The 57,671-nt window shown below is 37.3% G+C and carries 50 protein-coding genes (2 of these 50 cut by a window edge); 32 read left to right on the forward strand and 18 right to left on the reverse strand.

Features of this window, described 5'->3' with window-relative positions; all coding sequences use genetic code 11:
* The 8 genes from DUT69_RS15895 to DUT69_RS15930 all read left to right on the forward strand — a co-directional run.
* Window positions 1-910 carry the 3' portion of a GMC oxidoreductase gene (locus DUT69_RS15895; RefSeq protein ID WP_113654254.1) on the forward strand. The gene continues 791 nt to the left of window position 1, outside the view, so only the last 910 of its 1,701 coding nucleotides appear in the window; its start codon lies beyond the left edge, outside the window; its stop codon occupies window positions 908-910.
* 74 nt (window positions 911-984) lie between these two features.
* Window positions 985-2,139: a Gfo/Idh/MocA family protein gene (locus tag DUT69_RS15900; RefSeq protein ID WP_205314290.1), complete on the forward strand. Its 1,155-nt coding sequence runs from the start codon at window positions 985-987 to the stop codon at window positions 2,137-2,139.
* A 6-nt stretch (window positions 2,140-2,145) separates the two neighbouring features.
* Window positions 2,146-3,198, forward strand: coding sequence for a sugar phosphate isomerase/epimerase family protein (locus DUT69_RS15905; RefSeq protein WP_113654256.1), 1,053 nt, complete (start codon window positions 2,146-2,148; stop codon window positions 3,196-3,198).
* 85 nt (window positions 3,199-3,283) lie between these two features.
* Window positions 3,284-3,667 (forward strand): c-type cytochrome, encoded by a 384-nt coding sequence (locus DUT69_RS15910; RefSeq protein WP_113654257.1) that lies wholly within the window; start codon window positions 3,284-3,286, stop codon window positions 3,665-3,667.
* A gap of 24 nt (window positions 3,668-3,691) precedes the next feature.
* Window positions 3,692-5,149 carry a Gfo/Idh/MocA family oxidoreductase gene (locus DUT69_RS15915; RefSeq protein ID WP_113654258.1) on the forward strand — a complete coding sequence of 486 codons (1,458 nt, stop codon included), beginning with the start codon at window positions 3,692-3,694 and terminating at the stop codon, window positions 5,147-5,149.
* Between the two features lie 21 nt (window positions 5,150-5,170).
* Window positions 5,171-5,848, forward strand: coding sequence for a 3-keto-disaccharide hydrolase (locus DUT69_RS15920; protein WP_113654259.1), 678 nt, complete (start codon window positions 5,171-5,173; stop codon window positions 5,846-5,848).
* Window positions 5,849-5,911: 63 nt separating this feature from the next.
* A complete protein-coding gene (locus tag DUT69_RS15925; RefSeq protein ID WP_113654260.1) occupies window positions 5,912-7,147 on the forward strand; it encodes a nucleoside permease in 1,236 nt (411 codons plus the stop codon).
* A 22-nt stretch (window positions 7,148-7,169) separates the two neighbouring features.
* On the forward strand, window positions 7,170-8,048 hold the full coding sequence (locus DUT69_RS15930; RefSeq protein ID WP_113654261.1) for a sugar phosphate isomerase/epimerase family protein: 879 nt from the start codon (window positions 7,170-7,172) through the stop codon (window positions 8,046-8,048).
* 18 nt (window positions 8,049-8,066) lie between these two features.
* Here the strand turns inward: DUT69_RS15930 and DUT69_RS15935 are convergent, their stop codons facing one another.
* Both DUT69_RS15935 and DUT69_RS15940 read right to left on the reverse strand, forming a co-directional pair.
* Window positions 8,067-8,417: a YtxH domain-containing protein gene (locus DUT69_RS15935; protein ID WP_113654262.1), complete on the reverse strand. Its 351-nt coding sequence runs from the start codon at window positions 8,415-8,417 to the stop codon at window positions 8,067-8,069.
* Between the two features lie 53 nt (window positions 8,418-8,470).
* Entirely contained in the window at window positions 8,471-10,270 is a 1,800-nt protein-coding gene (locus DUT69_RS15940; RefSeq protein ID WP_113654263.1) for a lamin tail domain-containing protein, read from the reverse strand.
* Between the two features lie 49 nt (window positions 10,271-10,319).
* Here DUT69_RS15940 and DUT69_RS15945 point away from each other — a divergent pair, with 49 nt between their 5' ends.
* From DUT69_RS15945 to DUT69_RS15965, 5 genes are all read left to right on the forward strand, one after another.
* On the forward strand, window positions 10,320-11,312 hold the full coding sequence (locus tag DUT69_RS15945; protein ID WP_113654264.1) for an aspartate-semialdehyde dehydrogenase: 993 nt from the start codon (window positions 10,320-10,322) through the stop codon (window positions 11,310-11,312).
* 132 nt (window positions 11,313-11,444) lie between these two features.
* Window positions 11,445-12,854, forward strand: coding sequence for a D-alanyl-D-alanine carboxypeptidase/D-alanyl-D-alanine endopeptidase (dacB, locus tag DUT69_RS15950; RefSeq protein WP_113654265.1), 1,410 nt, complete (start codon window positions 11,445-11,447; stop codon window positions 12,852-12,854).
* Window positions 12,855-12,881: 27 nt separating this feature from the next.
* Window positions 12,882-13,391, forward strand: a complete 510-nt coding sequence (locus DUT69_RS15955; RefSeq protein WP_113654266.1) for a GNAT family N-acetyltransferase — start codon at window positions 12,882-12,884, stop codon at window positions 13,389-13,391.
* Window positions 13,392-13,405: 14 nt separating this feature from the next.
* Window positions 13,406-13,765 carry a hypothetical protein gene (locus tag DUT69_RS15960; RefSeq protein ID WP_113654267.1) on the forward strand — a complete coding sequence of 120 codons (360 nt, stop codon included), beginning with the start codon at window positions 13,406-13,408 and terminating at the stop codon, window positions 13,763-13,765.
* Between the two features lie 67 nt (window positions 13,766-13,832).
* Window positions 13,833-15,791 (forward strand): beta-N-acetylhexosaminidase, encoded by a 1,959-nt coding sequence (locus DUT69_RS15965; RefSeq protein WP_113654268.1) that lies wholly within the window; start codon window positions 13,833-13,835, stop codon window positions 15,789-15,791.
* Between the two features lie 40 nt (window positions 15,792-15,831).
* Here the strand turns inward: DUT69_RS15965 and DUT69_RS15970 are convergent, their stop codons facing one another.
* Complete coding sequence (locus DUT69_RS15970) at window positions 15,832-18,417, reverse strand: AsmA-like C-terminal region-containing protein (RefSeq protein ID WP_113654269.1); 2,586 nt, start codon at window positions 18,415-18,417, stop codon at window positions 15,832-15,834.
* A 118-nt stretch (window positions 18,418-18,535) separates the two neighbouring features.
* On the opposite strand from DUT69_RS15970, the gene DUT69_RS15975 reads away from it, so the two are divergent.
* From DUT69_RS15975 to DUT69_RS15990, 4 genes are all read left to right on the forward strand, one after another.
* Window positions 18,536-20,239, forward strand: a complete 1,704-nt coding sequence (locus DUT69_RS15975; protein ID WP_113654270.1) for a M28 family peptidase — start codon at window positions 18,536-18,538, stop codon at window positions 20,237-20,239.
* A 137-nt stretch (window positions 20,240-20,376) separates the two neighbouring features.
* Complete coding sequence (locus DUT69_RS15980) at window positions 20,377-20,775, forward strand: acyl-CoA thioesterase (protein ID WP_113654271.1); 399 nt, start codon at window positions 20,377-20,379, stop codon at window positions 20,773-20,775.
* A 569-nt stretch (window positions 20,776-21,344) separates the two neighbouring features.
* Window positions 21,345-24,515 carry a SusC/RagA family TonB-linked outer membrane protein gene (locus tag DUT69_RS15985; protein ID WP_113654570.1) on the forward strand — a complete coding sequence of 1,057 codons (3,171 nt, stop codon included), beginning with the start codon at window positions 21,345-21,347 and terminating at the stop codon, window positions 24,513-24,515.
* A gap of 54 nt (window positions 24,516-24,569) precedes the next feature.
* Complete coding sequence (locus tag DUT69_RS15990) at window positions 24,570-26,522, forward strand: RagB/SusD family nutrient uptake outer membrane protein (protein ID WP_205314291.1); 1,953 nt, start codon at window positions 24,570-24,572, stop codon at window positions 26,520-26,522.
* A gap of 64 nt (window positions 26,523-26,586) precedes the next feature.
* Here the strand turns inward: DUT69_RS15990 and DUT69_RS15995 are convergent, their stop codons facing one another.
* Genes DUT69_RS15995 through DUT69_RS16010 form a run of 4 tightly spaced genes read right to left on the reverse strand, consistent with a single transcriptional unit; the run spans window position 26,587 to window position 29,914 of the window.
* Window positions 26,587-27,087, reverse strand: a complete 501-nt coding sequence (locus tag DUT69_RS15995) for a shikimate kinase (RefSeq protein WP_113654273.1) — start codon at window positions 27,085-27,087, stop codon at window positions 26,587-26,589.
* A 51-nt stretch (window positions 27,088-27,138) separates the two neighbouring features.
* Window positions 27,139-28,194: an ABC transporter permease gene (locus DUT69_RS16000; RefSeq protein WP_113654274.1), complete on the reverse strand. Its 1,056-nt coding sequence runs from the start codon at window positions 28,192-28,194 to the stop codon at window positions 27,139-27,141.
* Window positions 28,195-29,346, reverse strand: coding sequence for a BT_3928 family protein (locus DUT69_RS16005; RefSeq protein ID WP_113654275.1), 1,152 nt, complete (start codon window positions 29,344-29,346; stop codon window positions 28,195-28,197).
* Window positions 29,347-29,371: 25 nt separating this feature from the next.
* The gene (locus DUT69_RS16010) at window positions 29,372-29,914 is read right to left on the reverse strand and encodes a DUF1599 domain-containing protein (RefSeq protein WP_113654276.1); all 543 of its coding nucleotides are present in this window, start codon (window positions 29,912-29,914) and stop codon (window positions 29,372-29,374) included.
* Window positions 29,915-30,050: 136 nt separating this feature from the next.
* Here DUT69_RS16010 and folP point away from each other — a divergent pair, with 136 nt between their 5' ends.
* Together folP and cdaA are read left to right on the forward strand one after the other, a co-directional pair.
* Window positions 30,051-30,833, forward strand: a complete 783-nt coding sequence (folP, locus tag DUT69_RS16015) for a dihydropteroate synthase (protein WP_317047220.1) — start codon at window positions 30,051-30,053, stop codon at window positions 30,831-30,833.
* Window positions 30,834-30,941: 108 nt separating this feature from the next.
* Window positions 30,942-31,739, forward strand: a complete 798-nt coding sequence (gene cdaA, locus DUT69_RS16020) for a diadenylate cyclase CdaA (RefSeq protein WP_113654277.1) — start codon at window positions 30,942-30,944, stop codon at window positions 31,737-31,739.
* Window positions 31,740-31,985: 246 nt separating this feature from the next.
* Here cdaA and DUT69_RS16025 read toward each other — a convergent pair whose 3' ends face one another.
* The 3 genes from DUT69_RS16025 to DUT69_RS19585 all read right to left on the reverse strand — a co-directional run bounded on the left by DUT69_RS16025 (window position 31,986) and on the right by DUT69_RS19585 (window position 33,467).
* Window positions 31,986-32,396 carry a BrxA/BrxB family bacilliredoxin gene (locus DUT69_RS16025; protein ID WP_113654572.1) on the reverse strand — a complete coding sequence of 137 codons (411 nt, stop codon included), beginning with the start codon at window positions 32,394-32,396 and terminating at the stop codon, window positions 31,986-31,988.
* A gap of 149 nt (window positions 32,397-32,545) precedes the next feature.
* The gene (locus tag DUT69_RS19385; RefSeq protein WP_205314292.1) at window positions 32,546-33,109 is read right to left on the reverse strand and encodes a CCC motif membrane protein; all 564 of its coding nucleotides are present in this window, start codon (window positions 33,107-33,109) and stop codon (window positions 32,546-32,548) included.
* Between the two features lie 4 nt (window positions 33,110-33,113).
* Window positions 33,114-33,467: a DUF2752 domain-containing protein gene (locus tag DUT69_RS19585; RefSeq protein ID WP_113654278.1), complete on the reverse strand. Its 354-nt coding sequence runs from the start codon at window positions 33,465-33,467 to the stop codon at window positions 33,114-33,116.
* A gap of 243 nt (window positions 33,468-33,710) precedes the next feature.
* On the opposite strand from DUT69_RS19585, the gene ahcY reads away from it, so the two are divergent.
* Together ahcY and DUT69_RS16045 are read left to right on the forward strand one after the other, a co-directional pair.
* Complete coding sequence (ahcY, locus tag DUT69_RS16040; RefSeq protein WP_113654279.1) at window positions 33,711-35,027, forward strand: adenosylhomocysteinase; 1,317 nt, start codon at window positions 33,711-33,713, stop codon at window positions 35,025-35,027.
* 461 nt (window positions 35,028-35,488) lie between these two features.
* Entirely contained in the window at window positions 35,489-35,839 is a 351-nt protein-coding gene (locus DUT69_RS16045; protein ID WP_113654280.1) for a DUF6370 family protein, read from the forward strand.
* On the opposite strand, the gene DUT69_RS16050 is transcribed toward DUT69_RS16045, so the two are convergent.
* Complete coding sequence (locus tag DUT69_RS16050) at window positions 35,836-36,054, reverse strand: hypothetical protein (protein WP_113654281.1); 219 nt, start codon at window positions 36,052-36,054, stop codon at window positions 35,836-35,838. The two genes, DUT69_RS16045 and DUT69_RS16050, sit on opposite strands and share 4 nt — an antisense overlap.
* A gap of 143 nt (window positions 36,055-36,197) precedes the next feature.
* On the opposite strand from DUT69_RS16050, the gene DUT69_RS16055 reads away from it, so the two are divergent.
* The 8 genes from DUT69_RS16055 (at window position 36,198) to DUT69_RS16095 (ending at window position 46,341) form a co-directional block, all read left to right on the forward strand.
* Complete coding sequence (locus DUT69_RS16055; RefSeq protein WP_113654282.1) at window positions 36,198-36,914, forward strand: pyridoxine 5'-phosphate synthase; 717 nt, start codon at window positions 36,198-36,200, stop codon at window positions 36,912-36,914.
* Between the two features lie 63 nt (window positions 36,915-36,977).
* On the forward strand, window positions 36,978-37,892 hold the full coding sequence (locus DUT69_RS16060) for an EamA family transporter (protein ID WP_113654283.1): 915 nt from the start codon (window positions 36,978-36,980) through the stop codon (window positions 37,890-37,892).
* A gap of 53 nt (window positions 37,893-37,945) precedes the next feature.
* A complete protein-coding gene (locus DUT69_RS16065) occupies window positions 37,946-38,509 on the forward strand; it encodes a hypothetical protein (RefSeq protein WP_113654284.1) in 564 nt (187 codons plus the stop codon).
* A 240-nt stretch (window positions 38,510-38,749) separates the two neighbouring features.
* Window positions 38,750-41,629, forward strand: coding sequence for an aminomethyl-transferring glycine dehydrogenase (gcvP, locus tag DUT69_RS16070; RefSeq protein ID WP_113654285.1), 2,880 nt, complete (start codon window positions 38,750-38,752; stop codon window positions 41,627-41,629).
* Window positions 41,630-42,040: 411 nt separating this feature from the next.
* A complete protein-coding gene (locus DUT69_RS16080; protein WP_113654287.1) occupies window positions 42,041-42,496 on the forward strand; it encodes an SRPBCC family protein in 456 nt (151 codons plus the stop codon).
* A 247-nt stretch (window positions 42,497-42,743) separates the two neighbouring features.
* Window positions 42,744-43,811: a serine hydrolase domain-containing protein gene (locus tag DUT69_RS16085; protein ID WP_113654288.1), complete on the forward strand. Its 1,068-nt coding sequence runs from the start codon at window positions 42,744-42,746 to the stop codon at window positions 43,809-43,811.
* Between the two features lie 352 nt (window positions 43,812-44,163).
* Window positions 44,164-45,366: an enoyl-ACP reductase FabV gene (gene fabV / locus DUT69_RS16090; RefSeq protein WP_113654574.1), complete on the forward strand. Its 1,203-nt coding sequence runs from the start codon at window positions 44,164-44,166 to the stop codon at window positions 45,364-45,366.
* 96 nt (window positions 45,367-45,462) lie between these two features.
* The gene (locus tag DUT69_RS16095) at window positions 45,463-46,341 is read left to right on the forward strand and encodes a pirin family protein (RefSeq protein ID WP_113654289.1); all 879 of its coding nucleotides are present in this window, start codon (window positions 45,463-45,465) and stop codon (window positions 46,339-46,341) included.
* A gap of 67 nt (window positions 46,342-46,408) precedes the next feature.
* On the opposite strand, the gene DUT69_RS16100 is transcribed toward DUT69_RS16095, so the two are convergent.
* Together DUT69_RS16100 and DUT69_RS16105 are read right to left on the reverse strand one after the other, a co-directional pair.
* Window positions 46,409-47,455, reverse strand: a complete 1,047-nt coding sequence (locus DUT69_RS16100) for a ferredoxin--NADP reductase (RefSeq protein WP_113654575.1) — start codon at window positions 47,453-47,455, stop codon at window positions 46,409-46,411.
* 134 nt (window positions 47,456-47,589) lie between these two features.
* Window positions 47,590-48,363: a lytic transglycosylase domain-containing protein gene (locus DUT69_RS16105; protein WP_113654290.1), complete on the reverse strand. Its 774-nt coding sequence runs from the start codon at window positions 48,361-48,363 to the stop codon at window positions 47,590-47,592.
* Window positions 48,364-48,583: 220 nt separating this feature from the next.
* Here DUT69_RS16105 and DUT69_RS16110 point away from each other — a divergent pair, with 220 nt between their 5' ends.
* Complete coding sequence (locus DUT69_RS16110) at window positions 48,584-50,014, forward strand: pseudouridine synthase (protein WP_113654291.1); 1,431 nt, start codon at window positions 48,584-48,586, stop codon at window positions 50,012-50,014.
* 132 nt (window positions 50,015-50,146) lie between these two features.
* Window positions 50,147-51,253 carry a lactonase family protein gene (locus DUT69_RS16115; RefSeq protein ID WP_113654292.1) on the forward strand — a complete coding sequence of 369 codons (1,107 nt, stop codon included), beginning with the start codon at window positions 50,147-50,149 and terminating at the stop codon, window positions 51,251-51,253.
* A gap of 118 nt (window positions 51,254-51,371) precedes the next feature.
* Here DUT69_RS16115 and bshA read toward each other — a convergent pair whose 3' ends face one another.
* The 5 genes from bshA to tilS form a co-directional block, all read right to left on the reverse strand.
* Entirely contained in the window at window positions 51,372-52,511 is a 1,140-nt protein-coding gene (gene bshA, locus DUT69_RS16120) for an N-acetyl-alpha-D-glucosaminyl L-malate synthase BshA (protein ID WP_113654293.1), read from the reverse strand.
* A gap of 133 nt (window positions 52,512-52,644) precedes the next feature.
* Window positions 52,645-53,109: a hypothetical protein gene (locus DUT69_RS16125; protein ID WP_113654294.1), complete on the reverse strand. Its 465-nt coding sequence runs from the start codon at window positions 53,107-53,109 to the stop codon at window positions 52,645-52,647.
* A 6-nt stretch (window positions 53,110-53,115) separates the two neighbouring features.
* Window positions 53,116-53,595: a hypothetical protein gene (locus DUT69_RS16130; RefSeq protein ID WP_162796334.1), complete on the reverse strand. Its 480-nt coding sequence runs from the start codon at window positions 53,593-53,595 to the stop codon at window positions 53,116-53,118.
* Between the two features lie 135 nt (window positions 53,596-53,730).
* Entirely contained in the window at window positions 53,731-54,228 is a 498-nt protein-coding gene (locus tag DUT69_RS16135; protein WP_394341260.1) for a hypothetical protein, read from the reverse strand.
* Window positions 54,229-54,248: 20 nt separating this feature from the next.
* A complete protein-coding gene (gene tilS, locus DUT69_RS16140; RefSeq protein WP_113654297.1) occupies window positions 54,249-55,583 on the reverse strand; it encodes a tRNA lysidine(34) synthetase TilS in 1,335 nt (444 codons plus the stop codon).
* A gap of 105 nt (window positions 55,584-55,688) precedes the next feature.
* Here tilS and DUT69_RS16145 point away from each other — a divergent pair, with 105 nt between their 5' ends.
* Window positions 55,689-57,671, forward strand: the 5' portion of a protein-coding gene (locus DUT69_RS16145) for an OstA-like protein (protein WP_113654576.1). The gene runs 198 nt beyond the window's last position; 1,983 of the gene's 2,181 nt are visible here — the first part of the coding sequence; the start codon lies at window positions 55,689-55,691; its stop codon lies beyond the right edge, outside the window.

The following is a 57,671-nucleotide window of genomic DNA, read 5'->3' on the forward strand; positions in this document are numbered from 1 at the left end:
TTCTTTAGTAAACGAAATCATCTACGATAAAGAAACGCAAAAAGCAAAAGGCGTAAGAATTATCGATGCTGAAACGATGGAACATATTGAGTATTTTGCTAAAATCGTTTTCGTAAATGGCTCAACCTTAGGTTCTACTTTCTTATTATTAAATTCAACTTCCGCGGAGCATCCAAACGGATTAGGTAACGGAAGCGGCGAATTGGGGCACAATTTAATGGATCATCATTTCCGTTGTGGTGCTTCTGGCCAAGCAGAAGGTTTCGACGATAAATACACTTACGGCAAAAGAGCTAATGGTATTTACGTACCTAGATACAGAAATGTGGGTAACGATAAACGTGATTATGTTCGTGGTTTCGGTTACCAAGGTGGCGCAAGCCGCTCGGGTTGGCACAACGACATTGCCGAACTAGCTTTCGGTGGCGATTTTAAAGATTTAATTTCTACCCCAGGTATTTGGAGTATGGGACTTGGTGGTTTCGGAGAAACACTTCCGCACCACGAAAATCGTGTTTATATTGATAAAAATAAAAAAGATAAATGGGGACAACCAGTATTGGCCATCGATTGCGAGTTTAAAGATAACGAAGCAAAAATGAGAGTTGATATGATGAACGATGCTGCTGAAATGTTAGAAGCATCTGGAATCAAAAATGTAAAAACTTACGATAATGGTTCTGTTCCGGGGATGGCAATTCACGAAATGGGTACCGCACGTATGGGTCACGATCCAAAAACTTCGGTTTTAAATAAGTGGAACCAAATGCACGAAGTTAAAAACGTGTTTGTTACAGACGGTTCTTGTATGCCTTCGGCAGCTTGTCAAAACCCATCTTTAACCTATATGGCATTAACCGCACGTGCTGCAGATTTTGCTGTAAGCGAATTAAAAAAAGGAAACCTATAAAATGGCAAAAGGTAAAAGGTTTGAGGTTTTAGGTTAATGACCTAAACCTTAAACTTTTTCCCAAACCTTAAATTATGAGAGAAAAAATAAGAATGGGATTGATTGGCGGTGGCAAGGGTGCATTTATTGGTGCCGTTCACCGTATGGCTGCCAGTTTAGATGGATTAATCGAAATCTGTTGTGGCGCATTGAGTTCAAATCCCGAAACTGCAATTTCCTCTGGCAAAGATATTTTCTTGCCAGAAAACAGAACCTACACATCTTACACAGAAATGATTACCGCAGAAAGTAAACTTCCAGTTTCTGAAAGAATGCATTTCGTCAGTATCGTTACGCCAAACAATGTACATTTCGAGCCAGCAATGATGGCCTTAGATCACGGTTTTCATGTGGTAATAGATAAGCCAATTACACTTACTTTGGATGAAGCGAAGGCTTTAGCACAAAAAGCAGAAGAAACCGGCTTAACTGTTTGCCTAACACATACTTATTCTGGCTACCCAATGGTTAAGCAGGCCAAATATCTTGTTGCCAAAGGCGATTTGGGAAAAATAAGAAAAGTAGTGGTAGAATACCCGCAAGGATGGTTAAGCCAACCTGCACCTAATGAAAATAAACAAGCTGCTTGGCGTGCAGACCCATCTAAAAGTGGCATAAGTGGCTGTATGGCTGATGTCGGTACGCATGCTGCACATTTAGCAGAATATATCTCTGGCCTAAAAATCACTAAGATTTGTGCCGATTTAAATATCGTTGTTGAAGATAGATTATTGGATGATGATGGTAATCTACTGCTAAAATTCGATAACGGTGCAAACGGACTTTTAATGGCTTCGCAAATCGCCGCTGGCGAAGAAAATGCAATAAAAATTTACGTTTATGGCGAAAAAGGTGGCTTAGAATGGCACCAAATGGAACCAAACACCCTAACTGTTAAATGGTTAGACCAACCAATGCAAGTTTACCGTACCGGAACCAGCTATATGTCCGATATCGCAAAAGCAAATACACGTACCCCATCTGGACATCCCGAGGGATATCTGGAAGCGTTTGCGAATCTTTATAAAAACTTTGCACTCACTTTAAACGCAAACTTAACCGGCGAAAAACCTACCGAGGCGATGTTGGATTTCCCAACAGTAGTTGAAGGCGTAAGAGGAATGGCATTTATAGAAAACGTAGTAGCATCTAGCAAATCGGATCAGAAATGGTATGATTTTAAAATTTAATTAGAAATGACAACGATAAAAGGTCCAGCAGTATTTTTAGCCCAATTTATTGGAGACGAAGCACCGTTTAATTCTCTTGAAGGAATTTGTAAATGGGCGGCAGATTTAGGTTTCAAAGGTATCCAAGTACCTACGCTTGATAAAAGATTTATCGATCTAAAACTTGCCGCAGAAAGCAAAACTTATGCTGATGAGTTAAAAGGAAAAGTTGCAAGTTTTGGCTTGGAAATAACTGAACTTTCTACGCATTTGCAAGGACAGTTGGTAGCCGTTAACCCAGCTTATGATAGCTTGTTCGACGCATTTGCAGCAGACGAAGTTAAAGGCAATCCTAAAGCCAGAACCGAATGGGCCGTACAGCAACTAATGTACGCGGCCAAAGCTTCTCAAAATTTAGGTTTAAATGCACATGCTACTTTTAGTGGCTCGTTGCTATGGCATACTTTTCATCCTTGGCCACAACGCCCAGAAGGTTTGGTTGATGATGGTTTTACAGAATTAGCAAAACGTTGGTTACCAATTTTAAATGAATTTGATAACTGTGGCGTAGATGTTTGTTATGAAATACATCCAGGCGAAGATTTATTTGACGGTGAAACTTACGAGATGTTTCTTGATAAAGTAAATCAGCATAAACGAGCTTGTCTGCTTTACGATCCATCGCACTTTGTGCTACAACAACTAGACTATATACAATACATTGATTTTTACCACGAGCGTATCAAAGCCTTCCACGTAAAAGATGCGGAGTTTAATCCGACAGGAAAGCAAGGAACTTTTGGCGGTTACCAAAGCTGGGCTAACCGTGCAGGAAGATATCGCTCTCCAGGTGATGGCCAAGTAGATTTTAAACGCATTTTCAGTAAATTATCGCAGTACGATTTTAAAGGTTGGGCGGTAATGGAATGGGAATGTTGTATTAAAGATTCTGAAACCGGTGCTAGAGAAGGTGCCGAATTTATCAAAAAAAATATTATTCCGGTTACCAGCAAAGCATTTGATGATTTCGCCGCATCTGGCGGAAACCAAGATTTTAACAAAACAATACTAGGTTTATAACTAAATCGATTTATTAATGACATATTAGTAAATATTATTTATGTTTACACTGAGTGATTCTTAACAAAACAACAATAAACACACAATGAAAAGAACTTTATTAATTCTGAGTGCAGTAACCTTATTTTTAGGCGCTTGTGGTGGTTCATCAGAAAGTACAGATACTGCTAGCTCAACTGCAACTACCGCTCCTACTGTTTCTAAGCCAGCAATGGATCCAGGAGAACTAGCAATCGTAAAATCTGATTGTATTGGTTGCCATAACAAAGACAATAAAATTATTGGCCCATCTTATTTAGAGATTGCCGAAAAATATCCTTCTACCGACGAAAACATAGCACTTTTGGCAAGCAAAATTATTAAAGGTGGTAAAGGTGTTTGGGGAGAAATTCCGATGACGCCACACACTAAAATAACAGAAGACGAGGCAAAAACAATGGTTAAATATATCCTCTCGCTAAAAAAATAACTTTCACTCTAAAAGTCTAACCAAATGGACAGTGTAAAAAAAGAAACGGCTAACCAAGGGAGAAGAAATTTCCTGAAAACCAGTGCTGTTGCAGCAGCTGCGTTTATGATTGTACCTCGCCACGTTTTAGGTGGGCCAGGTTTTTTGGCACCTAGCGATAGGCTAATTGTTGCTGGTGTAGGCGTAGGTGGTAAAGGACAAAGCGATATTGCTATGTTTGCCAAAAGTGGTAAAGCTGATATCGGTTTCCTTTGCGATGTACACGACAGCAGAGCGGCAAATAGCGTAAAAGCATTTCCAAAAGCTAAATACTATCGCGATTGGAGAGAAATGTACGACAAGGAGCATAAAAATTTCGATGCCGTTTCTGTGTCAACTCCAGACCACAATCATGCTGTACAAACATTGGCAGCTATGCAGCTGGGCAAACACGTTTACGTTCAAAAACCATTAACACACGATATTTACGAAGCTCGTGCCTTAACCGCAGCTGCCAAACAATATAAAGTTGTTACGCAAATGGGTAACCAAGGTGCTTCAAATAACGGCCCTCGCCAAATGAGAGAGTGGTATGAAGCTGGTTTAATTGGCGATGTGCACACAGTTTACGCCTGGACAGACAGGCCAGTTTGGCCACAAGGTATTCCATGGTCTGCAAACCGTGCGGAGGTACCTAAGGATTTAGATTGGGATTTATGGCTAGGTACTGCGCCTTACAAAGAATATGTAAATAAACTCGTTCCTTTTAACTGGCGTGGATGGTGGGATTACGGAACCGGTGCGCTAGGAGATATGGGTTGCCACCTTTTAGAAGCGCCATTTAGTGTGTTAGACTTAAAATATGCTAAATCTGTTGAAGCTAGCGTTGGTTCTGTTTACGTTGATGAATTTAAACGTGGTTATTTTCCAGAAAGCTGCCCTCCTTCTAGTCATGTAACCTTAAAATTCCCAAAATCTAGCAGAACCGAAGGTGATGTTACAGTACATTGGATGGATGGCGGTATACAGCCAGAAAGGCCCGAAGAATTACAAGCGAACGAAATTTTTGGCGATGGTGGAAATGGAACTTTATTTATCGGTACAAAAGGTAAAATGATGAGTAGCACTTATAGTGCGAATCCTCGTTTGTTGCCTTTATCAAAAAATCAAACTATCAACGTTAAAGAAAAATATGCCCGAGTTAAAGACGAGGCAAATGGTCATTATGCGCAATGGGTTGAAGCTGCAATTGCAGGACATGGTAAACATCAGTTAAGTTCGCCATTTGAAATTGCTGGTCCATTAACCGAAGCTTTGCTAATGGCTAATTTGGCCATTCGCGGTGCAGATATTCAACGCAAGGATGCAGAAGGAAAAATCACCTATCCTGGAAGATATACCAAGTTACTTTGGGATAATGATGCCATGAAGGTTACCAATTTTGATGATGTTAACCAATTTGTAAAACGCGAATACCGTAAAGGCTGGACTTTAGGTTCTTAAATTATTATAAAATAAATTTCAATGAAAAAATATATATTGTCTGCATTAGTTTTATTTGCTACCACGCAATTAGCCAATGCACAAAAAGGTTTTAAACCTTTATTTGATGGTAAAACTACTACAGGATGGCACACCTACGGAAAAACAACGGTAGGAAATGCGTGGAAGGTTGAAGATGGCGTTTTACACTTCGACCCAAAAGCTAAAAATAATGATGGTGGCGATTTAGTTACGGATAAAGAATACAGCAATTTCCATTTAAAAATAGACTGGAAAGTTTCTCCAAAGGCCAATAGTGGTATTATTTTCTTTGTTAAGGAAGAACCTAAATACAGGCAGACTTATTTAACCGGACCAGAAATGCAGGTTATTGACAATGATGGCCACCCAGACGCAAAAATCACTAAGCACCGTGCTGGCGACTTATACGATATGCTTAAAAGTACATCAGAACCGGTTAAGCCTGTTGGCGAATGGAACACTGCTGAAATCATTAGTAAAAACGGAAAACTAACCTTTGTTTTAAATGGTGTTAAAATAGTAAAAACCACCATGTGGGACGATAATTGGAAAGCTCTGATTGCTGGGAGCAAATTTAAAACCTGGCAAGGTTTCGGTACCTACAAAAGCGGAAAAATTGCTTTGCAAGATCACGGAGATGAAGTTTGGTTCAAAAATATCCTAATTAAAGAATTGTAAAAACTCAGCCAAAAGCGTTGAGCTTTTTTGCTTTTCGCTTTAAGCGTACTAAAACCTAAACAAATGAACTCAATTATCCGTACTAAACTATCTTTCATGATGTTCCTAGAATTTTTTGTCTGGGGAGCATGGTTTGTTACATTAGGTACATTTTTAGATAAAAATTTAAGTGCAACAGGTGCTGAATCGGGCTCTGTATTCTCTACTCAATCTTGGGGCGCAATTGTAGCACCGTTTATTATTGGCTTAATTGCCGACCGTTATTTTAATGCCGAAAAGATTTTAGGTATTCTACACATTATTGGTGCTTTTTTGATGTATCAGATGTACAATGCTACAGACGTAACAGTATTCTACCCTTACGTACTAGGTTATATGATTTTGTTTATGCCAACCTTGGCATTAGTAAACTCGGTATCTTTTAATCAAATGACCGATCCAGAAAAAGATTTTTCGAAAATTAGAGTTTGGGGAACCATTGGATGGATTGTTGCCGGTTTGTTAATTAGCTTTGTTTTCCATTGGGATTCTCCAGAAAATATTACCGCAGGTTTGTTAAAAAACACTTTTTTAATGGCAGGCGGAGCATCATTAATCTTGGGTCTGTTTAGCTTTATGCTTCCAGCAACGCCACCTAAGGTATCAAAAGACGAGAAAATTAAAGTAAGCGATATCCTAGGTTTAGACGCACTTAAACTTTTAAAAGACAAAAACTTTGCTGTTTTCTTTATCTCATCTATTTTAATTTGCATTCCTCTGGCATTTTATTATCAAAATGCAGGCTTATTCTTAGCAGATATTAAAATTTCTAATCCGACAGGAAAAATGGCAATCGGGCAAGTTTCCGAGGCATTATTTTTATTGGCCATACCAGTTTTCTTTAGCAAATACGGATTTAAAAAAACCATTTTGGTTGGTATGTTGGCTTGGGCAGTGCGTTACATTTTGTTTGCCTTTGGTAATGGTGGCGAATTAAGCTTCATGCTAATTATTGGTATCGCTTTACACGGTATCTGTTACGATTTCTTTTTTGTATCTGGTCAAATTTACACGAATTCTAAAGCTGGAGAAAAATTTAAGAGTGCAGCCCAAGGTTTAATAACACTGGCAACTTATGGTATAGGCATGTTAATTGGCTTTAAAGTAGCTGGCTTAATTACAGATACCTATAAAGCTGGTGAAATGGTAGATTGGAAAATGGTTTGGATAATACCTGCAGGCATCGCATTCGTAGTTTTCTTATTATTTTCTTTATTATTTAACGACAAATCTAAAGCCGACGTTAACGTTTCACACTAAATCCCAATTTTATTAAAAGCACATGAATTCTAGAAGAACATTTATAAAACAAGCTGGTTTATTGGCCGCTGCAGCGGCAGTCTTGCCTTCTTGCGCATCTATGGCTAGCCCCAATGGTAAACCTATTGGCTTGCAACTTTATAGTTTAAGAGACGTTATTAAAAACGATATAAAAGGCATTATTAGCAAAGTTGCAGCAATTGGCTACAAGGAGGTAGAAACCTACGGCTACTCTTTAAAAAATGGTTTCTGGGGATTAGACGCCAAAGCTTTTGATGCTTTATTAAAGCAACATGGCATGTCGTCTCCTAGCGGACATTTTGATTTTGATGGTTACGTAACTGGAAAAAACAGCGACGTACTAAAAACGTATATAGATGCAGCTAATGTTTTAAGAAGCGAATATGTAACCGTTCCATATTTACAAGGTGGCGTTCGCTCATCAGCAGACGATTATAAAAAAATAGCAGCGAAGCTTAATGAAGCTGCACAACTATGCAAAAGCGCTGGATTGAAATTGGCTTACCATAACCACGATTTCGAGTTCACTAAATTCGGCAATCAAACTGGTTACGATATCTTATTGGCAGAAACCGATAAAAATCTTGTTGACTTTGAACTAGACTTATACTGGGTAAGCCGAATGAACTTAAGTGCCTTAGACTTGTTTAAAGCACATCCTGGCCGATTTACCATGTGGCACATTAAAGATATGGACAAAACCAAAAAGGAAGTAAATACAGAGGTTGGTCAGGGTTCTATAAACTTTAAAGAGATTTTTACCGGCGCTAAATTAGCTGGCGTAAAACACTACTTTGTAGAGCACGAGTTTAATTACAAACCAAATGAACTTGGTTCTATAGAAACGAGTTATAACTACGTAAAAAAAGAGCTGTTGTAAACAGCTCTTTTTTTATTCCTAAGATTCGTCTGGTTGATCAGAAGCGTGTGCCTCGTCAATCAAATCTTTAATATCAGATTTGCGTCTCTTTGTTGTTTCTCTTACAAAATGCGGAATCTCAGTCTCTGGCGCTAACTCCTCAACTTCTCCTACAATTTTATTTTTTAGCGATGCATAACTATCTCTGACACCATCTCTTACGCCCCTAGCACCATCGCCAATTTTCTTACGCGTATCGGCCCCACTGTCTGGAGCAAATAAAATTCCTAACAATGCACCTGCAGCTAAACCTGCCACTAATGCTACTGCAACATACCCATCGTTAGATTGTTGCTTAAAACACTTCGATAATATTTTTCCGTACTTCATAATTTCAATCTTTTAAAAAAAACAAGTTCCTAACCTTATTGTTTTGCCAAATCTTAATTCAGCCTTGCTGCCAAAACACAGGTTTGCTTAAAACTTTCTGTTTTTCCGTTCAATGCAAAAACATCAAATTTAACAACATACATGCCAATTTTACTCAATTTACCAGAATCATCAAAGCCATCCCAAGTAAAATTACCTATTGTTGAAATAGTGGTATTTCGTTCCAGTTTTTTCACCAGCAGTCCCCTATCCGTATAAATATTTACTGTTGCTATATTTCCCGGTGTCGCAAAGCGATATTCAATATTCAATTGATCATCGAAACCATCGCCATCTGGCGAAAAAACCTTGTTTGCTAACATTACTACATTTTTATTGATGTCGGTTACAAAATTTTGCGAGTTTTTGTAGGTAGGTGTTGCAAAACCTACCGATTGGGCTGCAGAAGTAAAATTACCAGTTGCATTTACATCAGCGTCAAATGATATTCGCTCTAGCGAAACACCATCACCATCTTTTAGTAAACCCATGTGCATTTTTTCACTGTAGCTAAAATTTTCTAAAATGTCTGTCCCATTCATCAAAATAACCGTACCCTTATCATTATTAAAAGAAGGCAAACTGCCCATTTGTATAAAATGATTTTCGAACTGTACTTTGTAATGTTGCTTAATAATTGTTGGATTAGTAGTTAAAACCCAAAAAGTTTTTGCTGGTATATATACCGAATTTGCACTAATATTTTTAATGTTAGCGGGATTTCCACTTGCATCAGCGTTAGCTAGCTGTAAACCTTTAATATCTAAAATCTGATTGGTATTATTATAAATCTCAACAAAATCTACCCCTCCAGTTCTCGGATTTGCCAAAACCTCGCTTAACAAAACATCACCTTTTTTTATAGTGTACGGCGCAACGTAAAAAAAAGAAGCAGTATTTTTAGCACTAATTACGTTGCCTCTTAAATCCTTTACATTAGTTACAGTTAATTTATATTCGCCATTTGGCAAAGCCGATGAAAAATTAAGTTTGTAAGTGTTATTGCCAATGGCCGTTACCGACGATGGCGAACCTATTTGACCAACGTTATAATTAGTGTTTGATAAACCAGATGCAAATTCTAATCGTTCAGAGAAAACGGCTTCTAAAGTATTGGCGTCAATAGCTTTTGCACTCAGCAAGCTAGGAGGCGTTACATCCGGAGTTAATTCGCTAACTGCAAAGTTGTCAAATATAAAGCCTGTAGACCGAGTGGCAGTATATTTACACGAAACCCCAAACCAATCTGTGTTTTGATGAGTAGCGTCGGTTACTGTTCCTTCAGAAACGTAATTTGAACCTGCGGTTATGTCTGTAAAAAGCTCCCATTTTCCAACTGCATCTCGGGTAACCCTAATATTTGCTTGTAACAAATCGGTATTTGCCCTTGGCTTAGTTGCACCATCTATTATTTTGGTTACGGTTGTGCCAGTTTGCCGGTATAAATCATAACTGTCGGCACTGCCACTTTCGCCAATTTGGATAAAATATCCGTTTAAAGCTCCGCCTAAATCCTGTTTATCAGCAATTAAATAAATTCTTGCCTGATTAGCTGTCGATGGATCGAAATCCATCCGCACAAAAAAATCCCACTTGGCATTAAGCGCTAAATAGCTCTCTGTAGCTAACACAACTGTTTGAGCAACAGAGCGTAAAGAACTTTGCAATTGTTTATTTGCGTTTATGTTAAAAGCTCCAGTGTTTCCGATCCAGGTAGGATTTATAGTGAAATTACCGTCAGTAAAGTCGTCAGAAAATTGACCGAATGTAAGTTTAACACTCAGTAACATAAATAAAAGTAAAGTTTTTCTCATATTTGGTAGATATTAAGAATTAACTAAATATAACAAAAAACAGAAAAAAATGAAAGTTGCAGTAGTAGGTGCTACCGGGTTGGTAGGCACCGTAATGTTAAAAGTATTGGAAGAAAGAAATTTCCCGTTAACAGAATTAATTCCAGTTGCTTCTGAAAAGAGCGTGGGTAAGTTAATTACGTATAAGGGTAAACAGTTTCCAATCGTTAGCATGGACACTGCGATTGGAATGCGCCCTGATATTGCTTTATTTTCTGCTGGCGGAAATACATCGTTAGAACACGCCCCACGCTTTAAAGAGGCTGGAACTACTGTAATTGATAATTCTTCGGCTTGGAGAATGGATCCAGCAATTAGGTTAGTTGTACCAGAGGTTAACGCAAACACTCTATCTATCGACGATAAAATTATCGCAAACCCAAACTGTTCTACTATCCAAATGGTAGTTGCATTAAAACCATTGCACGATAAATATAAAATCAAACGTGTGGTAGTTTCCACTTACCAATCGGTTACTGGAACTGGCGTTAAAGCTGTAGATCAGATGATGAACGAGCGTGCCGGCAAATTCGACGGCGAAATGGCTTATGCGCATCAGATAGATTTAAATGTAATTCCTCAAATTGACGTATTTACTGAAAATGGCTACACCAAAGAGGAAATGAAAATGATTAACGAAACCCGTAAAATTATGGGCGACGATAGCATCAGACTAACAGCTACCACTGTCCGTATTCCTGTTATGGGCGGTCACTCAGAATCTGTAAACATAGAGTTCGAAAACGATTTTGACGTTACAGAGGTAACTTCGTTATTAGCTAAAACGCCTGGTATTATCGTTGTTGATGATATTGCGAATGCAAAATATCCGATGCCTAAAGATGCACACGAAAAAGACGAAGTATTTGTTGGTCGTATTCGTAGAGATGAATCAATGCCAAATACTTTAAATATGTGGATTGTTGCAGATAATTTGCGTAAAGGCGCTGCAACTAACGCCGTTCAAATTGCAGAATATTTATTGCATAATGAATTAGTATAAACGAGTAATAAGTTTTACGTTATAAGTAAAAAAGTGGTGTATCAATACATCACTTTTTTTATGCAAATCTAAATTTCGTATAAAAATCAACTTACAATTTAGAGTTGAATTTAAAAACTATTATCTTCCCAAATGAAACAACTTAAACTGATTTTACTACTAATTACAATATCTGCAAATACTTTCGCCCAATTTCCAATTGCGAAACTAGAGCAAGCTTATCAAGCTTTAGCAAACGACGAACAGGCAAAGTATGCCGTTACATCGCTTTGCGTATTAGATGCAAATACAGGAAAAGTTGTTTTCGCCAAAAACGAAAATATTGGTTTAGCAACGGCTTCTACCTTAAAAACAATTACTTCGGCAACTGCTTTTAGCATACTTGGTAAGGATTTCAGATATCAAACTACTTTAGCCTATAGCGGAAAAATCAATTCAGATGGAACACTACAAGGTGATTTGATTATTGTAGGAAGCGGCGACCCGACTTTGGGTTCTTGGCGCTACGAGCAAACTAAAGAAAATACAGTACTAAATTCTTGGGTAAGCGCAATTCGTAGTGCAGGTATCAAAAAAATTGAAGGAAGTATTATTGGCGATGATAGTTTGTTTGGCACACAATCTATGCCCGAAGGTTGGATTTGGCAAGATATGGGCAATTATTACGGCGCTGGTGGAACTGCACTTTCATGGCGAGAAAACCAATTTGACGTGCATTTACAACCCGGTTCAAGCACAGGTTCGGCAGTTAGCGTATCAAAATTATCTCCTTCTATGCCGTATGTTAAAATAATTAATGAGTTAAAAACAGGTTCTGCAGGTTCTGGCGACAATGCTTACGGATTTTTACCTCCGTACAGCAACCTAGCTTATTTGCGTGGCACTTGGGGATTAGGCATAAAAAAAGCAAGTATCTCATTAGCATTACCAGATCCCGCTTACGATGTTGCCTATCGATTAAAAGATACTTTAGTTCGATTAAATATTGCCACAACTAGCGAGGCTACTACCACTAGGCGCTTAGATGCGGATGGCAAAGCTATACCGACCATTACTCAAAAACTTGCTACCACGAGTTCTCCAGATTTAAGTGAAATTATTTATTGGTTTAACAAAAAAAGTATCAATCTGTACGGCGAACAGCTTTTAAAAACGATTGCCTGGAAACAAGGAAAGGCGCCAAGCACAAAAAATGGAGCCAGCGAGGAAATAAAATACTGGAGCGAAAAAGGAATAGATAAAAATGCCTTAAATATTTTAGACGGAAGTGGGCTTTCGCCAGGGACAAGAGTAACTACGATGGCTATGGCTTCCATCCTATTCCAAGCGCAAAAGGAAGATTGGTTTACACCTTTTTATAACTCACTGCCAGAGAACAATGGCATGAAGCTAAAAAGTGGCAGTATAAACGATGTATCGGCATACGCAGGTTACTATACGGCTAAAGATGGAAACAAATACATTGCGGTAATAAACATTAACAACTACAATGGCTCTGGCATTAGCAAAAAGCTGTTTCGGGTTTTAGACGCACTGAAGTAATCGTATATTCAAACTTAAAAATTAGCAATGCAATTCGAACTACGTCCATTTCAAGTTAGCGACTTACAAAGCTTGGTTAAACACGCTAACAATTATAACATCGCTAAAAATTTAAGCAACAAATTTGCATATCCTTACACTCAAGATGACGGCATTAGGTTTATAAATTTGGCATTATCGGCTACGCCTATTGAAATATTTGCTATTGTAATTCATAATGAAGTTGCCGGATCTATTGGCGTACACCCAAAATTAGATATCCACTGCAAAAATGCAGAAATCGGTTATTGGATTGCTGAAGAATATTGGGGAAATGGAATTGTTCCGGAGGCCATAAAACTAATGGTTAACTATGGTTTTAAAACTTTCGACATTACAAGAATTTACGCATCAACTTATGATATCAATATAAAATCTCAACGCGTATTAGAGAAATCTGGATTTGTTCAAGAAGCTTCTTTTAAAGATACACTTTATAAAAATGGCACTTTCCATAACGAAGTAATTTACGCCATTAGAAAACCTACAAACTTGTAAAACTTATAAAAACTATGGGATATTTTATCAAAAACCTACAATCACAAGACGGTCTAATTTCAAATCTTTACACAGGCACAAACGTGGCCCAATTAACACAATTCCTTCATCAAATGATGGCACAAATAGGTTATTCGGTTAAAGAAGAACAGCCTGGAACTATTACTTACGAAAAGGGCAACAGAGTAATGAGGATACTTTTTGGTGCATTTGTTAAATATTTCAAATTTACGGTTACCATAGTGCAAACTGCCGAAAACGAAATTACCATTAACATATTTAAGCAAAGTTCTGGTGTTTCTGGCGGATTAATTGGCATGAATCAAGTTAAAAATGAAATGAAAATGATTGGAACCATGATGCAAACTTTATAGTTACCCTTCCCTACTCGCAAGTAAATAATTAACTTGCGAGTTGAAATTCAACAAAATATCAGTTTCCATGAAATATTTTATTCAGACTTTATTTTTCGCTCTACTTAGCTTTAATATATATGCCCAATCTATAGACGGAGGTTCGGAAAGTGAAGAAAACAATGGTTCAATAGCGAATGCGGAAATTGCTATTATTCCCGAACCTGTAACGCTTGTAAAAAATACCGGTCATTTCGTGTTGCCGACTAACATTGTTATAGAGGCCGCCAAAAATAATCAGCTAAATCAAACTGTTGCTTTCTTAAAAGAACGTTTATCTATTCCAACAGGGCATTACGTTAGTACAATTAGTGTCCCGTCTGCAACTGCTACTATAAAGCTTTTGTTAAACGAAAAAACCGATGCGGTTATCGGCAACGAAGGTTATCAGTTATCAGTAACTCAAAAACACATTATCATAAAGGCAAATAAACCTGCCGGATTGTTTTATGGCGTACAGTCTCTACTTCAGCTTTTGCCAAAAGAGATTGAAAGCAAAGAGGAAGTTAAAGGCATTAAATGGACAATGCCTTGTGTGGAAGTAACAGATTATCCACGTTTAGGCTGGAGAGGATTAATGTTCGATGTGGCTCGCCATTACTTTACCAAAGATGAAGTAAAACAGTACATAGATGCAATGGTACGCTATAAATACAACATTTTGCATTTACACTTAGCAGATGACGAAGGTTGGAGAATTGAAATTAAAGGCTTACCAAAGTTAACCGAAGTTGGTGCTTGGCGAGCAGATAGAACTGGAACTTTCGGCGATTTTATTCCGCCTAAACCAGACGAACCTCGCAGTTATGGCGGTTTTTATACGCAAGAAGATATTAAAGAATTGGTGGCCTATGCTGCAGAGCGATTTGTAAACATAATGCCAGAGATTGATGTACCTGGACATAGTTTAGCTGCCATAGCCGCTTATCCTGAACTTTCCTGCACGCCTGATGCGGTAAACTACAAGGTTCGCAGTGGCGAAAAAATTATGGATTGGAGCCGTGGCGCCCCACCCTTAGGTTTAATTGATAACACGCTTTGCCCGGCAAACGAAAAAGTTTACGTGTTTTTAGATACTGTTTTTACGCAGATTGCAAAACTCTTTCCTTTTGAGTACATACATGTTGGCGGCGATGAAGTTGCCCGTAACTTTTGGGAAAAGAACGATCAGATTAAAGAATTGATGAAACGCGAAGGCCTGAAAACAATCCCACAGGTACAAGCTTATTTTACAAAAAGAGTAGAGCAAATCGTTACTTCAAAAGGGAAAAAATTTATGGCCTGGGATGAAGTTTTAGAGGGTGGCGTATCGCAAAATGCCGCAGTGATGAGTTGGAGGGATATGAAATATGGTGTTGAAGCCTCGAATGCTGGTCATGAAGTGGTAATGAGCCCAACTCAGTATGCCTATATAGATTATATGCAGGCTGATGCCATTACCGAACCTCGGGTTTACGCTTCCTTGCGTTTAAGCAAATCTTACGAGTTTGATCCTGTACCGGCTAATGCCAATGCTAAATTTATTAAAGGTGCACAAGCCAACCTGTGGACAGAGCAAGTTTACAATATCCGTCAGGCAGAATATATGACCTGGCCTCGAGGTTTTGCTATTGCAGAATCGGTTTGGAGCCCTAAAGAGAAAAAGAACTGGCCTAACTTTTTCGCTCGTACCGAAAAACATTTTGAGCGTTTAGACATTGCCGAAACCAAATATGCACCGAGTGTTTACGATCCAATTTTTACCGTTAAACGCAGTGCCGATAGAAATCTTTCAGTTACCTTAAGCACCGAAGTAGAAGGATTGGATATGTATTACAGTTTTGATAATTCTTTCCCCGATCATTTCTATCCAAAATATTCATCGCCTTTGGTGCCACCTATTGATGCAAAAGTTTTAAAAGTGATTACCTATCGAGGTAAAAAACCAGTTGGTAGAATGATGAATATGCCGATTGAAGAACTAGAAAAAAGACCTGGAAAAAGATAGCTCATAAAAAACGCCGTTGACATTCAACGGCGTTTTTTATTTAATTCTCTTCTTTCTTTTTACCAAATAGCCCTCCTAGCTTTTTACCAATTTCACTGGTTACTTTTTCGGTAGCTTTCTTTTTCAAGGTATCAACCTTTTCTTGGGCTTTAGCCTGTAGTTCTGCTTTTTTCTCTGCCACAACTTGGTTAACAACCGTTTTTGCCGTACTCGTGCCATCACCAGGCCCATATTTTAGTTTAATATTTGGCTTTAGGAAAGTTCCGCCCATTACCGCATTAATTTTTACATTATCGCCTAAAGCTACATTACTACCTACTTTACTGTTTAAACCCGCTATTATTGCATTAGCTGCTTCATTTACTTTTGCACCCAGCATCGCCCTTGGTACATTTAAACCTAAGTTATAGTCCATAGATTGATCGATGCCGTTAGAACCAGCGACGTTCATTACCACTCCTTTTGCCTTAATGTCGAACGGAGAAACATTCAATCGACCGTTTTCAATTTTAAACTTCGCTAAAACATTATTTAGCTCTAACTTTTTTAAATCGGTAGCCCCCAACATATTGGCTAGTTTGGTAACCGGTTCAAAACCATCCACTACTGCTTGGATAATGTTTGTAAGTCCGTTTGCGTTTAACGACGAATAAATCGGCATCATTTGTTCATCTAAATCAGAATCAAATTTTAAGCTTGTAGAGAAAGTTCCTTTAGTAAATTTTGCAATTGGTGCTAATAACTTAATGGTATTAAAGGCATTAAAAGCTTGTTGAATATCCATTTTTTCAATACCAAAATCAATATCAACTTTAGGCTTTTTAGGATTTACGGTTGCGTAAGAACCATTCATTTTTACCGTTCCGGCCAACATATTTAAAGCCATATCTTTAAAGTAAATTGCTCTATCTTTTATTTGCAAGGCACCTTTAGCATTGCTGATGTCATATTTGTCGTAATTTACTATTGCAGCTTTAACACCTAAATTAAAATCGATATTTGCCGGCACTTCTATTACACTCATTTTTGCATCTGGAGCCTGTGATTTTGCGGCAGCACTTGGTGGCCCCATTAACTCATTAACATCAACCAAATTAGAGCTTACATTAAAATTTCCTTGTAATAACTGATTTTTCTTAAACACATAATTCAAGTAATTATTAATTGCACCATTTGCTGTAAAATCGCTTTTACCAACTTTTGCCACTAAATTGCTTAGGGTTATGTTTTGCGGACTAAAACTCATTTTAGCAGAAGGAATGCTTACCGGCATCGGAACGTTTTTACCTGCGTAAGTGAAATTATTGGCTTGCATTTGTCCACTCGCTTTAAAATCCTGGTATTGTCCTTTGTCAACAGACGACTTTCTTCCAGCAGCCTGGACATCTGCAATTAACATCCCGGCTAAAGTCATGTCTTTCATTGGGAAAATAGTAGTCAATTGCTTAAGGTCTAAATTTCCTTTTAAAGCCATATCTACAAACGGATCGCTAATTGGGTTTTTAACCAGTAATCTACCATCAATTGGGGCATTGCCAAATTCTAAATGAAAAGCAGGGACATTTACAACTGTATGGTCCATAACTCCATCAGGATTAGAAATGGTAGCCTTAACTTGTATGTTATTTATCGCCGATGGTAAAGAAGGATATTTAATTTTGCCGTTTTCTATTGCTAATTTAACGTTAAAAGCCGGAATAGATTTTTCGTTGTACGTTCCTTTAGCGTTACCATTCATAGAGAATTTGCCGCTTGCATCTAAATCTTTAAAATTAGATGCGTAAATAGCCGGAATTAATGAAAGGAAGTGCTTAAGTTCTGATTTTTGTGCATCAAACTTAAAGTCAACTACCATATCTTTCTCATTAGGCATGGCTAAATAACCTACGGCCGATAGTAGAAGCTCGTTTAACTTTATTTTGTTTTCACCAAAAGTAAACTTCATTTGCTTCATATCTATATCCAATGGGAGTTCTGCATTTAAAGCAACTTTGTTTAGGTAAGGGATACCGCCGTATTTAACCGTTAATTTTTCGATCTCAGAGCTAGTATTTACTGTAAAAACATCTTGCGTAAAATCTCCTTTTCCAGTATGATTCAGTTTATCAGCCTGCATAAAAAAGTTAAGCGACGCATCATCATAAGTTATTTTGCCATTTTCGATCGTATACTTTTGCAATGCTGCCTTAAATGAAGTTTTAGCGGTATCTGTGGCTACAGCAGTATCAGGTTTCATGATGTCCCAGTTTGCTTTACCGCTTTTTAAAACCTTTGCATAAATTGTAGGTTCATCTAAATTAACAGCGTTGATTTCGTAAGTTTCGCCATTAATTACACTCATTAAATTTAAGTTTAACTGCAACTGTTTAACGTTTGCGAGTGTGTCAAGTGCAAAACTATCGGTACCTATTACGGTTAGGTTGTTTAATTTTATGCCCAAATTGGGGAAGGAACTAATTAAACTTAAATCAAATTCCTTAAAATCCACTTTCGCATTAAGCTGATTATTAACTGAGGATTTTACTTTGGCAATAATTTCTTTCTTAAAAACTAATGGAATTATTGCCGCTGAGGCTAATAAAACCACTAAAAGAATACCTAAAGTGATTGCAATTTTTTTTAACATGGATATTTGTGTGCTAGTGTTACAACACTGATTTTGCAAATAATGCGCCAAGGCAACAATTGTTAAATTGATTGTACTAATTAAATTAAACTCACTAAATTCGGTTTCAATATAAAAAATGAGAAAAATATTCCTTTCAGCATTATTAATTGCAAGTGCAATTTCTGGCAATGCGCAAACCCAAATAGATAATTATTTTAAGCTAACACGAAGCAATTTCAACGAAAAAAATGCTTTGGCAACTACTTCCTTTGTCGAGAAATATTTTAGAGTTCCAGGAAATACTGGCTTTAATGCTAGTATTCACTATGTGGAAGATATTTTAAAAAAAGCAGGATATGTTGAACAAAAAATAAATGAATTTGAAGCGCCACTAACCTACCGAATTGAAAAACGCCCAATGAAACGCAACACTTGGGAACCTGTTGATGCTAGCATAACTATTCTGGGAGAAAGCCAAGCCCTACAAGCCTATAAAACCAACAGAAATATGATTCCGATAAATTGCGCATCAACTGCGATTGGTGGCGTTACTGCGGAGGTTGTTTACGTAGGTAAAGGTTCTGCTGGCGAATTATCTGGCAAAGATTTTAAGGGCAAAATTATTTTTGTAGAAGGCGCAGCCGGAAGATTGGTTAGCGTAGCTGCAAAGGAAGGCGCAATTGGTGTTTTAGGTTATTCGATGCCTAAATACAATCAGCCAGAAGTTCACCAAACTTCTATTTCTTTTGGCAGCATGCAGGCAAATGCAGGCATTTGGTCGTTACTGCTTTCTTATGCTACTAAAGAAAAGTTGAAAGCCGCCTGTTTAAAGGGAAAGGTTGAGTTAAAAGTAAATATAGAGACCAAAATATACCAAGCTGAAGAGCTTACAATTGTGGCAAATGTTAGAGGTAGCGTAAAACCAAATGAACGTTTTGTTTACAGCGCACACGTGCAGGAACCTGGCGCAAACGATAACGCAACAGGCGTTGGCACTTTAGCAGAAATGGCTCGTGTTACCGCAAGTTTAGTAAAAAATGGTAAATTAAAACCAGAGCGCACGTTAACATTTTTATGGGGCGATGAGATTGTATCGACCGGCAGATATATTACCGATGATAAAGAACGTGCTAAAGATATTTTATGGGGAATGAGTTTAGACATGGTTGGCGAGGATACTAAAAAGACCGGTGGTTCATTTCTAATTGAAAAAATGCCAGATCCATCAGCAATTTGGACCCGTGGTGAAGATAAACACTCTGAGTGGGGTGCCGGAGATGTAAAAGAAAAGGATTTATTCCCTCATTATTATAATGATTTCATCTACGACATCTGCAAAGCACAAGGAAAATTTGCTAACTGGACAGTCAATTTCAATCCTTTTGAAGGAGGTAGCGATCATACTCCATTTCTGCAAAATAAAATCCCTGGATTATTGATGTGGCATTTTACCGATGTTTTCTATCACACAGATAACGATAGAATTGACAAAGTTTCTGCAACGACAATGAAAAACGTAGGCGTAAGTGCTCTAACCGCAGCGTACACTTTAGTTACCGCTACGGAAAAAACAGCTAGTGAAACCGTTGCACAAGTAAAGCAAGATGCTTTAGTTCGTTTAAAAACCGAATTCGATTTAAGCAAAAAGGCTATCGCTGATGGAAAACCGGCATCTGAAGAAAAACACATTATTGAGGTTTGGGGCAAATACTATGTAGAAACTTTAACTACGATAAATAAAATGCCTGTTAATGCAGAAACTACTAGAGTTGGCTCGGCAATTAAAGTAGCAACCCTAGAATTGGAAAATCAAACAAAGGCTTATTTGGATCAGCTTTAACCCAATTTGTATTGAACTATTAGCGGATTTTGAAGTTCTTAAAATCCGTTAATAATTTGAAATCTTAATTTAGATAATGACCTCCATTTTACTTTGAAACATTTTCATTTTATTAATTTAGCGCAAAAGCAAAGAACATGAATTTCCACACTAGAAAATGGATAAAACCAGAAGACTTAAACCCAAACGGAGGCCTATTTGGCGGAAGTCTTTTAAAATGGATTGATGAAGAGGCAGCTATTTATGCCATTGTGCAATTAGAAAACCCAAAAGTAGTTACTAAATATATGTCAGAAATCAACTTTGTTAGTTCTGGCAAACTTGGCGATATTATTGAAATGGGCATTACGGCAACCGCATTTGGAAACACATCTATCACCATGTGCTGTGAGGTTAGAAATAAAATTACGAGAAAAAGCATTTTAACAATCGATAAAATTGTATTTGTAAATATTAACGATTACGGCGATCCTACGCCACATGGAAAAACAAAAATCAAATACATTGAGGAGCAATTTGAGCAAGAGGGCGACTAAAATACCTGTTTCAAATATTTTTTAAAACCACTAACTTATACAAGTTAAACACCGCAATTTGTCCAAATTCTTATTTGGATAAAGACCTTTTCTATTAAAAAATTATACAAATCGTCAAAAATTAAGCATATCGCTAAAGTTAATTTACCATAAGTTATCTAGCCAAACAGCGCTCTCCAAAACCCCATCTCGACAAATATAAACACCTGAAAATCAGCTAAAATATAAATAAAAATGCTGTTACAGATACAATTTGTCACATTACTAGAATAGCACAAAAATTTTAATTTTCAGACTTTGATAGTCAAAGAAGTTATTTAAATATTAATTTTTAATTAAAATTTAATAGATTTGAAAATTAAACGTTAAAAAGACGATTAATAATTCATCGAAAGAATTTAGGTTTTAAAGCGCAATCACTTAATTACAAAACAGATAGATCCAATTTTTATTTCTTCTCTCTAGGATTCAATGCAATCCAGGAAAGCCAAATTCAAATCATTTTTCAACCAGGTATAAACAACAATTAAATGGCTAAACGATTATTATGCATAAACAAATGCATTTTTATGTTTTTAACAACATTTATTTTAAATGTATTCTTTTTAGAAACAACTAATGCACAAACCGTAAAGGTTGCTATTTCAGGAACAATTTCCGACGACAAAGGCGCTCCAATTCCAGGCGCAACCATTAAAGAGCGAGGCACAACTAATGTTGCAATTAGTGACACTGATGGTAAGTACAAAATTTCTGCTCCAAAAGGCGCAACGCTAGAATTTGCTTTTTTAGGCTTTGCCACAAAAACGGCATTAGTTGGCGACGCATTACAAATTAACATTAGTTTATTAGAAGACGAAGCACAAAATCTAGAACAAGTTGTGGTTGTAGGTTTTGGTACGCAGAAAAAGGTAAACTTAACAGGAGCTGTAGGCGTTGTAGATGCTAAGGCATTGGAGAACCGTCCGGTTCAAAATGTTGCACAAGCTTTGCAAGGTTTAGTTCCAGGATTGAACATCTCTCAAAATAATGGATCATTAGAGAGTTCACCAAGTATCAATATTAGAGGTACCGGTACAATTGGTAATGGATCAAGTGGTGGTCCGTTAATACTAGTTGATGGTATGGAAGGCGATTTAAATGCCATCAATCCTCAAGATATTGATAACATTTCAATTTTAAAAGATGCTTCCGCCTCATCTATATACGGTTCTAGAGCTGCATACGGTGTGATCTTAGTGACTACAAAACGTGGTAAATCTGGTAAAGTGCAAGTTAACTACAATAACAGTTTAAGGTTAACACGCCCTGCTCTTTTACCAGAGATGATGGATTCTTACACATTCGCGACCTATTTTAACGATGCAAGTATCAATGGTGGTAGTGCACCTCATTTTGATGCTGCGGCTTTAAAAAGAATTCAGGATTATCAAGCAGGTATAATCACGGCATCTGTAATTCCAAACCCCAACAACACACAAGTTTGGGGAGATGGTTATGCTTATGGAAATGCTAACAATGATTGGTACCAAGAGATGTATCGTAAGCAAAGTTTCTCGCAGGAGCATAACATCAGTTTAAACGGTGGTAACGAGACAACTACCTACTACCTGTCTGGTAACTTCATGGACCAAGCCGGTATGATGCGTTTTAATCAGGATAATTATGGTCGTTATGGTGCAACTGCTAAGATCAACACTAAACTTTCTGAAAGCTTATCGGCAAACTACACCAATCGTTTTGTTAGAGAAACTTATCGTCGTCCTTCGGCATTAACCAATGGTTTCTACGAGGCCATAGGTAGACAAGGTTGGCCGACATTACCTTTATATGATCCAAATGGATTTTTATATAGCTCTCCTTCACCGGCTTTAGAGATGAGAGATGGAGGTGAAGATAATCAGGTAAAAGATTGGATGTATCAGCAGTTACAATTGGTTTTTGAACCGATAAAAGGTTGGAAAACATTTGCCGAGATTAACTATCGCACACAAACGCAATTCCGTCACTGGGATTCGCAGCAAACATTTAATCATGATGTAAATGGCGTTCCATATTTGTACAAGCGTACTTCGAATGTTAACGAATATGCCTTTAAGCAAAACTATTTCAATACGAATATTTATTCAGAATACTCGAAAAGTATTAATATGCATAATTTTAAAGGAATGGTTGGTACACAGTATGAAGATACCAGGTACCGCGACTTTAATGCTCAACGAGATGGGATAATTGTTAGAGATATTGCAACTTTAAATACTACCACAGGCTTAGATCCTGATGGAAAAGTTATTGCCCCACAGGTTAACGGACAATATCAAAACTGGGCTACTCAAGGCTTCTTTGGCCGTTTAAACTATGATTATGATGGAAAATATTTGATAGAGGCTAATCTTCGTTACGATGCTTCCTCTCGTTTTAGAGCTGGAAGACGTTGGGATTGGTTCCCATCTGTTTCTGCTGGATGGAATATTGCTAGAGAGGACTTTTTCAAAGAAAGATTCTCTTTTGCTAACACCTTTAAATTCAGAGGGTCATACGGAAATTTGGGTAATCAAAATACTAACGATTGGTATCCAACCTACATAGTTATGCCTGTAGGAACAGCTAACGGTGGATGGCTGATAAATGGTTTGAGACCAAATACAGCGAATGCGCCAAACCCAGTAAGTACAACTTTAACATGGGAGACTATTGAAAGTTATAACGTAGGTTTGGATTTTGGTTTCTTAGATAATAGATTAACTGGTTCATTCGACTGGTACAATCGAAAAACAATGGGTATGGTTGGTCCTGCCCCAGAATTGCCTGCTACAATAGGTCGACCTACACCACAGACGAATAATACCAGTCTAAAATCTGTAGGTTTTGAATTTGAAATTGGATGGAATGATCGTTTGAAAAACGGCTTGGGTTATGGTGTTAAATTCCTACTATCTGACTACCAAACAACCGTTACAAGTTATCCTGCCAATTATACTAACGGCCTTGTAACATACAGAGCTGGACAGAAACTTGGAGAAATTTGGGGTTATGAGACTATAGGGATAGCGAAAACTCAGGCTGAAATGGATGCGCACCTAGCAACTTTAACCGGCGGACAATCTTTATTAGGTTCTCAATGGTCTGCTGGTGATATTATGTATGCTGATTTAAATGGAGATGGTAAACTTGATGCGGGAAGTAATGTTTTCGGAGATACTGGAGATAGACGCATTATTGGAAATAACACCCCACGTTACAGAGTCGGATTAGATTTAAATTTAGATTACAAGGGATTTGATTTTAGAGCGTTTTTCCAAGGCGTTTTAAAAAGAGACTATTGGCAAAGTAGTTATTTCTTCTGGGGTGCGACCTCTGACAAATGGTGGTCTACAGGTCTAGTACAGCACACAGATTACTTTAGAAATGACCCTAACAATGCTTTAGGATTAAATTTAGATTCATACTATCCTAGACCAACATTTGGAACTGGTAAAAATCAACAAGCACAAACACGATACTTACAAGATGCATCTTACATCAGGTTAAAAAATGTGCAATTAGGCTATACTTTGCCTCAAAAAATTGTTCAAAAATTCGGTGCACAAAAACTTAGGGTATTTGCTTCGGGCGAAAACCTAATCACTTGGACTGATCTAGCAGAAATGTTTGATCCAGAGACAATTGATGGTGGATCAAATGGAAGTGTTTATCCTCTTCAAAAAGTGGTATCATTTGGTTTAAGTTTAACTTTTTAATTGATAGAAATGAATTTATATAAACATATAAAAATTACCTGTCTAGCTACATGTTTGGCTATAATACTATTAGCAGGTGGTTGTAAAAAGGCATTAGATAAGGAACCATTATCTAACATTACACCAGAAAACTATTTAAACGAAGAAAATCAGCTTTCTGCATATGCGATTGCAAGATACGAAGGCATACTGCCATCCCATGGAAACTGGTCATTTGGAACATTCGGCACCGATGGTAATACGGACAACATGGTATTACCTGTTTTAGATAATAAATTTATTCCTGGTTTATGGAGAGTTGGCGATACTGGCGGAGATTGGGGATTTACCAATATTTATCAGACAAATTATTTTTTGAACGACGTACTTCCAAAATGGAACGCTGGGAAAATTATTGGAAACGCAGACAACATTAAACAATACATCGGCGAAATCTATTTCTTAAGAGCTTTTGAGTATTTTAAGAAGCTTCAAGCGGTAGGTGATTATCCAATTCTTAGGGGTACATATCCTGATAACAGAGAAATTTTAACAGAAATTAGCAAAAGAGCGCCAAGAAATGAAGTTGCAAGGTTCATTATTTCAGATCTAGATTCTGCGATAATGTTGTTGAAGACTGCACCAGACGGTGGAGCAAAAAACAGAATATCAAAGGTTGCTGCTCAATTGGTAAAATCTCGAGTTGCTTTGTATGAAGGAACTTGGTTGAAATACTTCAAAAATACCGCTTTTGTACCCAATGGCCCTAATTGGCCAGGTGCAACTAAAAGCTATAACGCGAATTACCAATATCCTAGTGGAAGCATAGATGCTGAGATACAATATTTTTTAACACAAGCGATGTCTGCGTCAAAACTTGTGGCTGACGCAATTCCCTTGGTTAATAACACTGGCGTTATTGAAGCTCCAAACAACGAAAATCCTTACTTAAATATGTTCGGTGCGGTAAACATGTCAGGTTATAGCGAAGTTTTACTTTGGAGACAATATGCAGCTGGGGTTGTTACGCACAATGTTCCTGTAGCGGCTCAGGCTGGCAACTATGCTGTAGGCTTAACTCGAAGTATGGTTGAAAGCTTTCTATCTGATAATGGATTACCTATCTACGCCAGTGGAAGTAATTATCAAGGAGACGATTACATTGCAGATGTAAGAAAAAACAGAGATGGTCGTTTAAATCTGTTCTTAAAAGAGCCAGGACAAAGAAACATTTTGGTCAATGTTACACAGGGTACACACGGTACACCTGTTGAACCAACACCTAGAATATGGGAATCAAACTATGAACAAAAATACACTTCTGGTTACGCGATTAGAAAAGGTATTAGTTATGACGGCGCACAAAGCAATAATGGACAAGGTTTTACTGGAAGTATTATTTTTAGAGCATCAGAAGCATACCTCAACTATATTGAGGCTAGCTATGAAAAAAATGGTGTAATTGATGCCGATGCAACTAGATACTGGCAAGCTTTGAGAACCAGAGCTAAAGTAAATCCAGACTTTAACCAAACCATTGCTGCTACGGTGATGTCTAGAGAAACCCAAGATTGGGGTGCCTACTCAGCGGGCGCTGTAATTTCTCCGACACTTTACAACATCCGTAGAGAAAGAAGAAATGAATTAATGGCTGAAGGTTTAAGATTTATGGATTTGAAAAGATGGAGAGCAATGGATCAAATGATTGCTACACCTTATCATTTTGAAGGCTTTAAACTTTGGGGACCAATGAGAAGTTGGTTTACCGCAAATCAAATTGTTTTTGGAGCAACCAATAATGCTGCTGTTGTATCTGACCCTGCGTTGAGTAGCTATTTACGCCCCCAAGAAATTCGTTCAAATGCGGATTCATACCGTGGGGCGAGATGGACAATGGCACATTATTTAAATCCAATTGCTACAGCACATTTTAATTTAAGTGCAACAGGTGGAGATTTCTCAACTTCTCCTATCTACCAAAACCCAGGTTGGTCAACAGCTGCCGGTTCTGGTCCAACAGGATTATAATTTAAAATCCTCTTAAAAACAAAAAGGGTTCTCGTTTGAGAACCCTTTTTGTTTTGCCTAAAAACTACTGCTGAAATATCTTCTGCTCCAAAGTTTCCGCATCCAAATCAAATGAATTAACAATCAGCTTTGCTTTATAATAGAATGGATTTCGCTCTGCTAATTTCATATTGATGAAAGCTAAAAGTTGCTCATCGTCCATATCCCTAATTAATGGACGTTTTTGGCGATTATGTAAACGAGAAACCAATTGCGCAGGCTCCATTTGTAAATAAACCGTCGTCCCGTTCTCGTTCATCCACTCCATATTATCAAAGAAACAAGGTAAACCACCACCCGTTGCAACCACACAAGTTTCTGGATAATTGTATGTTCTCAGCGTTTCTCTCTCTAGATTTCTAAATCCAGATTCACCATGTAACTCAAAATACTCGGCTATGGTTTTACCTTCACGTTCTACTATTACCGCGTCAATATCAATTACCGGGCAATTTAACCTGCTGGCTAGTTGTTTAGCCTTTGTACTTTTACCACAGCCCATAAATCCTACTAAAAAAATCTTCATCTTAAATATTGTTCAATTGATAAATGTCTGATTATTTGGCAAAACCGATTACTAAGAAAGTTTAACCCTCGGATCTACCCATGCGTACATTAAATCGACCAAGATATTTACCACTACAAATACAAAGGCGATAAATAAAATGGACCCCATTACTACGGGGAAATCAGACATTTCTAGTGCTGTTACCGTTGTTCTGCCCAAGCCGTTGTAGCCAAAAATATATTCTACAAAGAATGACCCAGCTAAAAGCGACGCAAACCATCCAGATATTGCAGTAATTACCGGATTTAAAGCATTCTTCAAAGCATGTTTATAAATTATCGCATTGCGACTTAAACCTTTTGCTCTTGCGGTTCTGATGTAATCCTGTGCCAATACATCTAACATCGCACTGCGTGTTAATTGTACAATAATGGCTAATGGTCGTAAGCCTAGCGTAATCATTGGTAACCAAAGGTTTTTCCAAGTAATAATTTCTCCTTCAAAAGGATCGTAACTATACAAACTTCCACTCATATTTAAGCCAGTATAATCTGCTAATACAAATCCGAACAACCAAGCGATAATAATTCCCGCGAAAAAAGATGGAGCCGAAATACCTAATATAGCAAATGAGTTAGCAGCATTATCAATCCAAGTGCCTTGTTTTACGGCAGAAACAACACCTAAAAACACTCCAATTATTGTTGCAAAAATCATGGCGGTTAAAGCTAATACAAATGTATTGGGTACGGTTTCAGAAAGTATGGCAGTTACATCTCTCTTGGTTTGATAAGATCTGCGCAGATAAGGCGTTTTTATAACCAGGGCATCATCGCCAATGGCAAATAGCTTTTGATAACCGTATTTATCTTCATTTTCTTTGAGGTTCGGGTGGATACTTAATGGCGATAAATCATTCAAATACAGAAAAAACTGAACCGGCTTTGACCTATCCAAACCAAACTCTTTACGCACTGCATCCAAAGATTGCACATCAGAACGTTGTCCCAAGGTCATTCGAGCAGGATCGCCGGGTAAAATATTAAAAAGCACAAAAACAACCAAGATAACACCCGCCATTACAGCGAAACCGTACAGTATCTTTTTAAGTGCGTAGGTACCCATTTACTTCGAGAAATATTGTTCTGCCAATTTATCAAATGATGGCAAACTGTTATAATGCCATTTTTGTACAACAACGCCATTTTTCAAAAGCATAACACCAGGATTTGCCCTAACCATACTTTTTAACGGAACAGCGTCTGCGTAAAAAACCTCCATAAACAGTTTCATTTTTGTACTAAACTCATCCGCATCCTGTGCCGAGTTTGAAGTTAATAAAACCGTACGAATATTAAACTGCTCAGCGGCATTTAAGGCCAATGCATTTGTTTCGCCAATAGCCTTTTCGTTAGCATTATCTAAACTATAAGCTACCACTACTAAATTATAATACGGGTTTTCGATTATTTCTTTGGTATAATCAGTTCCAGATGCATCGGTAATTAGTAAATCTTTAATCTTAACATCGTAGCCCTTTTTAATTAGTTTCTTTTCTGGCGTGCCTACAACTTCCCAATCTTCATCTTTCCAAATTTCCAATTTCATGTAGTCCTTATCGCTCATGGTTTTGGTTTCACCAGTTTTCTTATGCTTAAGCTGATACATAATCAGATACTCGTCTTGTGGTGCTCCCTCTGGTATTTTCATATTCTCAGGTATACTTGCGCCAACTTTATAAGGTAGAAAATCTATAATCGGTAAAAAATTATACGTAAACGTTCCAAAAAATAACGAAGCGGCAAAAACGGCCGAAAATAATCCGCTTTGCCAACCTGGGTGGTTGGTTACAGGCTGAATTAGTTCTCGTTTAAGATACAAATAAATGATCATCAGCAATAAAACAAGATCTTTGCTAAACGATTGCCACGGAGTTAAAGGAATTGCATCGCCAAAGCAACCGCAAGAAGTTACTACTTTAAATGCGGCAGATACAAACGTTAAAAATGTAAAAAAGATAATAAGCGCTAGCAAACCTTTAGTAACTGTATTTTTCCAAAAACCGAAAAGCAATAATGCGCCCAAAACTATTTCTAACACACATAAAATGATAGCTATACCAGTTGCCCAACCATTTAAAAACGAAAGGTGAAAGACATCAAAATACTCTTGCAGTTTATAGCCAAACCCTAAAGGATCATTAGCTTTAATTAAACCAGAGAATATAAATAGTATACCAACAAACCATCGTGAAAAAATTAGGGTTAATCTCTGCATAATTATTGTGTATAGGCTTAAATTTCTATTTTACATCGAGCTTTATGAGCGCAAAAACGGCATAGTTTAACATATCCTGGTAGTTGGCTTTTACACCTTCAGAGGCTACGGTTTGCCCCAAATTATCTTCAATTTGTTTTACCCTGAAAATCTTCATCAGAATTAAATCGGTTAATGAGCTAATGCGCATATCTCTCCAAGCCTCTCCGTAATCGTGGTTTTTGGCAAACATCAATTCCTTGGTTTCATTTACACTTTTATCAAATAAGGTTTCTACCAATTGAACGTCCAACTCATTTGGGTCTTTGTCTGTTAACTCCAGTTGCAACATAGCAATTATGCAGTAGTTTACAATACCTATATATTCTGAAGTAACATCCTCTCCTACCTTAGAAATTTTCTTTTCTTCTAGTGTTCTGATGCGTTGTGCTTTAATAAAAATCTGATCAGTAATAGACAAAGGCCTTAAGATGCGCCAAGCCGTACCGTAATCTTTAGTTTTTTTTAAAAAAAGCGATTTACACACCGCTATTACGTCGCTATATTCTTGTGATGTATTTACTGGCAAAACAATTAAAATATTTAGTTTAAAGGTATTTTAATACCTATTTTTGTATTAAATGATGGCTAAAGATACATTTTTAAACCGAAAACTTACATTAAATAGCAAAGGTACGCTGGTTGATCTGACTAAGCCATCGGTTATGGCAATTTTAAATATTACTCCCGATTCTTTCTTTGCCGGCAGTCGTGCTAGTGGGATAAGAGATGCTTTAAAAAAGGTTGAAACTTTTATAAATGAGGGTGCTAAGTTTATTGATATTGGTGCTTACTCATCAAGACCTGGCGCCGCTGATGTTAGCGAAAAAGAAGAAATTGAACGTTTAATTCCAATCCTAAAAGCTGTAAATTATGAGTTTCCTAACACTATAATATCTGTAGATACTTTCAGAGCTAAAGTAGCAGAGGAAGCAATTTTTTCTGGAGCAAATATTATAAATGATATTGCCGGAGGCGATTTAGATGCGGAAATGTTTAATACTGTTGCAAAACTTAAGATACCCTACATTATGATGCACATGAAAGGTACACCACAAAACATGCAACAAAATCCTGTTTATGAAGATGTAGTTGCAGAGGTCTTTTCTTATTTTAATACCAAAATACAGAAACTGAGAAATTTAGGTATTAAAGATGTGATTATCGATCCAGGTTTTGGTTTTGCTAAAACAATGACGCACAATTACCAACTATTGCAGCAAATGGAAAGCTTAAATGTATTTGAGCTCCCATTATTAGTTGGTTTTTCTAGAAAATCAATGATTACCAAGGTTTTGGACATAAAAACAGAAGATGCCGTAAACGGAACTAGCATCTTAAACACCATCGCTTTGCAAAAAGGCGCAAATATTTTACGAGTGCATGATGTTAAGGCGGCAATGGAGTGCATTAAGTTAAACGAAAAGGTAAACAACCCATCTAATTAGCTAGCTTTAGAAAATTTGAGAATTTTTTTTTTAAAATTCCGACGAAATACTGCTATAAAACTCGCTCATTTATAAATTAGCCAGGCAAATTGATTAACTTGTGCTCAAATGAAGAGTTTTGATTTCGACTTTCTGATAGATAAGATCACTTGGATGAGCATAATTGACATTATCGTGGTGGCGATACTGTTATATTACGTTTATAGCCTAATTAGAAACACACTTGCCGTAAATCTTTTATTAGGCATGCTGATTATCTTCTTGTTTTATCATTTAGTAACCAGCTTACACATGGACCTGCTCTCTAGCATCATAAATAAATTTATGAGCGTGGGAATTATGGCTATGGTTATTATTTTTCAACCAGAAATCAGGCGCTTTTTACTACATATAGGTAAAAGCACTTTCTTACAGAAAAATAAAGCTTGGTGGGGATATCTTTTCGGAAGTAAGGATTTAGAACGCGATAATCTGATTAGAATTAAACCGATAATAGATGCTTGTAAAAGCATGAAAAAAAGCAGAACAGGCGCATTAATTATTTTTGTGAAGTATTACGATGATGAACTTTTTAACAACAGCTGTGAATTAATTGACGCTAAAATTTCTAAACGTTTGCTTGAGAGCATATTCCAAAAATACAGTCCGCTACACGATGGCGCAGTTGTTATATCGGAGAATAAAATCAAAAGTGCCAGTTGTATATTGCCACTCACAGATAACGATAAGCTTCCTCCACAATTTGGCTTGCGTCACCGAGCTGGCATTGGCGTATCAGAAACTACAGATGCTGTTGCCGTTATTATCTCTGAAGAAACTGGCGAGATTGCCTACGCTAAACAAGGTAGGGTAAGAATGAATGTTTCTTTTGGAGAACTAGAGAAATTGCTGAATAAGGACTTTTAGAGCAAGGAGCAACAAGGAGCAAGGAATAAGGAGCAAGGAGCAAGGAATAAAGAGCAAGGAATAAAGAGCAAGGAACAAGGAGCAAGGATTAAGGATTTAGGATTAAGGATTTAGGACAAAATCACAATAAAAACTAGCTATAAATTCACTTAGGTAGCTGCGGTGCTAAAATTTAGAAACAAAAAAAGGAGCAAAAATTAGAGATAAACATCTTTAATCTTTGCTCCTTTATCTTTTATAGTCTAATTAGCAATATTGCTCAAAAGCGCCAATTAGGCTATCAGCAATCATTTGCGCAGGGCGACCTTCAATTTGATGACGCTCAATCATATGTACTAATTTGCCATCTTTAAATAACGCCATTGATGGAGATGAAGGTGGAAATGGCATCATATAACCTCTAGCTCTATCTACCGCTTCTTTTTCCATACCTGCAAAAACGGTTACCAATTTATTTGGGTGTTTTGCATTTGCTGCCGCTAATTTTGCCGCCGGACGAGCATTTGCAGCAGCACAACCACATACAGAGTTTACCACTACAAACACAGTACCTTCTGCTTTAATTGCACTGTCTACCGCATCAGCAGTTTTCAATTCTTCAAAACCTACATTGGTTAACTCGGCACGCATTGGCTCTACTAAATATTCTGGATACATTTCTTTATCTTTTAATAATTGATGCTGCAAAGATAAGAAATAAGCTTCGCTTAAATTTATTGCTAAATAAAATAACAATTTACTGACGTATAGACCACAAAAAAACGGCTTACTGTACGTAAGCCGTTTTAGGAAAATATAAGATGAGCTTATTGCATTCCTCTTAACACGTCCTGCATTGCTTGTGGGTCGCTTAACATAGCTGTACCAAACATTGCAATAATTGCGATGTAGTAAACTAAAGTTAAAATATTAAGAACTAAACCAACAATAGCACAAACTCTACCTGCATTTAAGTTTTTAGATGAGCTTTCGGTATAAAGCGTTGGATTTGCTGCATACAAGGCTCTATCTTTTTTGCTTAATACCAAAGCAATAATTGCTGGTATTAAACCAAGAATACCATAACAGCAACATAACACGATAGATAAAATACCTAACACTAATACTACAGTAGCATTCGGCAATGCTTGTTGCATACCAAATCCGCCGTTGTTTGGCGTAAAACCACCGCCATTGTTTGGAGGAAAGCCACCATTATTCGGTGGAAAACCGCCGTTGTGCGGTTGAAATGGAGTAGGCTCTACTGGCGCCGCAGGCGGAACTACAGGCTCTGGAGCCGGCGTAGATTCAGGCGTACTTTCTGGGTTTAACCCCTCTTCTTGTTCGTCTCTTTTTTTAGGATTTTCTTCTGGTAATTGTTCTTCAGACATAGTTTTAAATTAATTGGTTGTTTAGTATTTTGTAAATGTAATTAGCAACTATTGTAATTGTGATAGCAATATAAAGCATTTTTATAATAAATGCTCCGTTTTTGAAATCAAATTTTAAATGAACTGCCGTAAATATTAATAAAACTACAATAAAAATTGTAGGCGGATAGAATTTGAAAGAAGCTGTAAAATTGCCCTGTATAAGCTGAACGAAGGATCTTTGCAAACCGCAACCTGGGCAATCTATGCCTGTTGAAGCTTTAAATGGACATGTTAAAAGGTGATGCTCCAGCCAATGAATAAAGCCACTACCTTCGGTTAAAACAATAAGTAAAACAATAGCAAGCTTGGCTTTCATGGTAGCACGAAAATATAGATTATGCCGTTGCTACACAAATTTTGTTAAATAAACCTGATCAAAGCGAGCACGACGGCCAATTTTCTTGGCCTAGTAAAGCGATGAGCAGGGCTAATTTAGCCAAACACTACTGACATTGTTTTACTAAAAATTATTACATCCAATCTACTAAAACAAATGTTAAGTGGTTTGGCTTTCACAAAGCTATGCCGTAACTTTGCAGTTCATTAAAAACAAAAAAGCATGTCATCAGTAGAGACTTCATACGTTCCTTATAAAGTTAAGGACATTTCACTGGCAGAATGGGGCCGTAAAGAAATTGGATTAGCAGAGGCAGAAATGCCTGGTTTAATGTCGCTTAGAAAAGAATTCGGACCATCTAAACCTTTAGCGGGCGCTCGCATTGCAGGTTGTTTGCATATGACCATCCAAACTGCAGTTTTAATTGAAACATTGGTAGAACTTGGTGCAGAAGTTACATGGTCGTCTTGTAATATTTTCTCAACTCAAGATCACGCTGCCGCTGCAATTGCTGCTGCTGGTATTCAAGTTTATGCTTGGAAAGGCTTAAACGAAGCCGATTTCGATTGGTGTATTGAGCAAACTTTACATTTTGGTCCAGATCGTCAGCCATTAAACATGATTTTGGATGATGGTGGTGATTTAACCAACATGGTTTTCGATAAATATCCTGAGCTAATTGCAGCAATTAAAGGTTTATCTGAAGAAACTACAACTGGTGTACACCGTTTATACGAAAGAATGAAAAACGGAACATTGCACTTACCTGCAATTAACGTTAACGATTCTGTAACTAAATCTAAATTCGATAACAAATACGGATGTCGCGAATCATTAGTAGACGCAATTCGTCGTGCAACTGATGTAATGATGGCTGGTAAAGTTGCCGTTGTTTGCGGTTATGGCGATGTTGGTAAAGGTTCTGCAGAGTCGTTAAGCTCGCAAGGTGTACGTGTTATCGTTACCGAAATCGATCCAATTTGTGCTTTACAAGCAGCAATGGAAGGTTACGAAGTAAAACGTTTAGATACCGCTATTAAAGAAGCAGATATCGTTGTAACTACAACTGGTAACTGTGATATCGTTCGCGAAAAACATTTCCGTGCGTTAAAAGACAAAGCTATTGTATGTAACATCGGCCACTTCGACAACGAAATTGACATGGCTTGGTTAAATGGGGCTTATGGCGATACTAAAGTTGAAATTAAACCTCAGGTTGATAAATATACTATCGACGGTAAAGATGTAATTGTTTTGGCAGAAGGTCGTTTGGTTAACTTAGGCTGTGCAACTGGCCACCCAAGTTTTGTAATGAGTAACTCGTTCACAAACCAAACTTTGGCGCAATTAGAGTTGTGGACTAACCCAGGTAAATACGAAAACAAAGTTTATGTATTACCTAAGCATCTAGACGAAAAAGTTGCTCGTTTGCACTTAGAAAAAATTGGTGTAGAATTAGACGTTTTAGATCAGCACCAAGCAGATTATATCGGCGTAGCTGTAGAAGGTCCTTTCAAACCAGATACTTATAGATACTAAGAAAGAAAGTTTGGAGTTAAAAGTAGAAAGTTATCTTTCATCCTCGCTCCTTATTCTTTAACCTTAAAAAAGGGATGTGCAAAATGCATATCCCTTTTTTTATATCGTCGTCTTTGTAAGGTGGCTTTTTCAGCCGATTAATCAATTTTTTTTTGCAAAACTATGTCAGTAGCGTTTTGGGTTGTTCAGTCCCGCTGTCCGTTTTACTCTCTTCGTTCGTGCTCACTTCCATCTGGTTTATTTTACAAAAGCTTAATGCCTTTTTGTAAAACTTGTTTCCTGCAAAAGTGCTAATTGGTCGGTATTATACAGCAACTCGCAATCTACCTTATTCATTGCCGTTATTGCTGCCAACAAACACCAAAACAAAACACTGGCTTTAGCCAAAAATTACACAAAACAGTTTATCAATAGTTAATGATAAGCTACATTTGCTTTTTCAAACTTAATTTTCAAAGAATATGAAGGCCTTAATCATTGCGCTATTTGTAACTTTTGCTGGTTTATCGGCTAGTGCACAAACAAAACCTCAACAAAAAACCACAAAACAACAAACGGTTATTAAAGATAAAGTTGTAGAAATTGCCTGTGGCGAATGCAAATTTAAAATGGAAGGGAAAAGTTGCGATCTAGCGGTAAGAATAGACAGCAAACCTTATTTCGTAGACGGAAAAAAAATTGACGATTTTGGTGATGCCCACGATGAAAAGCATGGTTTTTGCAATGTAATTAGCAAAGCAAAAGTTACCGGCGAGATTGTTAACAATCGCTTTAATGCAAAGTCTATTGCACTTATAAACGATAAAAATTAAAGTTCGTAAGCTAAGTGCATCGAAACTAGGTTGTAATTATGATTGGTGCTTTTATAGCTTATCGTAGAGGTTTCGGTATTTATAATCTCGTATGATTTTACTTTATTAGCATCTAAAAATAGCTGCAGCTTCTGGTTCAAACGTTCGGCAACAACATCGTCTTCAATAATGTTATCAGTCAAACCTTCGGCCATAAAGGCATAAGAGATTCGCATATATTTTTGGATCGTTTTATTTGTAAATCTGCTTAATATTTAATCAATAAACAAAATTTCCGCTAACAATAAAACCCATTGAGCGTTCAAAACCTTAAACCTTACACCCTTCCGCCTTCAACCTTAATTCATATCTTTGCTTTATGACAAAATTATCAGTCAACATTAATAAAATAGCTACACTACGCAATAGCCGTGGTGGCAACAATCCTGATTTGGTTAAAGTTGCACTAGACTGTGAGCGTTTTGGCGCACAAGGTATTACCGTACATCCACGTCCAGACGAAAGGCATATCCGCTACCAAGATACTTTTGATTTAAAAGCCGTAATTGCAACAGAATTTAATATAGAAGGTAATTGCAAAGAGCAAAAATTTATAGATCTTGTTTTAGCAAACAAACCAGCACAAGTAACTCTGGTACCCGATGTATTAGGACAAATAACCTCTAACCACGGCTGGGATACTATTAAAGAGAAAGATTACTTAAAAGAAATGGTTTCTGTTTTTCAAACTGCCGGCATTCGAGTTTCTATATTCGTAGACCCTGTTTTAGAAATGGTTGAAGGTGCGCTAGCAACCGGTACCGACAGAATCGAACTGTATACCGAAGCTTATGCCAGCAATTATCACAATGATAAAGAACGAGCAATTGCACCTTATATTACAGCTGCAAAAAAGGCAAACGAATTAGGTTTAGGCTTAAACGCTGGCCACGATTTAGATTTAGATAACCTGCAGTATTTTGCGCAAAACATTCCTAATCTATTGGAGGTTTCCATCGGCCATGCCTTAATAAGCAACGCACTTTATTTCGGGCTGGAAAAAACCATTCAACTTTATTTAAAACAGCTTGCATAATATAAGCGAAAAGCCTAAAGCAGAAAGCTTCGGACTTTAAGCTTTCGCTTTCAACCTAAATCTATGTTAAAAGGAATTCTCCTCGTATTATTTGGTGCCTGTAGTTTCGGCATCTTATCCACTTTTGTAAAACTAGCTTACGCAGAGGGTTACACTTTGTCTGACGTAACAGGTACGCAAGCATTTTTCGGCATGGTTCTTTTATGGACTGCCTTCCTCATACAATCAAAAACAAAATCTAAAAACAAACCAAACCCGGTAATAAAAACCCATTGGTTAAAGTTGGTTGGCGCCGGTATGTTTTCGGGCATGGTTAGTTTGTGCTACTATCAATGCGTAAAATTAGTTCCTGCATCCGTAGCTATCATTTTGCTCATGCAATTTGTATGGATTAGCGTTCTTTTGGAGTTGATTATCTACAAGAAGAAACCAACCGGAAACCAAATTTTAGCGATCATATTTATTTTAACCGGCACTATTGCCGCAAGTGGTTATTACGAAAGTGTGTCGGCTAATTTTAATATCACTGGCATTATTTACGGCTTAATTTCCGCGGCGTTTTATGCATCGTTCTTAATGCTAAATGGCAAACTTGGCACAGAATATCCGGTACTTAAAAAAAGCGCCTTAATGATAACTGGCGCTTGTATTATTGTCTTTATCCTACTTCCACCCTATTTTTTAATTAATGGTGCTTTAGGTGGCAGTTTATTAAAATGGGGATTGATATTGGCAGTCTTTGGAACCGTAATTCCACCCTTATGTTTTGCAGGTGGCATTCCAAAAGCAGGTTTAACGTTAAGTTCTATTTTGAGCTCGGTAGAACTACCGGTGGCCGTAAGCATGTCGGCAATTGTTTTAAAAGAACCAGTTAGCGCTATACGTTGGTTAGGCGTTATAATCATTTTAGGAGCGATGATTTTACCCAATTTGGAAAATTTAAAAAAGGGAAATATCTTTAGAACAAAAACCGCGTAAAAACGTAGTTAACAGTGATTGCTTTATACCCGCATCAACCTAAACCGAAAACCATGAAAAAAAAGTTATTTTCAGCATTATTACTTGTAGCAATTGCATTTGGTGCCTGTAAAAACGTAGCAACAATTAACGAAGAAGAAGCCGGTACCGTTATTACGACTTACCTAAAAGGAAACCCAGAATATAAAACCGATAGATTTCATTTTGGGGAGATGAAATTTAATAGCAAAAAAGATATGGTTGAATTGGCAAAATATAAAACCCTTGCCAACGAAGGTTTTGTAACTTTAACTTTAAAAGAAGCCAGCAAAAAATTCTTGTCAAAAGACAGTAGTTATGTTTACCAAATTACATTAACTGACAAAGCAAGCGAATTGGTACTTAAGCAAGATGAAGACAAAGCAACGGTGAAAGTTGTTACATACGAATTGGCTAGCGAAAAGCCTGTAGACTTTAATCGTGTTAACGACAATAATGCAAAAGTTACGGTATCGCTTAAAAAAATAAACACCGTTTTTGCACCATTTCAAAAAAACAGCAAAGACAACAGCGATTTCATAACTAAAACCTATCGCTTAAAATTAGATAAGGAAGAAGGCTGGAAAGTGAATAAGTAAGTTTAGGGCTTAGGGAAAAAATCAGTTCGTTCTCTTTTGTTGGTGTTGAGGTTTATTCTTTTAAAATTTATCCTCACCTTGCTTGGAACATCCCAACTTTACAGCATTCCAGCTTTACAACCTTCCAACCAAGTTACAACCCCAATTTGCCACCAAAATATGACGCTTTAACGTGCTTTTTGATACCAAAAAATAGTTGCGGATTTCTTACCTTTGCGCAATCATTTATTGCTATACTACATGAGCTTAAACATTCATTACCAAGAAGATTTTCAAGACCGCCATATTGCGCCAAATAGCGAAGATACTGCGGCTATGCTACAAACCATTGGCGTAAATTCTATTGATGAGCTGATCGAACAAACAGTTCCTCAAAAAATTAGGTTAAAACAGCCTTTAAACTTGCCGAAAGCAAAATCTGAGGTCGATTATTTAGCCAGTTTAAAGCAAACTGCATCATTAAATAAAGTTTACAAATCTTACATTGGGCAAGGTTATTATGATACGGTTACACCTGGTGTAATTTTACGTAACGTAATGGAAAACCCAGGATGGTACACCCAGTATACGCCTTACCAAGCAGAAATTGCACAAGGTCGTTTACAAGCGTTGTTAAATTTCCAAACAATGGTTATAGATTTAACCGGAATGGAAATTGCCAATGCGTCTTTGTTAGATGAAGGTACCGCAGCTGCGGAAGCTATGTTTATGCAATACAGCTTACGCAAAAATCAAAAAGCTACTAAATACTTTGTGTCTGAGTTAATCTTTGCACAAACCATAGATATTTTAAAAACCCGTGCTAATCCATTCGGTATAGAATTGGTAATTGGCAACCACGAAACATTTACCGCAACCGAAGAATTTTTCGGTGCAATTGTTCAATATCCGGCAGGTAATGGCGAAGTGTTTAATTATACAGATTTCGCTTCTGCTTTGCATACGCAAAACATAAAATTAACGGTAATTGCTGATTTATTAAGCTTAACCTTATTGACTCCTCCGGGAGAATGGGGGGCTGATGTGGTTGTTGGTACTACGCAACGTTTTGGCGTACCAATGGGTTTTGGCGGTCCACATGCTGCATATTTTGCAACTAAAGACGAGTATAAACGTTCAATCCCGGGTCGTATTATTGGTGTAACTATCGATAGCAATAACAATTACGCTTTGCGTATGGCGTTGCAAACTCGCGAGCAACACATCCGTAGAGATAAAGCAACTTCTAACATTTGTACAGCTCAAGCTTTATTAGCTATTATGGCTGGTTTTTATGCAGTTTATCACGGACCAAAAGGCTTAAAACTAATTGCAGAGCGTACTCATGGTTTGGCTGTAACATTGGCTGCATCTTTAAAAGAGGCCGGCTACAATGTACTAAGCAAATCATTTTTCGACACCGTTCAGTTGGATTTAGGTGACTTGACCGGATCTATCCACAAAGAATGTTTAGACAATAACATCAACCTTAATTATAACGGAAACGTAGTAAGCATCGCTTTAGACGAAACAACTTCATTTGATGATGTAAAACTACTGGTACGTATATTTTCCAAAGTTAAAGGTATTGCTGCCGACAGTATAAATGTTGCAGAAAAAGCGAATACCACCATAGCTTCGGCTTCTCAACGTACTTCTACTTATTTAACACACCCAGTTTTCAACTCGCACCATTCAGAGCACGAAATGTTGCGTTACATTAAATCTTTAGAAACAAAAGATTTATCGCTTTGCCACTCTATGATTGCCTTAGGTTCATGTACCATGAAATTAAATGCAACTACAGAAATGATTCCGGTTACTTGGCCTGAGTTTGGTAAAGTGCATCCTTTTGCACCGAACGACCAAGTTTTAGGTTATTATACCATTTTTGATGAGTTGGACAAATGGTTAAGTGAAATTACTGGTTTCGCTGCCATGAGCTTACAACCAAACGCTGGCGCTCAAGGCGAGTATGCAGGTTTAATGGTTATCCGTGCTTATCATCAAGACAGAGGAGATCATCACCGTAATATTGCATTAATTCCTGCATCTGCACATGGTACCAATCCTGCTTCTGCAGCTATGGCCGGTATGAAAATCGTTGTGGTTAAATCTTTAGAAAATGGAAACATCGATGTTGAAGATTTAAAAGCAAAAGCGGCTGAACATGCAGCAAACCTATCGTGTTTAATGGTAACTTACCCTTCTACACACGGTGTATTCGAAGAAAGCATTATCGAAATTTGCGAAACTATCCATCAACATGGCGGACAAGTTTACATGGATGGTGCAAATATGAACGCACAAGTTGGCCTAACTAGTCCTGCTAATATTGGTGCAGATGTTTGCCACTTAAACTTACACAAAACCTTCTGTATTCCTCACGGTGGTGGTGGTCCTGGCATGGGCCCTATCGGTGTTGCTGCCCACTTGGTAAAATACTTACCGGGTCACGCTGTGGTTAACATAAACAACGAAAAATCAATTCCGGCAGTGTCTTCTGCACCTTGGGGTTCGGCTTCTATTTTAATTATCTCTCATGCTTACATCGCAATGATGGGTGGCGAGGGCTTAACAGATGCAACTAGATACGCCATCCTTAACGCCAACTACATGAAAGCTAGGTTAGAGAAACACTATCCTGTATTGTATTCTGGTGCTCAAGGTCGTTGCGCACACGAGATGATCTTAGATTGCCGTAGCTTTAAAAACTTCGGTATTGAGGTAGTTGATATTGCAAAACGTTTAATGGATTACGGTTTCCACGCTCCTACAGTTTCATTCCCGGTTGCCGGAACCTTAATGGTTGAGCCTACAGAATCTGAGCCTAAGCACGAACTAGACCGTTTCTGCGATGCTTTAATAGCAATTAGAAATGAAATTACCGAAGTAGAAAACGGAAGCTTGGACAAAACAGATAACCCATTAAAAAATGCACCACATACCGCTGCAGTAGTAACTGCTAACGAGTGGGAGCATGGTTATAGTCGCCAAACGGCAGCTTTTCCTTTGCCTTACGTAGCGGCTTATAAATTCTGGCCTTCAGTGGGCAGAGTTAACGATAGCCATGGCGATAGAGCACTAATTTGCGCTTGCCCTCCTATCGAAAGCTATATGGAAGAGGAAGCTTTAGCATAAGCTATTTATCATACAAAAGTGTTATCCTGAGCGTTGCTGAAGGATTCCGAGAAAAAATAGCCCGAGCAATTCGGGCTATTTTTTTTGTGAAAAACTTTAAGGTTTTCTTTCCAAATTCAAAGAACCTGCCATTTGCATTATAAATCGCATAGGTAGTTTTTGAAAAGCAATTGCAGTTTTTCATCTTAATGTTAGTCCTGCCATCATTGCAATCTTTTTGCCATTGCTAGTTTACATCGTCATCGCAAGGAGAGCAACGACGAAGCGATTTATCTAGTTGATTACTTGCAAAAAGGATTTTCACTTTGTCAGGTTTATTGTACAAACAGCACTGCCATTATTAAAAAACCGTTCAATTCCATATTTCTTTTCAGGCCCGTTGCTTATATTTGGTATAACAAAGCTAACCAGATGGAAACACTGCCTTTTAACACCACTCCCGAAAAAGAGATCGTAACCACAAGGATTTTAAATTACCCTCAGCAATTGGTTTTCGACGCTTGGGCAAATCCAGCTCACTTAATAAATTGGTGGGGACCAAAAGGTTTTACAAACACTTTTAACGAATTTGATTTTAGAGAAGGTGGCAAATGGAGCTTTGTAATGCATGGGCCAGACAAGGGCAACTATGCGAATGAATGTGAATTCGTAAAAATCGAAAAACCATCTTTTATTGCCTGGAAACGCCATTCGAAACCTTTGTTTCAAGTAGTTGCAAGTTTTAAGGAAATAAGTAAGGAACAAACCGAAGTTATTTTCAAAATGATATTTGCAACCGCGGATGAGTGCAGTAAAATAAGGCCGTACGTAATTGACAAAAACGAGGAAAATTTCGACAAGCTGGAAGTTGAATTGAGTAAGATGTAATTTGTTTAGTATTAATACGAGTGGCCGACCTTATCTCAACCACGATGAGAGTCTTCGACAAGCTCAGACTGATATTTTTTGTCCTGGTAGATTGCTTCGTGCTACCCGTTGCGCAAGGACGAAAATCTGTTAGCGCTGTTTAATGCCGTTCGAGATTTGTAATCTCGAACATACTATACGTCCTATACGTAAATTCCTAATGTAACCCATTCTAATTTTTTCGCGTCTCAGGATCAAAGTAAAATTCATGAAAAAACACCTTGTTATTGCATTATTCTTATTTATCTACAGTTCTTTAAACGCTCAAACGTTTGAAGCTAAAGTAGACAGTCTAATTTCTGTTACTTTTAAAGATAAAACCAGCCCAGGTGGAGCCTTTCTTATTGCAAAAAATGGAAAACCTGTTTACCGGAAAAGTTTCGGCAAAGCAAATTTAGAATTGGGTGTCGATTTAAATAACGAAAGTATTTTTCAACTAGGTTCTATAACTAAACAGTTTACTGCAATTTCCATTTTGATGTTGGCAGAACAAGGAAAAATCAGCCTTGATGCGCCAGTAAAAAGATACATTCCTGATTATCCGAACGGCGAAAACATTACGGTTCATCACCTGCTAACGCATACATCTGGTATTAAAGATTTTACCAAAATGAAAAATTTGCAACAGATTGCGCAAAAAGATCTAAATCCAAAGGAAGTTATTGATTTCTTTAAAAATGAAACCCCAAATTTTCTACCTGGTGAAAAATTTGAGTATAACAACTCGGGCTATGTTATTTTAGGTTATTTAATTGAGCTCACCTCTGGAGAAACGTACGAGAATTATATACAAAAGCATATTTTCGAGAAATTAGGAATGAAAAATTCTCGTTATGCGAGCGACAGAAGCCTAATAAAAAATCGAGCGTACGGCTATCAACTAAAAAACAACGTTTACGTTAACAAAAGTGTAATTAGCTTTAATATTCCCTATGCCTCCGGCTCATTAATGTCTACCACCGGTGATATGCTGATTTGGCAAAATGCGTTAAAAAATAACCTTCTGTTACAACCCGCTACTGCTAAAAAAGCCTTTACAAAGTACAGCTTAAATAATGGCGAACATTTTAGCTATGGCTACGGTTGGCATATAAAAACCATAAATGAAATAGAAAGTAGAGACCATGGTGGCAGTATATTTGGATTCAAATCTATGGCGGTTTATATTCCAACGGAAGATATTTATGTAATTGCGTTAACTAATTGCGATTGTAATTCACCTACCGAACTAACTCGAGATTTGGCAAAAGTGGCTCTATCATATTTTAAGGATTGATAAAGAACATCTTCAATTTTATGCGCAATGCAACTTTAAATAGATGCACAGCCGGAACGATGCTAAACCCGATTTAGCGAAAATACTTTTTATAAAAGCTTGCAGGTTGTACAAACCTGCGAGGTTTAAAAAGATTGTAGCGAGAGCGGGACTGCTTTATCCGAAAAGCCTTTGTATTTGCTTTTCAAAAAAAATACGCCTACAACAATGCAAAACTGAAAAAAAATAACCAATGACATTAACCAACTAATAACATTTGAGCGATATATTTGGAATGGAACGAAAATTAGGATAGTTTTGGTTTGAAAACGTGGCCAACAAAACCCACGATTATTTAACTAGCAAAAAAACTATGATTATTGAACCTAGAATGCGAGGATTTATATGTTTAACCGCACACCCTAAGGGCTGCGAGCAAAACGTAATTAATCAAATTAACTATGTCAAATCTAAGGGCGCAATTAACTCACCTAAAAAGGTTTTGGTAATTGGTGCATCAACAGGATTTGGTTTAGCATCTAGAATTACTAGCGCATTTGGCAATGGCGCATCTACCATTGGTGTTTATTTTGAAAAACCACCTAAAGAAGGAAAAACTGCTTCGCCAGGTTGGTATAATACTGCAGCTTTTGAAACCGAGGCGCAAAAAGCCGGACTTTATGCAAAAAGCATTAACGGCGATGCATTCTCTGATGAGGTAAAACAGCAAACTATTGATTTAATAAAAGCAGATTTAGGTCAGATCGACTTAATAATCTACAGTTTAGCTTCGCCAGTTAGAACAAATCCAAAAACTGGTATTACGCATCGCTCTACGTTAAAACCAATTGGTGGTACTTTTAGCGATAAGACAGTAGATTTTCATACTGGAATTGTTTCTGAAGTTTCTATTGAGCCTGCAAACGAAGAAGAAATTGAAAATACCGTTGCTGTTATGGGCGGCGAAGATTGGGAAATGTGGATTGATGCCTTAAAAGCCGAAAACCTTTTAGCTGATGGTTTTACTACAGTTGCTTATTCTTACATTGGCCCGGCGGTTACAGAAGCCGTTTACCGCAAAGGTACTATTGGCCGTGCAAAAGATCATTTAGAGGCTACAGCTTTTTCAATTAGCGATAAGCTAGCAGATGTAAATGGAAAAGCTTACGTTTCTGTAAATAAAGCTTTGGTTACGCAAGCTAGTTCGGCCATTCCGGTTATTCCGTTATATATTTCTTTCTTATATAAAATTATGAAAGAAGATGGCATACATGAAGGTTGTATTGAGCAAATTCAGCGTTTATTTGCAGAGCGATTATATAGCGGTGGCGATGTGCCTGTGGATGAAAAAGGCAGAATTAGAATTGACGATTGGGAAATGCGTGAAGATGTGCAAGCAAAGGTTGCTGAGCTTTGGAAACAAGCTACAACCGAGACTTTACCTGCAACTGGCGATTTAGCTGGATATAAAACTGACTTTTTAAACTTATTTGGATTTGATGTAGCTGGTGTTGACTACCAAGCAGATGCCAATGAAATGGTTGAAGTACCGGGTTTAGTTGAGCCTAAGAGCTAATTAATTTAAAGTACATAATTCGGAAGTTAAAAACCTCATTCAATTAATTTTGGGTGAGGTTTTTTAGTAATTTAGCAAAACAAATCGTTTAAGGGTATGTCAAATATTAAACTTATTATAGAAGAAAGGCCAAGTGATATAGGCAATTTTATGGTTGGAAGGTTGTTGCCTTTTAGAGAAAAAAGAATGGTTGGTCCATTTTCTTTTATAGATCATATGGGCCCGGCTTTGCTGAGCGACCATGAGAATTTGGATGTTCCGCCACACCCGCATATTGGTTTATCTACGTTAACCTACCTTTTTGAAGGAAGCATGATGCATCGCGATAGTTTGGGTACAGAAATAGAGATTAAACCTGGACAAGTAAATTGGATGACTGCTGGAAAGGGAATCGTGCACTCAGAGAGAACGCCAGAATACCTGCGCCAATCTGAAAAAAGCCTGCATGGATTACAAATTTGGGTGGCTCTACCAAAAGATTTAGAGCAGATGGAACCTGAGTTTTATCACGCAGATGCGGATGATCTGCCGAGCTGGAATACAGACGGGGTACAATATAAACTCATTGCTGGCGAAGCCTTTGGTAAAAAATCGCCAATACCCGTTTACAGTCCTTTGTATTTTTTAGAACTGAAAAGCGAGGAGGAAAAAACGGTTAAAATTGGTGAATATCTTTTTGGCGAAAGTGGCATTTACATATTGGAAGGTGCTATAGAAAATGATGATAATTCTTTTGAGCCAAAACAATTATTGGTAGCCAAAGACAGCTCGCTTTGCGAATTTACCATGAAAGCAAATACTACTATTTATATTTTTGGTGGCGATGCATTTCCGGAAGAGCGTTTTATCTATTGGAATTTTGTTGCAACAAGCAAAGAACTGATTGAAGAGGCAAAAAACAAATGGGTAAACCAAGAATTTGAAAAAGTACCCGGAGAAACAGATTTTGTGCCTTTGCCGGAGAGGAGGGTTTAATTCGAGTTGTCAGTCTGAGCCTGTCGAAGCTTCTCAATCCTTCGACAAGTTCAGGATGACAGCATGCCTACTCCCAAGTTATCGTAGTCCCATTTTCTGTCGGGCGACCGGTGCAAACTAGAACTCTTCCATTTGCCACTTCTTCATCGGTTAAAACTTCATTATAATCCATTCTTACGCCACCGCTTATGCAGGTAGCAGTACAGGTGCTACAAACACCGCCACTACAACTGTAGGGTAAGTTTATTTTATTAGCCAAAGCCACTTCCAAAATCCTTCTAGGCCAAGGTATTTCCAATTGATGGATATTACCTCTAAAATGTAAGATTACGCTGTAGGTGTTTTTATCCACTACTTTCTCGGTTGCATCATCCTCATCTACTTCATCTTCTGGCAACACAAACGTTTCTCGCTTAACCTGTTGAGGTTTAAAACCACTACCTAAAAGCGTAATTCTGCAAACGTCCATGTAGTCTACTGGTCCGCAAGTATAGCATAGCGCATCTTCCTTATTAAATTCTAAAAATTCTTTCGTTAACTGGTTGATTAAAAATCCATTCAACCTTGCTCGTAAAAGGTTTTTAGAGTTGCTAAATAAGTGTATTACGTTTAACCTATCGGGATATTTTAACTGCCATTCTGCTATTTCCTCTAAAAACAATGTGTCGCTTGCAGAGCGGCTGCTGTAAATGAGTACGATTTTAGATTTTGACTCTTTAATCAACGCCGTTTTTAAAATAGAAAACAAAGGTGTGATGCCTACTCCAGCGGCAAACAAGAATATTGTACGTTGAAGATTTTTGTCAACTTCGTAGGTAAACAATCCGTTAGGTTCTGCAATTTCAACCTCATCTCCTACCCTTAACTGATGATGGATAAATCTTGAAATTTCCCCATTCTCTACTAGTTTAACGGCAATAGCAATCGGTTCCTCAACATCTGGCGAACTACAAAAAGAATACGATCTTCTGAGTTCTCTTTCCGCAAACTTAAACACTAAGGGCAAAAACTGACCAGCAACATAATTCAGTTTCTCGCCATTTAAGGTTTCGAAACAGATTTTTATTACCTCAGTAGGTTGTGGTATTACAGCTATTACTCTAAGTTTCTGCATAGACATTTTCGAAATTAATAAAAATCTTCAAAGGCTATCTAAAAATAAAAAAGCCATTAAGTGTTTCGGATAAAATAAAATAAAAAAGCCATCCCTTTTTGTGGATGGCTTTCAGCTTAATTTAAGTCAAAAAATTATTCTGCGGTACTGGTGTTATTTCCAGTGTAAGCAAGTAAAGCTTTTTGGTTTTTATAACCATTACGTTCTGGATTTTCCAAGATTTCTTTCATAGAAATGAGCTTGTAAACATATCCCCCTGTTTCTCTGTTAAGCTTCATTTTGAAATAATTATCCTGATTTTGCCTGTTGATTTGCTTTCTCATATGACCATCGCCTACATTATAGGCAGCGGCCACTAAAGTCCAGCTATCAAAAATGCCATACAACTCTTTGATGTACTTGGCAGCAGCGATAGTAGATTTACGAAGATTTTTACGCTCATCTACTTTACTATTAACCTTTAAACCGTACATACGAGCAGTACCTGGCATAAATTGCCAATAACCGGCTGCACCTTTGGGCGATGTTCCGCCTTGCAAACCTGATTCTACAAGTGGCATGTATTTAAAATCGTTTGGAATACCATAAGCAGCCAAAATAGGCTCTATAATAGGAAACCATTCTTGTGCTTTGCGGTGCAAACGATTTGTCTGCAGACTTTCGTAACCGTAAGAAGCTAAAACACGCTTCATTTTGCCGGTTATTTTCTTATCGCCCATAGGCAAAGATTCTTCTGCAAATTCTAGTTGAGCTATGGTAAATGCTGGCTCTTCAGCAGGGGTAACTATAGGGGTGGGATTGTTGTTTTTTTGACTTGTTTTTACTTCTGGTAGTGTGTAAGCAAACACTTTTGCCATAACCAGTAATGATAAAATTACCGTACATGGAATGAGGTGTTTCTTTAGCATCTTCCTCCTTTTTTTGGTGAACAATTATTTTTGGTGCGACAAAGGTAAAAATTATTTATCTAATTATCAAATAGTTACGAAAATAACTGCCAAAATCAAGCTTTAAAGCGGTTTAAACTAAGATTTTAAAAACATCATTTTAACACATTTTTTACTTATTTGATTACATCATTTTTAGTATCTTTGCGCCCCGTATGTTTTGTACGGGCAAAATCGTATCATGATAAAAAACAATAACAGGAACAGTCGGGATGACAAGTCCAAATCGGGCAAACCAAGTGGAGGTAGAAGAACTACTAGCACAAGTGATGACAAACCCAAAAGTAAGTTTGGCGATAGAGATGAGAAAGACGACAAACGCAAATCTGGTTTTGTAGCAGGAGATAAATCGGCTTACAAACCAAGAACTTCGAGAGATGGCGATTCTAAGCCTTACTCTCCAAGATCATCTGCTGGAAAAGACTTTAAACCACGCACAGATAGAACTGGCGAAAGCAGAGATTACAAACCTAGAACAACTCGCGATGGCGATTCAAAGCCATATACTCCTAGAACTGGAGCAGGTAAAGACTTTAAACCACGTACCGATCGATCTGGCGAAAGCAGAGATTACAAACCTAGATCTGAATCTAAAGGTGGTTTTAAACCTTGGGAAAAGAAAGATAGTGGAAACGCTGACTACAAACCAAGAGCGTATAAAGAAGGTAGTTCTAGAGATGATTCTTCAGAAAAACGTAGCTACGTTAAAAAAGACAACTATATAACAGACGGCGACAAATCTAAATTCGCTGATAAAAAAGGTAGCTCATCTAGAAGTACAGATAGCCGCCCATACAGAAAACGCGATGAAGGAGACTTTAAACGTAAAGATGATCGTGGCGAAAGAGTTGCGCCTACCACTAGAGCCAGAAAAACCGCAGAACCTAAAGACGATGGCTTAATTCGTTTAAACCGTTACATTGCCAACTCTGGTATTTGTTCTCGTCGTAAGGCTGATGAACTTATTGAAGCTGGTGTAGTTTCTGTAAACAATATTCCAATTACAGAACTTGGCCACAAAGTAGACCCATCTAAAGACGAAGTTCGTTACAATGGCGAATTGTTAAAACGCGAAAAGAAAGTTTACGTTTTATTAAACAAGCCGAAAGATTATATCACCACAACTGAAGATCCGCAGGAGCGTAAAACAGTTATGCAATTAGTTGAAAAAGCTAGTCGCGAACGTATTTACCCTGTTGGTCGTTTAGATAGAAATACAACAGGATTAATTTTAATGACCAATGACGGAGATTTAGCAGACAAGCTTTCTCATCCTAAAAATGGAATTACTAAAATTTATCACGTTGAGTTAAATAAGAGCTTAAGCCAAGGCGATTTCAACAAAATTCAGTTCGGTTTAGAATTAGAAGATGGTTTGATTAAACCAGATAATGTTTCTTACGTTGCCGGCGCAAGCAAAAAAGAAATCGGTATTCAAATACACAGTGGTAAAAACCGCATTGTTCGTAGAATTTTTGAGCACTTAGGGTATGATGTTGTAAAACTTGACCGTGTTGTTTATGGCAACCTTACTAAAAAAGACTTGCCACGTGGCAGATGGAGATTTTTAGAAGATCATGAGTTAATTCAAATCAAACATCTTATCAAATAAGATTTTAAGATATAATTTAAAAGGTCGCTAAGTTTAAACATAGCGACCTTTTTTTATAGCTACAAAGTCAATTCTTCAATAAATTTGCTCGCACTTTTTTTCTTTGCGTACTTTGCAACAAAATAAAATAGAATGAAGAAATTACTGTTATTACTCGCAACTTCCTTTTTAGCACAACAAGCAAGCGCTCAAAGCTACAATTTGTTAATTGGTACTTATACCAACAAAACTACTAGTGAAGGAATTTACACTTATGATTTTAGCAGTAAAACAGCCGATGCAAAGCTCAAAAGTATTGCTAAAAATGTAGCAAATCCTAGTTTTTTAACGCTAAGCGATGACAAACAATATGTTTATAGTGTAAACGAAACTGGCGAGAGCAGTACGGTAAGTGCTTTTGATTTTGATAGCAGATCGGGTAAATTAAATTTCTTAAACAAGATGCAATCGCAAGGTGCAGACCCATGTTATATAATTGCAAATGGAAAAAATGTAATTGTGGCCAATTATTCTGGCGGTAGCATTGCCGTTTTTGCAACTGAAGGGAATGGGCAACTTTACAACGCAAAGCAAGTTATAAAACATACTGGCAAAAGCATTGATCCTTTAAAAAGACAAGAAAGTGCACACGTACATCAAGTATTATTAACGCCCGATAAAAAATATTTAATAAGTAATGATTTAGGTGAAGACAAAATCTATCTATACAACTACGAAGAAAGGAGCAAAAGCTTAACATTAACACCAAAAACTATTATCAATACAAAAGCAGGCGCTGGTCCGCGTCATTTAACTTTTAGTCCGAATGGGAAATTTGCTTATCTAGCACACGAGTTTGATGGAATAGTTTCTGTTTTCAGCTATAAGGATGGCACACTTACCAAAATACAGGATATCGGCACCACTGCCAAAGAATTTAAAGGGAAAATTGATGGCGCAGACATCCATATTTCTGGAGATGGAAAATTTTTATACGAAACAAACCGAGGCGATGCAAACACAATTAGCACTTTTCGCGTGTTGCAAGATGGGAAACTAGAACTTGCAGAAATTACCAGCACTTTAGGAAAAGGTCCCCGAAATTTCGCAATCGATCCGAGTGGCAAGTTTCTGCTGGTTGCGCACCAATACACCAATAACGTTGTTATTTTTAACAGAGATAGTGCAACTGGTAAACTAACCGATAGCGGAAAAAGAATTGAAGTAGCTGCGCCTGTTTGTTTGGTTTTTACTAAGTAAACACCCGTATTCTTACTTAAATAATATTACGATGTTGCGAGACCTTGGCATCAAACTAAAATTCTGTTAACGCATGTTGTATAATACTTCGTTCTTTGCAATAAGGATCTTGTAAAACCTACGCTCCTGCTTTAGATTTTTCTAGGATCTCAGTATAAAAATCGATGTACAAGGGCAAAATTTTCTTCAGATCGAAGTCCTTGGCTCTTGTAAGCGCATTCTCCTTGAAGTATTTTAGCGTGTCTTCGTTTGATAAAATGGTAATTGCCTTGTTTGCCATATCATCAACATCGCCTACGTTGCACATATAACCGCAAAAATCATCAACGTTTAATTCTGGCAAACCACCAGCATTAGAAGTAATTACCGGAACCTTGCAAGCCATAGCTTCCAGCGCAGCCAAACCAAAACTTTCCGATTCAGAAGGCATTAAAAACAAATCCGATACTGATAAAATCTCCTCCACCGCATCTTGTTTACCTAAAAACCTTACATTATCATCAATATTTAATTCTCGGCACAAACGCTCGTTTGCAGTACGCTCCGGACCATCGCCAACCATTAATAATTTAGACGGGATGCGTTCTTGAACTTTCTGGAACATTCTAATGACATCCTCTGTACGTTTTACCTTTCTAAAATTTGAGGTATGGATAAGAATACGTTCGTTATTTGGCGCAATGGCCTTTTTAAAATGATCTTTTGGCTGTAGACTAAAACGACTAAAATCAATAAAGTTATGGATAACCTTTATGTCTTTTTTAATATCGAAATGTTTGTAGGTATCTTGTTTTAAATCCTTCGAAACTGTAGTTACACCATCGCTCTGGTTAATAGAAAAAGTTACGACAGGTTTATAGGTTGCATCTTTACCTACTAAAGTTATATCTGTACCATGCAAAGTAGTTACAAACGGAATGTTAATACCATAAGTAGCTAAAATTTGCTTGGCCATAAAGGCAGCCGACGCATGCGGAATAGCATAATGTACGTGTAGGATATCCAACTGCTCAAATCTAACAACGTCTACCAGTTTGCTTGCCAAGGCAGATTCGTATGGAGCGTAGTCAAATAGCGGATAATCTCTAACAGAAACCTCGTGATAAAACAAGTTTTCTGAGAAAAAATCTAATCTGGCAGGTTGGCTATACGTTATAAAGTGAACTTGATGACCCTGGTTGGCAAGCGCCTTGCCCAATTCTGTTGCCACAACGCCACTACCGCCAAAGGTAGGATAACATACTATTCCTATTTTCATTACAATGTTGCTAATACCGAATTAAATCGGCAGGGCAAATTAACTTATATCTTATTTAATTTGTGTTATCTATTGGTAATAATATTGATGATTTAGAAACAAAAATGGCCTCCGTTGTGGAAGCCATTTTTGTTTATTTATAATCGAATACGATATAAGGTTTTTTGTAGGTAAGTTTTCGCTCTTCTGCTTTAATCTCATTTCGCAAATTCTCAACCTTTTCAATTTGTTTGTTGTAGCGATCTAAAGCCTTTTGCGCATCTACCACATCACTCTTTGCCTTTTTAGCAATCTTTTCTGCTGCTTTCGCATCTAAATTTCCCGCCTTGGTTTTTTCCGCTGCATCTGCCTGATCTTGTGCTGAAGCTTTTACATTCCCTTCAGCTTCCAAAACTTTTATGCGAAGCTTCTCCACATCGTTCTCTTCTTCGGCCTCTTTAATTTTCAAACTCTGGAGTTTTGCACTTGCTTTAACAGCTTCTAACCTAGCCATTAAAACGCCAACCGAATCTTTAGAAACCTTGGGCGTAAAAGTTTGCGCATTTGCAAAACTGCCTAAGCATGCCAAACAACCTAACAAAAACCCTATCTTTTTCATATCGTTTTAGTTTACGTTTTCGCTAAATTTCAATTGCTGATCCATTTTATCAATCTTAACTTTTAACTTCTCTATGTCAGCATTTAGTTTGTTGATTTTTTGTTGGGTTGATAAAAGATTGTCGGTAAGTTTTTGTGCTCTTCTAGCATCACTATAAGAATCTTTAGCAGCCTTACTTGCTTTTTTAGCTAACTTCTTGTCGGCGGTATTTGCATTCATCTTGTTTGCAGCATCTTTGCTCTCTACGGCCGATTTTGCCGAACGCTCATTAGCTCTAGCTACATCATCTTCCAATTTAGGCATCTGCGTATTAAGCTCGGTTAATTTTATTTTAAGCTTGTTTAGGTTGGTCGTTTCCTTTAGTAGAGAAGCTCTTGTTTTTAAAACATCGATACTTACTGGCGGAGTTGTGTTAGTTTGTGCATTAGCAACGCTTGCAAAAAACAGCATTGCGAAAATGCCTAATAGAATTCTTGTATTTTTCATTGGACAATTAGTTTGCATAAATAATGCAATTAAAGTGCCCTATAGCAAAATACCGCAAAACAGCTTGTCAGCAAGGTCTTTCAGGGTAATCGAGAATATTTGTATTGATTTTTGGGGAAATTATTCCATAAAGCGTTAGCCTTTCATTTCGTTTTGAATAACCAAATACATTTCGTTGGGGCGTTGCGTACCAATAAAATACTCTAAACCATCTCTATCGGTAAGTACAACAGCATCTCGGCCAGAAGAATAAAAGCGGATACTACCTTTTCTGTGCAAATTGTAAACCGGATTGTTAAAAATATAATTACTATAAGTAGCCTTGCGAACTTTTACAATGCTGTTTAAATCAATTTTTACAGGTTTCGATGACCATAACCCATCAATAATTACCAGCTTGTTTTCTATTTTAATTTTATACTGAATCAGAAATAATAAAATTATAGAAACACCGATAATACCAAAACCAACCACCAGAAACAAGTCAACAGTATGGTCGCGGTCCCTTTCGTAAACGTAAGCGGCAAAACAGAATGCAGCCATAACCAATCTTATCGCAATGCGGATGTAATCTCTGCCGATATACTGTTTCTCGATATAGCTGTTTTTCTGATCCATTGTACTGCTAAGCATCAATTCGCCTACTATTTTTTTTATTGGTTTGACAATTCGAATATAGCAACTTTTTTTGTTGTTGCATTTACTTTATACCTGTCGTCTTGGCGTAAGCCTGCAACCCAAATAACTTCGCCGTTTCCATTAATTAATAAAATTACACGTTCTTTTTGTGGTAGCGGAATTTTCTGGTTGATGAGGAAATCGCTTAGTTTTTTAAAATTATGCATCCCCAGTGGCATAAACCTATCTCCTTCTTGTTTATAACGAATTATTAGCGGAAAAATAAGTTTATCAGCATCTACAAAAGCTTTAAATTTATTTGCTTCAAACAACAAACTATCGGTTTTAAATAAAGAAATTTTCTGGTTGTCAACCAACTTAAATTCTTCGTTAATATGAAGGAAATGATGTTCAGTTGACGAAGCTTCTGACAGTTTTGAGATAATTACAGCTGTCCTATCAATAGTCGCCCGATGTGTTTGGCTGTAAAAAGAAGTTCCCGACTGTTTAGCTAAAGAATCCAAAATTTCATCAGCTACGCTTTCTGTAAAACTAAAGGGCTTTATTAACTCGTAAAACAATAATCTTTTTGGAGTTAAGTTCTCAATTGAAGCCAAGTCATAAGAAACATCATCGTTTTCTCGTTTCTCCAATTTTTGGCGTGTTTCGGCAACAACTTGTTTTAGAACTTGTTCCGTTTCTGCAAAGCGGTTTATATTTTGAGCAAATGTGCGCTCCAAATTAGGATTTATAGCCTGTAGATGGGGAACAACGTTTAACCGAATACTATTTCGAGCATATTTTGTAGTTTGGTTAGAACTATCTTCTACAAAATCCAAACTATTATCTTCTACAAAATCTTCAATCTCCTGTCGGGATAAAAATAGTAACGGACGAATAATGAAATCCCTTTTAGGTAAAATACCATGTAACCCGCTAATACCTGTACCACGAGTTAGGTTTAGCAAAAGCGTTTCTATTGCATCGTTTTGGTGTTGCGCTACTGCGATAAATTGATAACCATTCTGCGCTCTTATTTCTTCAAACCAATTGTAGCGCAAGGTTCTGGCCGCCATTTGCGTAGAAACATGGTTTGTTGACGCATAAGATTTCGTATCAAAATGCGCAACATGAAAAGGGACATCTAAAGTATGTGCCAGTAACCGAACAAAACTCTCATCGCGTTGCGCTTCATCGCCCCTTAAATTAAAGTTGCAATGGGCAATACTAAAGTTGTAGTTACACTGTTTAAATAGCTGTACCATTAAAACAGAATCCTTGCCACCGCTAACTGCCAACAAAATCTTATCATCTGCCGAAAAAAGGGCATTGGTTTTGATGAAGTCGCTAAACTGTTGCAGAGGTAACATGTTTCAAAAATACCATTAAATAACAAATATATTCTAACGAATATTTAAGCAAAAACATAACTTTGTACCGTGCATAAATTACGTATCTTACTGTTATTGTTACTAATGCCTAGCGTATTGTTTGCGCAAAAGCGAAGCATTATTAATTTACTGAGTTCTACCAGTGTTAGGGGCGATGTAAAAAGGAATATCAATTATCTTAAAAATCCAGTATTTCAGCACGACAATGCAATTTTAACTTGCGATAGCGCTGTTTTCTATAAGGACCGTAATTTCTTCGAAGCTTTTAAAAATGTTCATATTAACCAGGGCGATACTGTAAACATTTATTCTGACTTTTTAGATTATGATGGCAATAAGAAAGTTGCCAACCTAAATAGCAATGTTCGAATGATTGATGCAACATCTACCCTAACTACCAATAAACTGATCTATTTTATGGATACTAAAATTGGCAGGTATGTAGATGGCGGAAAAATTGTAAATAAAGAAGTAACCATTACCAGTAAAAATGCTTGGTATTTTTCTAACTCCAGAGATGCATGGTTTAGGTACAATGTTAATGTACAAACGCCACAAACGGTTATAAAATCAGATACCTTACGCTATAATACGCTAACCGCTTGGACGTATTTCTACGGTCCAACCAATATCAAAGGCAAGGATGATAATCTATATACCGAAAACGGCTCTTACAATACCAGAAACGAAAATGCATTTTTCGGGAAAAAGAACCTATACACACAAGGAACCAAGTCTTTAAAAGGCGACAGTTTATTTTATAACGGTAAAACCGGATATGGAAAGGCTATAAAAAATATTGTTTTTAAAGATACTTCCGATAAAATGATTTTATACGGTCAGTTAGGCGAATATTACAAAGTTGACGAAAGGATTGTAGTGACACAAAACGCTTACTTTGGAATGGACACCAAAGATTCTGTAACCATTAAAGACGTTAAAAGACCAGACACGCTTTGGCTTGGCGCCGATACTTTAGAAGCGCAAAAAGTACTGCAGCAAACCTTAAAATTATTGGTTAAACCTGTTGTGCTAAAGGATAACGAATTAGGTGTAGAGGAAGAAAAAGCAAAGGCCGAAAAAGAGAAAGAAAAAGCCGAGGCTAGAAAACTGGCCGCCGAAAAAGCACAAGCCACGCCGGCAAAACAAGCAGTTAGTGTTGCTGATAATAAAAAAGGCAGAAAAGATAAAAAGGCCGATAAAACAGCTAACGAACTCGTGAGTTTACCACCGCCAACGGTTTTAGATTCTGTAAAAAAAGTTATAGACTCCGTAAAAACCGATAGTCTGAAAATAATAATTCCAAAATCTACGCAGCCAGTTGTTGCAAAAACTGACAGTGTAAAAAATGCCATAAAACCTATCTTTCCCAACAAGGCTGCCAAGGATATGGCATCGCCTTTGGCAAAAAACAACGCAAAAATTGATACGACTAAAAAGCTGAAATTAGGCAGCACAAAAATTTCAAATCCACTTGATACAACGCGTACCAGGGTTATTAAAGCCTTCCACAATGTGCGGGTTTACAAATCAAACATGCAGGCTACTGCCGATTCGTTGTTTTACACCGCTGCCGATTCTGCTTTAAGATGGTACAAAAATCCAATGCTTTGGGGAGAAGGTTCGCAGCAAACTGGCGACACCATACATGTATTTTTTAAAGGAAACAAACTACACAGCTTCCAAGTGTTGCAAAATGGTTTTATCGTAAATGTAGAAACAGATTCCACCAAATTTAACCAAGTTAAAGGGACAATAATTACTGGTTTTTTTAAAGACGGTAGTCTTAAAAACATGTATGTTGATGGCAATGCAGAAAGTATTTATTATACCAAAAACAATAAAGACGAATACGACCACATGAACCAATCTGTAAGCAGCAGAATTAGGTTTAATTTTGATAAAAAAGAGCTTACAGATATAGTTTTTATTAAGGAAGGCGAAGGTGCAGCCTATCCCATCGATAAATTGCCAAAGGAAACTACGCTGACAGGTTTTATTTGGAAACCCGAATCTAGGCCGAAAAGCAAAGCCGAAGTAATTAAAGGCAATGCGAAAGTTAAAGCT

The organism is Pedobacter namyangjuensis, assembly GCF_003313325.1.
GTDB lineage: Bacteria > Bacteroidota > Bacteroidia > Sphingobacteriales > Sphingobacteriaceae > Pedobacter > Pedobacter namyangjuensis.

What these genes read in the sequence shown, in the direction of transcription:
- DUT69_RS15900 (WP_205314290.1), top strand. Translation starts at nt 985, where the DNA reads ATGAGAGAAAAAATAAGAATGGGATTGATTGGCGGTGGCAAGGGTGCA.
- DUT69_RS15905 (WP_113654256.1), top strand. Translation starts at nt 2,146, where the DNA reads ATGACAACGATAAAAGGTCCAGCAGTATTTTTAGCCCAATTTATTGGA.
- DUT69_RS15910 (WP_113654257.1), top strand. Translation starts at nt 3,284, where the DNA reads ATGAAAAGAACTTTATTAATTCTGAGTGCAGTAACCTTATTTTTAGGC.
- DUT69_RS15915 (WP_113654258.1), top strand. Translation starts at nt 3,692, where the DNA reads ATGGACAGTGTAAAAAAAGAAACGGCTAACCAAGGGAGAAGAAATTTC.
- DUT69_RS15920 (WP_113654259.1), top strand. Translation starts at nt 5,171, where the DNA reads ATGAAAAAATATATATTGTCTGCATTAGTTTTATTTGCTACCACGCAA.
- DUT69_RS15925 (WP_113654260.1), top strand. Translation starts at nt 5,912, where the DNA reads ATGAACTCAATTATCCGTACTAAACTATCTTTCATGATGTTCCTAGAA.
- DUT69_RS15930 (WP_113654261.1), top strand. Translation starts at nt 7,170, where the DNA reads ATGAATTCTAGAAGAACATTTATAAAACAAGCTGGTTTATTGGCCGCT.
- DUT69_RS15935 (WP_113654262.1), bottom strand. Translation starts at nt 8,417, where the DNA reads ATGAAGTACGGAAAAATATTATCGAAGTGTTTTAAGCAACAATCTAAC.
- DUT69_RS15940 (WP_113654263.1), bottom strand. Translation starts at nt 10,270, where the DNA reads ATGAGAAAAACTTTACTTTTATTTATGTTACTGAGTGTTAAACTTACA.
- DUT69_RS15945 (WP_113654264.1), top strand. Translation starts at nt 10,320, where the DNA reads ATGAAAGTTGCAGTAGTAGGTGCTACCGGGTTGGTAGGCACCGTAATG.
- dacB (WP_113654265.1), top strand. Translation starts at nt 11,445, where the DNA reads ATGAAACAACTTAAACTGATTTTACTACTAATTACAATATCTGCAAAT.
- DUT69_RS15955 (WP_113654266.1), top strand. Translation starts at nt 12,882, where the DNA reads ATGCAATTCGAACTACGTCCATTTCAAGTTAGCGACTTACAAAGCTTG.
- DUT69_RS15960 (WP_113654267.1), top strand. Translation starts at nt 13,406, where the DNA reads ATGGGATATTTTATCAAAAACCTACAATCACAAGACGGTCTAATTTCA.
- DUT69_RS15965 (WP_113654268.1), top strand. Translation starts at nt 13,833, where the DNA reads ATGAAATATTTTATTCAGACTTTATTTTTCGCTCTACTTAGCTTTAAT.
- DUT69_RS15970 (WP_113654269.1), bottom strand. Translation starts at nt 18,417, where the DNA reads ATGTTAAAAAAAATTGCAATCACTTTAGGTATTCTTTTAGTGGTTTTA.
- DUT69_RS15975 (WP_113654270.1), top strand. Translation starts at nt 18,536, where the DNA reads ATGAGAAAAATATTCCTTTCAGCATTATTAATTGCAAGTGCAATTTCT.
- DUT69_RS15980 (WP_113654271.1), top strand. Translation starts at nt 20,377, where the DNA reads ATGAATTTCCACACTAGAAAATGGATAAAACCAGAAGACTTAAACCCA.
- DUT69_RS15985 (WP_113654570.1), top strand. Translation starts at nt 21,345, where the DNA reads ATGTTTTTAACAACATTTATTTTAAATGTATTCTTTTTAGAAACAACT.
- DUT69_RS15995 (WP_113654273.1), bottom strand. Translation starts at nt 27,087, where the DNA reads ATGAAGATTTTTTTAGTAGGATTTATGGGCTGTGGTAAAAGTACAAAG.
- DUT69_RS16000 (WP_113654274.1), bottom strand. Translation starts at nt 28,194, where the DNA reads ATGGGTACCTACGCACTTAAAAAGATACTGTACGGTTTCGCTGTAATG.
- DUT69_RS16005 (WP_113654275.1), bottom strand. Translation starts at nt 29,346, where the DNA reads ATGCAGAGATTAACCCTAATTTTTTCACGATGGTTTGTTGGTATACTA.
- folP (WP_317047220.1), top strand. Translation starts at nt 30,051, where the DNA reads ATGGCAATTTTAAATATTACTCCCGATTCTTTCTTTGCCGGCAGTCGT.
- cdaA (WP_113654277.1), top strand. Translation starts at nt 30,942, where the DNA reads ATGAAGAGTTTTGATTTCGACTTTCTGATAGATAAGATCACTTGGATG.
- DUT69_RS16025 (WP_113654572.1), bottom strand. Translation starts at nt 32,396, where the DNA reads ATGTATCCAGAATATTTAGTAGAGCCAATGCGTGCCGAGTTAACCAAT.
- DUT69_RS19385 (WP_205314292.1), bottom strand. Translation starts at nt 33,109, where the DNA reads ATGTCTGAAGAACAATTACCAGAAGAAAATCCTAAAAAAAGAGACGAA.
- DUT69_RS19585 (WP_113654278.1), bottom strand. Translation starts at nt 33,467, where the DNA reads ATGAAAGCCAAGCTTGCTATTGTTTTACTTATTGTTTTAACCGAAGGT.
- ahcY (WP_113654279.1), top strand. Translation starts at nt 33,711, where the DNA reads ATGTCATCAGTAGAGACTTCATACGTTCCTTATAAAGTTAAGGACATT.
- DUT69_RS16045 (WP_113654280.1), top strand. Translation starts at nt 35,489, where the DNA reads ATGAAGGCCTTAATCATTGCGCTATTTGTAACTTTTGCTGGTTTATCG.
- DUT69_RS16050 (WP_113654281.1), bottom strand. Translation starts at nt 36,054, where the DNA reads ATGCGAATCTCTTATGCCTTTATGGCCGAAGGTTTGACTGATAACATT.
- DUT69_RS16055 (WP_113654282.1), top strand. Translation starts at nt 36,198, where the DNA reads ATGACAAAATTATCAGTCAACATTAATAAAATAGCTACACTACGCAAT.
- DUT69_RS16060 (WP_113654283.1), top strand. Translation starts at nt 36,978, where the DNA reads ATGTTAAAAGGAATTCTCCTCGTATTATTTGGTGCCTGTAGTTTCGGC.
- DUT69_RS16065 (WP_113654284.1), top strand. Translation starts at nt 37,946, where the DNA reads ATGAAAAAAAAGTTATTTTCAGCATTATTACTTGTAGCAATTGCATTT.
- gcvP (WP_113654285.1), top strand. Translation starts at nt 38,750, where the DNA reads ATGAGCTTAAACATTCATTACCAAGAAGATTTTCAAGACCGCCATATT.
- DUT69_RS16080 (WP_113654287.1), top strand. Translation starts at nt 42,041, where the DNA reads ATGGAAACACTGCCTTTTAACACCACTCCCGAAAAAGAGATCGTAACC.
- DUT69_RS16085 (WP_113654288.1), top strand. Translation starts at nt 42,744, where the DNA reads ATGAAAAAACACCTTGTTATTGCATTATTCTTATTTATCTACAGTTCT.
- fabV (WP_113654574.1), top strand. Translation starts at nt 44,164, where the DNA reads ATGATTATTGAACCTAGAATGCGAGGATTTATATGTTTAACCGCACAC.
- DUT69_RS16095 (WP_113654289.1), top strand. Translation starts at nt 45,463, where the DNA reads ATGTCAAATATTAAACTTATTATAGAAGAAAGGCCAAGTGATATAGGC.
- DUT69_RS16100 (WP_113654575.1), bottom strand. Translation starts at nt 47,455, where the DNA reads ATGCAGAAACTTAGAGTAATAGCTGTAATACCACAACCTACTGAGGTA.
- DUT69_RS16105 (WP_113654290.1), bottom strand. Translation starts at nt 48,363, where the DNA reads ATGCTAAAGAAACACCTCATTCCATGTACGGTAATTTTATCATTACTG.
- DUT69_RS16110 (WP_113654291.1), top strand. Translation starts at nt 48,584, where the DNA reads ATGATAAAAAACAATAACAGGAACAGTCGGGATGACAAGTCCAAATCG.
- DUT69_RS16115 (WP_113654292.1), top strand. Translation starts at nt 50,147, where the DNA reads ATGAAGAAATTACTGTTATTACTCGCAACTTCCTTTTTAGCACAACAA.
- bshA (WP_113654293.1), bottom strand. Translation starts at nt 52,511, where the DNA reads ATGAAAATAGGAATAGTATGTTATCCTACCTTTGGCGGTAGTGGCGTT.
- DUT69_RS16125 (WP_113654294.1), bottom strand. Translation starts at nt 53,109, where the DNA reads ATGAAAAAGATAGGGTTTTTGTTAGGTTGTTTGGCATGCTTAGGCAGT.
- DUT69_RS16130 (WP_162796334.1), bottom strand. Translation starts at nt 53,595, where the DNA reads ATGAAAAATACAAGAATTCTATTAGGCATTTTCGCAATGCTGTTTTTT.
- DUT69_RS16135 (WP_394341260.1), bottom strand. Translation starts at nt 54,228, where the DNA reads ATGCTTAGCAGTACAATGGATCAGAAAAACAGCTATATCGAGAAACAG.
- tilS (WP_113654297.1), bottom strand. Translation starts at nt 55,583, where the DNA reads ATGTTACCTCTGCAACAGTTTAGCGACTTCATCAAAACCAATGCCCTT.